Genomic DNA, 57,671 nt, shown 5'->3' on the forward strand with positions numbered 1-57,671 from the left:
TAATAAACCTATCATATGAAAATTATTAATAAAATAGGGGAGGGGAAATGTAATATTCTTATCATATACTTACCAAAACCAGGCACAAATGCTAATATTTCCGCCTTCTGTATGCCCAAAAACATTATAAAATATACTAAAATTCCATTCTTTTCATTTAATTATATGAAAATATTAGTAACAGAAGAAAGAATTGAATAATTTCACTATACAAAAAAAGCCTGCGAGTTTATCGCAGACTTTTAAAGAGAGTGGCTCGGGACGGAATCGAACCGCCGACACACGGATTTTCAGTCCGTTGCTCTACCGACTGAGCTACCGAGCCGTACTATAAAGTTTTCTTTTTGTCACTCCACATAAGTGGGTTTCGACGTTTCCACCAGCCGTCAAGCCAGAGTGTTACTTATACCTTCGCAATGGGACGGATTTCGTCAAGTCCATGAAGTAAAAAAGCATTTATTTGTCAAAAACTATTCACGTTTATTCGTTAAATTTCTAACTTTCAACGTGTTATAATAGCAATGGCGGTCCGGACGGGACTCGAACCCGCGACCTCCTGCGTGACAGGCAGGCATTCTAACCAACTGAACTACCGGACCATGATGGCTTTCTTACTGCGACGTTTAACATCATATCATATGCATATATCAGGCGCAATACTATTTTTTCTTACCAGACGTATTTTGCTTTTCATATCACCTATGGGAACACACATATAATTTTATAAAACTACTTTATAGGAAGGAGGGATCCCTTGAAGAAAATTATACGCTCTATTTCTTTTGTACTTATAATTTTAATAATTGGACTGCTCGGCTACTTAAAAATGAACCCGCCCCTGACGCAGGGTTCAATTGGAACGACTAGCGACAAGTTATCGGTTATTGTCGCCCTCGGAAACAAAAATTTATTAGGGAACATCCATATTACCGATGTTTCGATCAATGCAAATGAAGCTCCCACAAAAGTACGCATGCAGGTCAGTAACTCTACTAAAGGTTTTATTATTACAGATACTTATCAGCCTTATGAAGAAGAATACGGAATGAAAGACTATGAGACGATTACACTCGAACCCAAAAGTGCTCCGATACCATTCTCCAAGCAGGCAAAAGCGGGTTCTGAACACCCTGACAGAATCTATGGTTTAAGCATCACAGAAGATACCCCGATTGAACGTATTAATGTGACGTATCGCTACCTGGGAATTTCATTTGTAAAAACCATCAATGTGTAAAAAAAGACCAGCGCTGCCGCTGATCTTTTTTTATTTATCAGTAGAATGATAGGTGTTCAGCTTGTCTAAAAGTTCATAGGGGTCAGAGGAATCTACAACGATGCTCCGATTGCTTTCAGGAACAAACCCTGCCTCAATGGCATGCTCAATTAATCGTTTTACAGGGGTATAGTACTCTTCAATATTGAATAAAGCCACTGGCTTTTTGTGCAGTCCTATTTGAGCCCAGCTCACGGTCTCAAATAATTCCTCAAACGTTCCAAACCCGCCGGGGAGTGCGATATACCCGTCAGCAAGTTCACTCATCTTTGCTTTTCGTTCATGCATCGTGTTCACTTCAATAAAGTCGCTTAGTTCCGTATGGACGATTTCACGGTCAAATAACTCCGTAGGCATGACTCCCGTGACTTTTCCTCCCAGCTGAAGTATGCTGTCGGCAAGTACACCCATTAAACCACTTTTAGCTCCACCGTATACCAGCTCAATATTTTTTTCAGCAAATGCTTTTCCGAGTTTTTTGGCTTCTTCCGTATAGGCTGGGTTGTGTCCGGCACTTGAGCCCGCAAATACACAGATTTGTTTCACGTGAAACACTCTCCTTCTCCTCATATCATAAGCAAAACACGCCTGACTTAGACAAGCCAGGCGTTGAAACATCATTTATTCGCTGTAAACACTCCGTACAACATTGGTTTGGTTACGATCCGGTCCCACAGAAAATACTGAAAGAGGGATTCCCGTAAGCTGTGAAACTCGTTCAATGTAATTGCGTGCATTAACTGGAAGATCACTCAATGTTTTCGCACCGGTGATATCTTCTGTCCAGCCCGGCATTTCTTCATACACCGGTTCACATTCAGCGAGTACTTTCAAGCTGGCCGGGAATTCTTCCATAATTTCTCCTTTGTACTTATAAGCGGTACAAATTTTCAACGTCTCAATACCCGTTAATACGTCGACTGAGTTAAGGGAAAGGTCTGTAATACCACTCACACGGCGGGCATGGCGAACCACTACGCTGTCAAACCAGCCGACACGGCGTGGTCTGCCCGTCGTAGTGCCGTATTCTTTCCCGACTTCACGAATTTGATCACCCGTTTCATTATCCAGTTCAGTTGGAAAAGGACCGTCTCCTACACGCGTCGTATAGGCTTTAGACACCCCGACTACATGCTTGATTTTAGACGGGCCGACACCGGAACCAATCGTGACCCCGCCGGCAATTGGGTTGGAAGAGGTAACGAAAGGATAGGTTCCTTGATCGATATCAAGCATAACTCCCTGAGCCCCTTCAAATAGAATGCGGCGGCCTTCATCCAGGCTGTCATTCAACACAACGGAGGTATCGCACACATACTTTTCAATCTGCTGTCCATAATCGTAGTATTCCTCGAGGATTTCCTCGACCGTAAATGGTTTCGTTTCATAAACTTTTTCAAACAAACGGTTCTTTTCTTCCAGATTCTGCTCAAGCTTTTCTTTAAAGCTTTCTTTATCCATCAGATCAGCTATACGTATGCCCATACGTGCAGCTTTGTCCATATAGGCAGGCCCAATCCCTTTTTTCGTGGTGCCGATTTTATTCGCACCTTTTTGCTCTTCCTGCAGGGTATCGAGTTTCAAGTGGTAAGGAAGAATTACGTGCGCGCGATTGCTGATTCGAAGATTTTCTGTAGATACTCCTTTGTCGTGTAAGTATTTCAGTTCCTCTAGCAGCGCTTTAGGATCAATGACCATTCCATTGCCCAGCACACAAGTTTTATCATTAAAAAAGATTCCAGAAGGTATTAAATGCAATTTATAAGTAACGCCATCAAATTTGATCGTATGCCCGGCATTGTTTCCACCTTGATAACGTGCAACAACCTCGGCATTTTGTGATAGAAAATCGGTTATCTTGCCTTTTCCTTCGTCTCCCCATTGGGTTCCGACTACAACTACTGACGACATAAGGCACCTCCGCCAAAAATTTGTTTTATATTATTTCCACCGTCAGTTTACCAATGATATCCTTGCAAGTCAACGCAATTCCCGAACAATAAACCAAATAATCCATTTAATAGTTCGGTTATCACAAACCACATTTCATTATAAATGCTTACATTTACTTATAAAGATTGAAATATTACCATTCTTGACTTATGATGACTTATATAATGAAAGCAGGGAGGGAATCGATGTATCAGGAAGAACGATTGATGGAAATCGTGGATTACATAAACGAAAATCGGCGGATTTCCGTGGATCAAATTTGTGAGTTATTTGATGTATCCAGAGATACCGCCAGAAGAGACCTAGTTAAATTAGAAAATAAAAAAGCGATTGTCCGAACCAGAGGTGGAGCGATTTCACCTGGAACCAACCCTGAAATTAAAAACTATCAGCACCGTCTTCATAGCGTATCTAGTGAAAAAAGAGAAATTGGAAAACGTGCCGCTTCTCTCCTGGAACCAGGTAATACCGTCATTCTTGATACTTCCACCACTGTGCAGGCATGTGCAGGAGAACTGGAAGACATGGAAATGACCGTCATCACGAATTCTATTCACCAGGCTGAGATTCTATCAGGTAAAGATCATCTCAGGATTCATCTTCTTGGCGGGCAGCTTCATAAAGATCATGGTTTCCTGTATGGAACATCTACCATCGACAAACTGAATCAGTATCACGTTGATAAGGCATTTATAGGTGTAGTAGGTATATCAGAGCGCGGCTTGACCATTGGACATGAAGAGGATGGAATGGTAAAGCGCAAGATGATGGTACAAGCCAGGAAGGTAATTGTGCTAGCCGACCACACTAAGATCGGAGTCACGGAATTCTTTCAGTTCGCTACATTAGAAGATATTGACGTTATGATTACGGATCGCATACCTGAAGAGAATTTTCGCGAACTGCTGGAAATCAATCAAGTAGAATTGCTTGTAACCGAGGAGGAGAAAGACATATGGAGTTAATTGCTATTGATTTAGACGGCACCCTTTTAAACAGCCGCCACACGATTAGTGAAGAGAATATAAAAGCTATTAAACATGCGCAGCAGCAAGGAGTAGAAGTGGTGGTCGCTACTGGACGGGCTGAGTTTGATGTCCGGGAAGTGTTTGCTCATACAGGCCTCGCCACCTGGGTAATTGGGGCAAACGGAGCTACCATACACCGCCCGAACGGCACACTTTTCGATTCCGTACCAATTAAGGAAAAAGACGCGGACACCATATTAAACTGGCTGGAGCAAGAGCAATTTTATTATGAGGTATTCAGTGATTCTTCCATCTTAACCCCTCACAATGGACGCCGCCTCTTACAAATAGAAATGGATCGTATCAAGAGTGCTAATCCAGAGGCTGACTTAGAAGAGCTTGAAAAAGCTTTGGAAAAGCAATTCAGCCAAACCGGGTTTTATCATGTTGATTCATATAAGGATATTACAGAGTCGGGATCACCCGTTTACAATATCCTGGCCTTCTCATTTGAACAGGAAAAGCTGGACAAAGGCTGGCACACATTTGAATCGAACTCTGACCTTACCCTTGTCAGTTCAGCCAACCATAACTTTGAGTTTGAGCATAAAGATGCGTCCAAAGGACTCGCCCTGCAAAAGCTGGCTGACCATTTAAGTATTCCAATCAGCGAGACCGCTGCTATAGGAGACAGTCCCAACGACCTTTCCATGCTTCATACGGCCGGCCATAGTGCGGCCATGGAAAATGCGAAAGACGTAGTAAAAGAAGCTAGTGATTTTATAACCGCTCACAACGACACCCACGGCGTAGCCCAAGCCATCTATCATTGGCTAAAGTAATTCATTCCAATATATGGATGACCTGAGGTGGAAATATCACCCATACAAAAACCCCGCCAGAGCTGGTGATCAGCTTCTGGCGGGGTTTTTTATTATAACAATTAGGCCGGAGGAATGTCTGCTTCGCTGTAGCGGTGATCCAAATCTACGAACTTATTATACTCCTTCACAAAGGCAAGTTCGACGTTACCGACAGGGCCATTCCTTTGTTTGGATATAATAATCTCGATAATGTTCTGGTTCTCAGATTCCTGGTCGTAATAGTCATCACGATATAAGAAGCCAACGATATCGGCATCCTGCTCGATCGACCCTGATTCACGCAGGTCAGACATCATTGGACGCTTGTCCTGACGGGATTCCACACCACGTGACAGCTGTGATAAGGCAATGAGAGGAACGTTAAGCTCACGCGCGAGCCCCTTCAAGGAACGTGAAATCTCAGAAACCTCCTGCTGTCGGTTTTCCTTGGAATTAGCGCTTCCCTGAATTAATTGAAGATAATCGATAAGGATCATACCAAGACCGTGTTCTTGCTTTAACCGTCGGCATTTGGAGCGAATTTCACTAACACGGATACCAGGGGTATCATCAATATAAATTCCGGCATTCGATAAACTACCCATTGCCATGGTCAGCTTATTCCAGTCTTCTGCTTCCATGTGGCCTGTACGAAGCCGCTGAGCATCAATGTTCCCTTCCGCACACAGCATACGGGAAACAAGCTGATCCGCTCCCATCTCCAAACTGAAGATCGCCACATTCTCTTCTGTATGAACAGCCACATTCTGAGCAATGTTCAAAGCAAAGGCGGTCTTACCCATAGAAGGACGGGCTGCGATGATGATCAGGTCATTTCGCTGAAAACCGGAGGTAATATTGTCAAGATCACGATAACCTGTGGGAATTCCGGTTACGCCGCCTTCTTGATTGTGAAGCTGTTCGATATTATCGTAAACATCGATTAATACGTCTTTAATACTTTTAAAAGCACTGGAATTTTTTCGCTGGGAAACTTCCAGAATATCTTTTTCAGCCGAGTTCAGGACATCCTCTAAATCTTCTTCTTCTGAATACCCGGTGGTTACGATGTTCGTCGCTGTCCTGATCAAACTTCTTAACGTTGATTTCTCGCTGACAATCTTCGTATAGTACGTAATATTGGCTGCCGTGGGTACAGAGTTCGCCACGTCGGTGAGGTAGGAAACCCCTCCCACTTCTTCTAAAACTTTATTATTGGATAAAGCCGAAGTCACCGTTACCAGGTCAATTGGTTCCCCTTTATCAGCCAGCGTCATCATGACTTCAAAAATCCGCTGGTGACTGGCACGGTAGAAGTCTTCGGGCAGCAAATATTCTGAGGCAGTGGACATGGCTTCAGGTTCTAAAAAGACCGCACCCAGTACCGCCTGTTCAGCTTCAATATTATGGGGCGGCGTGCGATCATTCCATACTTCACTCACTAGCTGTTCCTCCTCTGGTTCAAAACAAAATATAAGCACCCGACCCTTTCACTGCTTCACACACATGTTCCAATCGTGCTGAGGGTTAAAAGGCCAGGCGCTCATAATAGATGCTTCATAAACGAAATTTCAGATCATAGTCAGGTCGTTTATTTTTCTTCGATGTGGACACGGATCGTACCCGTAACTTCTGGGTGAAGCTTCACCGGTACATTCGTGTAACCAAGATTACGGATCGGGTCATCCAGTTCAATTTTTCGTTTGTCGATTTTAATATTATGAGCTTTCTTCAATTCTTCAGCAATTTGCTTGCTTGTAATAGAGCCGAACAGACGACCATTATCGCCGGACTTAGCCGTTAGTTTGACTTCCATATCTTTCAAGGTTTCTTTCAGCTTTTCGGCTTCATCGATTTCCTCCTGGGCTTTCTGCTCCTGCTTGGCATCAATCGCTTTTTGAGCCTGGACGTTTCCTTTCGTCGCTTCAACCGCTAAGTTATTTTTAAGAAGATAGTTGCGGGCATAGCCATCAGATACGTCCTTGATTTCGCCTTTTTTCCCTTTACCTTTTACATCTTGATTAAAAATTACCTTCATTCTGTGTCTCCCCCTTCAAAATACTCGTCAATTATATCTTGCAACAATGCTTTCGCATCTTCAATCGTTGTGTCTTCAAGCTGAGTAGCGGCGTTCGTTAAGTGGCCGCCTCCGTTCATTCGTTCCATAATAACCTGAACGTTAATATCACCTAGAGAACGGGCACTGATTCCAATACGCCCGTCCTTACGCTCGGATATAACGAAGGATGAAACAACACCACTCATCGTAAGGAGTGTATCAGCAGCTTGCGCAATAATGACGGGGCCATAAGTTTCCCCTTTATTCCCGGTTGATATGGCTACTCCGTCCCGGTACACTTCCGCTCGCTCAATCAACTTACTTCTCCGGATATAAACATCCAGATCTTCTTTCATAAACTTCTGCACCTGGACCGTGTCAGCTCCTTTTGACCGCAAATAAGAAGCAGCATCAAATGTCCGTGATCCGGTCCGCAGCGTGAAACTCTTCGTGTCGACAATAATCCCGGCAAGCAGGGCAGTAGATTCAAGCATGGAAAGTTTCAGTTTCTTAGGCTGATATTCCAGCAATTCCGTCACTAATTCCGCTGTTGAGGAAGCATATGGCTCCATATAGACAAGTGTAGGATCAGAGATAAACTCTTCTGCCCGGCGGTGGTGGTCAATTACGACCACATGCTCGGTTTTCGAAAGTAATTTCTCTTCCATGACTAAGGAAGGCTTATGCGTATCTACCACGACCAGCAACGTGTTATTCGTCACCATTTCCATAGCATCTTCCGGCGGGATAAAGTACTGCCACAGCTCTTCATCCTGCTCAATTTCTTCGATCATACGCTGAACACCCGTATCAATATCGTTCGGATCAAGGACAATTGCTGCCTGTTTATCATTAGCCTGAGCAATTTTCAAAATCCCGATGGAAGCCCCGACCGAGTCCATATCAGGGGATTTATGCCCCATTATTAGAACTCTTTCACTTTCCTGCACCAATTCTTTCATGGCGTGGGAGATAACACGGGCACGAACGCGCGTCCTTTTTTCCATAGGATTCGTCTTACCGCCATAGAATCGTACTTTTCCTGTATCATCCTTGATCGCGACCTGGTCACCTCCGCGACCGAGAGCAAGATCAAGGCTGGACTGAGAAAGTTCTCCCAGTTCTGGGAGGCTGATTGGGCCAACACCGATACCGAAACTCAGCGTGAGAGGTACGTTCTGATCTGTAATCAGCTCACGGACATCATCAAGGATTTCAAATTTGGCTTTTTCTAATTTTTTCAGAATTTCCTGATTCATGACAGCCACAAAGCGTTCTTGAGAGGTACGCTTTAAGTAGATTCCATAATTCCCAGCCCATCTATTTAAAATAGAAGTGACCTGCGAGTTTATATGACTCTTGGCTGTATCATCCATTCCCTGCGTAATTTCTTCATAATTATCCAGGAATATAATCGCCAGAACGGTTTGTTCATTTTTATAAAGATTATGAATCTCTGTTTGTTTCGTACGATCAAATAGATAGAGCAACCGTTCATCTTTTTTAATAATCGTCTGAAGTTTGTAGTCACCTACCGTAATCCAGACTTCACTCTCATCTTCTTTAATAGGTGCAATTAACTGGTCAGATAATTGCTTGAGAGATTTACCTACGATGGTGTCATCCTTTGTAAACCTATTCATATAAGGGTTAGCCCATTCGATTTTATAGTTTTCACTAAATAAAATAATTCCAATAGGCATCTCAAGCAGCGCCTCTTCCCCTACTTTTTTCACCCGGTAGGAAAGAGTCGATATATATTCTTCCGTTTCGTTAATCATGTTCTGTTCAGTTCGGACACTGTAGAAGATAGAGGCTGCTAAAAACAGCGTCATCATCATCCCAAGCGTCCACTGATAATACCAAATAAAGGCAAGCAACACCAAGGAAATCACATAAATAATCCATAAGTGTCCGCTCATCGTTGGCTTTTTAAAAAAGTTAGGCATTCCATTCAGCTCCTACCATCTTATACGAGCTCATTTCTTTCCTTTTATCCGTTCCCTAAGAGAAAATCCTATATCAATTATACCTAAGATTCGCACAAGATACAGTAAGATTTGTGGAAGTAAAAGGCAAATCACGGCAATTACGGCTGGTATGGCCTTTGACCATTTCTTCACTTCTGCATAGTAAAAGATAAAAGAGAACCCTTGCAATACGAGCAGGCTGCCGGCCAACGTGAATACGTTGATCGATCCCAAGTAGAGCAATCCCTCTTCATCCGTTGGAAAATAAGTTAAAATCAATGCGAAGAAGTAATACCATAAAACTGCGGTCGGCAGCTTAAATTCTTTAAATGGAGGAAAACGTAATTTCTTCTGCTCCACTCGATTAATCACTTTAAAAGTCAGCCACTGGCTGATAAAAGCAAACGCAATCCCTATCATGACCAGAATACTTGGAATAATATCGGGCAAAAAGTCAATCATTTCACGTACCGGTTCTAATTGCTCCTCCGTATTTTCGCCTCCAAGTACCCTAAGAAGCATAGTATCTGTCCTGGTTAAAGCTTCGTTCATACTGCTGCGGATCTGCTCCCCCCAGCTAACCTCGAACAATAACTGAGAGATCATGTAAATGCTGGCTGCGCCGATACTGAAGCCGATTGATCCGAAAGCCCACGCCTCTAAGGAAGATTGTTTATTGTGAAGAGCTCCCCCCAGGAACACTCCACCCACTCCAGCTAATAAAGTAAACATCGAAAAAGCTGGTCCAAATAGCAGGGTGAACAGTAAGGCAGCTGTAAACATCAAAGCTCCTGCTTTCCAGTTATGCCGGTAGCTATAAAATATGAAAGGAACAGGAAGTGTAAACAGCAGGACAGGTGCGATTACCATTGGCATGAAAATAATTACCAATAACAATAGCAGATAAACGCCTGTCATTAAAGCCCCTTCCGTAATTCTTTTTGTGTCATTCATTTCCAGAAACACCTCTATTTCTATACTAGCTTATCTATTTTAACATACATCGTTTTTCCTATTCTTCTCATTCTTCTTATAGAAAGTGACGATTTTGGTAGAAATGTCTGTTGTCTGATATGATTAAATGTAATATTGCGAATTTTAGGAGGATGATCATGCGGACTGACTATCATGTACACATGGCCGAAACCGGAAACCTTGAGGTCGATTATTTAAAAACTTACATTGAAAAAGCGAAAGCAGAAGGAATACAAGAATTGGGCATTTCCGAACACGCTTACTTTTTTCAAGAGACGAGGCCGATCATCTCAAATCCATGGGTGGAAAACCGCCGAACGCTCGACTTCAGTACTTATCAGAATATGTTCGACCAGGCTGAAAAGGAAGGACTGACGATCAAAATGGGCATTGAAATGGATTATATGCCCGGCAAGGAAAAAGAGATGGAAGCTTTTATTTCTGAGCATCCTTTTGACTATGTCATCGGCTCCGTACACTGGATTGATGAGTGGGGGATTGACCTTGCTACTTTCCGTGACGAATACGAAAAACGAGATCTTTATGAAGTCTACCGCCAATACTTTGACCGCGTCGTTACGCTTGCAGAGTCCGGCTTATTTGATTTTGTCGGTCACATTGATGTCATTAAAGTGTTTGGATACCGTCCTGATGACCAAGAATTCCTGCGTGAACAATATAAACGAGCAGCTGAAGCACTGGCTTCTACAGGTACGTGTATTGAAATTAGTACAGCGGGGCTCAGAAAACCAGTTGGAGAAATGTACCCGGATCCTGAACTGCTGCAAATTTGTAAAGATGCCGGCGTTGGAATCGTTCTCTGTTCCGATGCTCATAAACCGGATCATGTAGGTCACCGGTATGAAGAGGCTGTGGAGCTGGCAAAATCGGCTGGATATGAAGAAGTTCACGTATTTACTAACCGTAAAGCCTCCGTCCATCCTCTCAAATAAATAGGAAATTCAAAAAGAGCCGGAGACACCGGCTCTTTTTTTATCAGGCTACTCGGCTCATTAATCGATGATAAATATTTATGTTCCTTCTTTCAGATAAGCTCCCGTTTGTGTAAGACTCAGTTTCGAGATAAATGGGTCCGTTACGTTTAAACGGAGGAGGGCTGGTTGGGAAATAAGTCGCTTTCCTGCGGGGGAACCGGCAAGCCTCCTCAGTCGTTCACTCCCTGTGGGGTCTTGCCTAGCTCCTTCTCCCGCGGGAGTCTCCTCATTGCCCAACCAGCCCTTGTGAACGGACCCTGCTATAGGAGAAAGGAGCCATGCTACATCTGCCTCGAGTGCTTATAGTACAGGTTTCCTACACTTAAACACACGTAAAAACCAGTGTGATTATAGGTGTTCCTCGTTCATTGGAAGGTGTTGATGCAGAAGATTTTAGAGCTCTCCATGATCGCAATGGGGCGAAAGGGAACGGCGAAGACTCCTGCGGGATGAACATGATCGGTGAGATCCCGCAGGGCTGCTAAGCCCGAGGAAGCTCAGCACATGCCCGCGGAAAGCGAGCCGTTCCCTGGAGCCCCTTTCTCTCCAAGATATCTCGAAACTGAGCCTTCAACTAACCGGCCTGTTAGTTTAATATGTTAATCATGGTAATTACCTATGATATTATAGCGCCTATAAGAAAGCAGACTTCCTCTCGAAGGAAGTCTGCTTTCTTCATGATAGTAACTCATCCTATTAATAACTGATAGGAGCTCCTGGTCCTACCGGAATACCTAGCAGTACCCAAACCAGCAGCAGAACTAGCCAAGCTAGTAGGAATGCGACTGAATAAGGAATCATCATGGAAATCAATGTCCCAATACCTAGTTTCTTATCATAACGCTGAGCAAAAGCAATAATTACCGGGAAATAAAGAAGCAGCGGCGTAATCATATTCGTCACTGAATCTGCAATCCGGTACAGCAGCGTTGTAAACTCAGGAGAATAGCCAAGGTTCATCATGATCGGAACAAACACTGGGGCTAAGATCGTCCATTTTGCTGAAGAACTTCCAATAAAGAAGTTCACAACCATAGTCAGCCCCAGGAACGTCAGGATAAGACCAATTCCATCGAATCCAGTGGAATTTAAGAAATCCGCTCCTTTAAAAGCGATCACCGTTCCGAGGTTCGTTTCACGGAAATAAGCAATAAATTGACCGGCCGTAAAAGCCAGGGCAATATATCCACTCATGCTGGCCATTGTTTTTCCTAACAGCTTCGTCAGATCTTTGTCATTTTGAATTTCTTTTACCACGATTCCATAAATCAGACCTGGAACAAGGAATAAAAGGAAAATAACAAAGACCAGGGCATTAAAGAATGGTGAATCAATGTATGCCCCATCACCGCGCAGCGGTCCAAACGATAGATAGGCCATTAAGAGAAACGTAAATAGGAATCCTATACCAGCCAGACGCATCCCTCTTTTTTCAAGAGAGGTAAGCTCATTGATCTCGTCGTTTTCTCCACCTTCATAACGACCTAATCGAGGTTCAACAATCTTATCTGTCACAAGCGTACCTACGATCGTCACCAGCAGAACAGAAACCGCCGCAAAGAAGTAGTTCATGGTTACGGTAATCGTTTCCGCATAGGCAGGGTCAAGCGTTCGTGTGGCTTCAACGGTTAATTCCTGAAGAACGGCATCGGTGGAAGTGAGGGCCAGATTGGCTCCAAATCCTCCTGATACACCAGCGAACGCTGCAGCCAGACCGGCTAGCGGATGACGGCCTAACCCTAGAAAAAGTACGGCGCCGAGAGGTGGAAGAACTACGTACCCGGCATTGACGGCCACACTGGACATGACACCGGCAAATACCAGTGCTGCCGTAAGTAATCGATTAGGGAAAGAAAATACAATTCCTTTTAAAGAAGAATTAATTAATCCAGTTTGTTCCGCTAAACCAATCCCGAGCATCGTTACGAGTACCGCTCCAAGCGGCGGGAATCCTATAAAGTTTTCAACGGCACTGTTAAAAATGTAATCCAGACCGCTTAGACTAAATAAGTTTTTAACTTGAATAACTTCCCCTGTGGTGGGGTTCGTCACGGAAACAGAAGAAAATATGCCCGATATAATAACAACAATGAGGGCCAAAATTGCAAATAACAAAAGTGGGGACGGAAGCTTATTTCCGAGCCACTCAATACCATCTAATATTCGAAACAACATCCTTCGAGATGACGAGGGGGTTTCTTTTTTCTCTGACATAAAATCAGGTCTCCTTCTAATGTTGATAATTTAGGTCGGAATTTAATTTAACAAGTTGCTTGTTGAAAGTCAAAGCATTGAATTTGAAATGAGAAAAAGTTAACAACAGGCATTCTCAAGCACATCATATAAAAATCCCTGGAAGAATTTTCTCCCAGGGCGCGTTTCTTATAGTTTATCAGCAAGCAGCCAGCCAGAGGTTCCGTTCAATCCACCTCCAGGCCAGGTTGCAGCTCCTACCATATATAAGCGATCAATCGGTGTGTTGTAACGAGAATATCCTGGAACCGGCCGGAATACGTAGTTTTGGAAGATGTGGTGACTTCCGCTTACACTATCTCCTCCGACAAGGTTTGGGTTATCCCCTTCAAGATCTGCAGGGGAAAGTACGGTCCTTTTTCGAATGGCGCGCTTACTGTTATGCGTGTAGGCAGACAGCTTCTCTATAACCCGGTCCGCATAAGCCTCTTTTATGTTGGACCAGTCATCTGCTTCAATTTCACCCAGCGCATCTTTTTTCACGTTAGAAGGTAAGGCCCTCACTTGGATCCAGAGCGTTGATTTCCCTTTCGGAGAGCGGGTGTCGTCCATAACATCCGGCTGTCCGACGATCAGCAGGGGACTGTCAGGAAGCTCTCCATTCATAGCCTGCGTGTAAGTTCTTGCTAAGTCTTCTACATAAGGACCAATGTGGACGTAAGCAAATTCTGAGTATTTCTCTCCCGCTTTCCATTGGAGAGGTTCGTCCAGGGAGAGATGGATTATCATCGTCGCTGGTCCATAGCGGTAACTCTCCGCTTCTTGAAGATAGTGATCTGGAACCTCGTTTACGTCTAGCAGACGGTTCACCATCTGGGTCGGTGTTACATTTCCTATGACAGCCTTATCGGCTATCATTTCCTCTCCATTTTCGAGGACCACTCCATATGCCTGACCGCCTTCGACGAGTACTCGTTCTACGGATGTTTCCGTCCTTATCTCACCCAGTCTGATTTCAAGCATTTTGACCATGCTATCAATCATTTTCTGAATGCCGCCTTTAGAAAAAGCCATGCCATTTCGCTGGTTTAAAATGGATTCCAGGAACGGAAAGACCGCTCCGTTAGATACATCAGGACCAAAATCCAAATGAAGTCCCCACGGGGCCACCATTGCTTTTACTTTATCGCTTTCAAACCAGTGATCCACAAATTCGCGTGGGGATTGCAGCAAGTGACTTCCCAGTTCCATCAATCCATTTAACTTAAGCTGTTTCATAGACTTCAACACATGCTTCCAGGCTTTATAAGAGGGAAGTTCCATCTGCATGAGCGGCATAAAGTGAGGAGTCGTTTGATCATAATAATGGCTCAGGTCCTTCCAGGCATACGTATCATCGGTCGAATGATAGGCCAGACTTTTGAACATTTCCTTACGATTCTGGTAGGCTCCTATCCCTGTGTCATCAGGAAAAACGCTGGCGTAAGGCTTATCATTTACTACTGGTTCAAAACCAAAGCGCTGCATTTCTTCTTCGTGTTCCTGATAAAATTGCGATCCTAAAAACAAACCAATATTCATCGCATATAAATCATGAACATAACCAGGCTCCGTCACTTCTCCGGACTTAGATGCACCCCCGGGTTTCGACGACTTTTCTAAGACCAGTACTTTCCACCCTTTTTCTGCCAGCTGGATGGCTGAGATTAGTCCATTATGTCCCGCCCCGATAACAATAGCATCATATTTCTTGGTCAATTCATCTCCTCCTCTTTCTCTTATGTAGAGAGTTCAGCTACTCTTCTGTTACCAAAAACAAGACGGACTAAACTTTTTTATGATTCTATAGGACTAGAGATCTGTACTAACAGAAAAGCTCCCATTACTTGAAGACTCAGTTTCGAGATAACTCGGGTCCGTTGCCAAAAAACGGTGAGGGCGGCTACGGAAACAACTCGCTTTCCTACGGGGAAGGCGATTATGGAAAGATTTTCGAGCTCTCCATAAACGCAAAGGGGCGGAAGGGAACGGGGAAGACTCCTGCGGGATGAACATGATCGGTGAGATCCCGCAGGGCTGTTAAGCCCGAGGAAGCTCAGCACATGCCCGCGGAAAGCGAGCCGTTCCCTGGAGCTCCTTTCTCCAGACAATATCTCGAAATCAAGTCTTCACACAATCCGGCCCGTTAGTTTAATAAGTTTCTTAATTAACGTTCAACATCTAAATAAAAAATCCCCGGAGACCAGGTCCCCGGGAACAGATTCTATTTTATAGAGTTAAACACTGAACTTTATTAATATCCGTAATTTCGCCCAGTCGATCCTGACACTCAGACTCCACTTCTTTGTCCACGGTCAGAACCATAACAGCGTCTCCGCCCTGGTTGGTTCTTCCTACCTGCATGGTAGCAATGTTCATATTGTGCTCGGATAAGAGACTTCCCACACGTCCGATAGCGCCCGGCTGGTCTCTGTGGTGGATAACAATCAGGTTCCCATCTGGAACTACGTCAATGGAGTATTGGTCCATTTGGACAATACGGGCTCCAAGACCATTTAACAAAGTACCTGCGATACTTCGTTTCTCCTGGTCCGTTTCAATCTCGACAGTAAGCAGGTTCGTAAACCCTTTGGTTGACGTCGACTTTTGCTCATTGATGACAATTCCCTTATCAGAAGCTGTTTTAAAGGCATTTACGTCGTTCACACGCTGTCCAATGTGTCTGCGCAGAATTCCTTTAACCGCGATTCTGGTAAGCGGGGTGGTATCAACGTCTGTCAGTTCCCCTGAATAATACACACTTACGCGCTCAAGCGTTCCTTCCACTACACGGGACAAGAAAGCACCAAGGCGTTCCGACAGTTTGAAATATGGAGAGAGCTGTTCCATCATTTCTGAAGAAACGGAAGGCATATTCACAGGGTTTCTTACGGTTCCGCCTCTTAAGTGCTCTAATACGTCGTAACTTACATCGGTCGCAACATTTTCCTGAGCCTCTATCGTGCTTGCTCCGAGATGCGGGGTAGCAATGACTTCTGTAAGAGAAAGAAGAGGGTGCTCGGTTGCCGGCTCTTCTTCAAACACGTCAAGCGCCGCACCGGCAATTTTCCCGCTTTGAAGAGCTTGATAAAGAGCATCTTCATCAACAATTCCGCCGCGGGCGCAGTTCAGAATCCTGGCACCAGGTTTCATCAGCTGAATGGCTTCACGATCAATTAAGTGCTTGGTTTCTTCCATTAAAGGCGTATGAACCGTTAAGAAATCTGCCTGCTGCAGCACTTCCTGAAGAGTTCCATGATCTACACCGGCTTTATCGGCTTTTTCCTGATTAAGAAATGGATCATAAGCGATGACTTTCATTCTTTGCCCTTTAGCGCGCTGAGCCACTTCTCTTCCGATTCTGCCGAAACCGACCACGCCGAGCGTTTTACCTTTAAGCTCGACTCCGACGAATTTCTTTCTTTCCCATCGTTTTTGCTGTAACTGGTGATAGGCTTGAGGAATATTACGCGCGAGAGACATCAGCATAGCCATCGTATGTTCTGCTGTAGAAATGGTATTTCCATCAGGAGCATTTACCACAACTACACCATGCTCTGTTGCCGCATCCAGATCAATATTGTCCACGCCAACGCCAGCACGTCCGATCACCTGGAGGTTTTCGGCATGTTCAATCACTTCTCTGGTTACTTGTGTCTGGCTTCTGACAATAATAGCCTGCACAGACTTTACAGCCTCAAGCAGCTCTTCATGGCTCAGAGAAGGATCTGCAATAGCTTCCACATCTTCCGCATCCAATAAAGGACGGATTCCTTCTTCACTTAAAGGGTCACAGATTAACACGCGATACATTATTTTCCCTCCCTGGTGTGATTGAGATAAACTTCCTGGGCAGCGACAACGCCAGCCCCAGGTTTGAAATCATGGTTCAATCGTTTCAATATAATTTCTAAAATGCTTACATACTGAAGAACGTTTGCCGGACGGCAATAGCCCATATGGCCAATTCGGAAAATTTCACCTTTCATATGGTTCTGACCGCCAGCCACCATAAGTCCGAATTCTTCATTCGCAAGCTTTCTGAATTGTTCTGCATTAAAGGTAGCAGGTTTAATAGAAGTAACGGTTGTAGAAGCACTCTCATCGTCCACCAGCAACGGAAGGTTAAGAGCTTTACAAGCTTCGCGCGTCATGTTTTTCATGAGCTGGTGACGTTCAAACACATCGTCCAGACCTTCTTCTTCTATTAAATTTAAGACTTCCTCTAAACCAAATAAAAGAGATAAAGCCGGGGTAAAAGGTGTCTGGCCGTCACCCAGTTTTTTCTTATAGGTTCTTAAATCTAAGTAAAAACGTGGTCGATCATTATCATCAATAACCTCCCAGGCACGATCACTGACCGCTGCAAAAGCAAGACCCGGAGGGAGCATCATAGCTTTTTGAGATCCTGTCACTAAGAGATCGATTCCAGACTGATCCATCTCAATACGAGCACCGCCAATAGATGACACACCATCTACAAGCACTAGAGCATCACTGATCTCATTGACGCTTTTGGCTACTTCTTCAACGGGATGCATGACCCCAGTAGACGTTTCACAATGAGTCAGAAAGACCGCCTTCGTCTCAGGATGAGCCTTTAGCGCTTCTTCCACCTGAGAAACTTGAACAGCATTTCCCCATTCCAATTCAATACGATGGACATTCAGCTCGTAGGACTCACAGATCTGCGCAAAGCGCGCACCGAAAGAACCGGCAACCACAGCGATGACTTCATCTCCCGGCTTTGTGGTATTCACTACTGCTGCTTCCAAGGCAGACGTGCCGCTTCCTGTAAGCAGAAGCACATCCTGGGAGGTACCAAAAATTGACTTCACGCGCGGAGTGATTCTGTTTATTAAGTCTTTACATTTCTGTCCTCTATGACCAATCATTGGCTGGATCATGGCCCGATCGACACTTGGCGGAATCGGCGTCGGACCCGGTGTATGCAATAAATCCCATTCCCGGTTCATTTCTAGAACCACCCTTCTCATCAGATTCTATTCTCTTTTCCTATTATTAGTCGTTTGCTTATTAGAAAAAGAAATGATATTCCTTTATCCTATCAAAAGAATTAGTGTTGTCAATCTAATTTGAATTTTCAGTAATGATGCTTTTTCCTCAGTTTTACAAAAAAATTACGTTGAAAAAATTCATAATTATCTGTATAATTCAAAAAGTACATATATTTGAAAAAATAGGGGGAGTTACACTTGAGAAAAAACCACAAAATCTGGTTGCTTTTCACACTTATGCTCATTTTCGTATTAGCAGCGTGCAGCGGTGGCGGCGATGAGAACTCATCAGAGTCTAGTGAAGGTGGAAATGACACAGAAGAAAGCTCAGAAGGGAACGCTTCGGGCGATCAAACCATTACCGTAACAGCAAAAAGTGAAATCCCAAGCATGGATCCTTCCTTAATTACCGATTCAGTTGGATTCCAATGGGCCGGCGAAACATTGGAAGGTCTTTACCGCTTAGATGAAAACAGTAACCTTACAGAAGGAATGGCTAAAGAAGGAACGGTTAGTGAGGATGGCCTTACATGGACCTTTAAACTGCGTGACGCTAAGTGGTCCAATGGGGATGAAGTAACAGCTAACGATTTCGTTTATTCATGGAGACGAGCTGTGGACCCGGATACAGGTTCTGAATATGGACCGTACTTCCTTGGAGGCATCATTAAAAATGCTACTGCCGTCAGCGATGGGGAAGTGGAACCGGAAGAATTAGGTGTCACTGCAGTAGATGATAAAACACTTGAAGTAGAGCTTGAAAAGCCTGTACCTTACTTCAAATCAATGACTGTATTTATTACATTTATGCCAATTAACCAAAGTTACGTAGAAGAAAAAGGCGAAGATTTCGCCACAGAAGCAGAACATACATTATCCAACGGTCCATTCAAGATGTCAGAATGGAATCATGGTGAAGGCTGGACAGTTGTGAAGAACGAAGATTATTGGGATGCTGAAACTGTTCAACTCGAAACCATTAACGCTAAAGTAATTAAAGAGATTTCTACAGGGGTCAACCTGTATGAGTCTGGAGAAATTGATCAGACAGAACTTAATGCTGAATTTGTTGATCAGTACCGTAGTAACGAAGCTTTTGAAGTTGTTGAAAAACCATACTTGTACTTCTTCAAATTTAACCAGGAAGCAAATGAGGCCTTGGCTAACGCCGATGCTCGTAAAGCGATTTCCTATGCGATTAACAGGGAAGATCTTGTCAGTGTCATATTAAATGATGGATCTGTACCTGCAGAAGGCTATGTACCTTCAAACTTTGTTTCTATGCCTGAGAGTGAAACAGATTTCCGCGAAGCTCAAGGTTCCCTTGTAGAATCGAGTGAAGAGAAAGCAAAAGAACACTGGAATAAAGCGCTTGAGGCTTTAGGAACAGATTCTGTAACGATCGAGCTTCTCGGGGACGATACCGGAACTTCGAAGAAAACTTTGGCCTACTATAAAGACCAATTGGAATCTAAGCTGGATGGCTTAACGATTGATGTTATGGAAGTACCATTTAAAGAACGTGTACGTCGTGATAGTGCTTCTGAATTTGAAATGGAAGCTGCTACCTGGGGGCCTGACTATGTAGACCCTAACACTTACTTGAACATGTATGTTACCGATGGACAGAACAATAATATGAACTATTCAAGTGAAGAATACGATTCTCTTATTGAAAAAGCCAACGGAGAATATGCACAGCAGCCGGAGAAACGTTTCGAAACGTTCATGGAAGCTGAGAAACTACTTCTAGAAGAAGATCAAGCTGTTGCTCCAATCTATCAAGATGCGAAAGCTCAATTATTCAGACCAAACATTAAAGGGGTATTCACCACCTCCACCGGTCCTGAATTTGAATTCAAATGGGCTCACGTAGAAAATTAATCAGAATAGTGAAAAGGCCAGGAGGCATGCCTCCTGGCCTTTTTTACGTGCAAATCTCTTGTAACATGAGCTTCTGAGCGTTATAGTGACTAGCATCAAAGCAACAAGTTGGATAATAAGAAGGGAGAGGGCTTATGTTACGAATTTGGCAAAGAGGTTTATATTATTCTTTAGGAATTATTCTCTTAACATTAGGCATTGCCCTGACCATTGAATCACATTTAGGCACCTCTCCATTTGACGCACTACTTGTTGGGTTATACCGGTCTTTTGGTTTAACCATCGGCAGCTGGGAAATCGTGGTCGGTCTCACGATTATTCTTTTCAATGCAGCGGCCCAGCGGAAACGTCCTGAACTATTGGCGCTCGCAACCTCACTTTTAACCGGTATCGGAATTGATATATGGCTATGGATCATACGGTCAAATGACCTGATATTATCACCAAACCTGATGGCTCAAATTCTTTGTTTACTAACCGGCATTTTATTTGCAAGCTCAGGTATTGCGATCAATCTTCAGGCCGATTTTGCGCCAAATCCTTTTGACCGAATGATGCTGGTTGTCCGTAAGCTGACAGGATGGACGATCACAACTTCCCGTGTACTCATCAGTGTACTTTTGGTCATAGCTGCAGCTCTTTTTGGCGGTGCCATTGGAGTGGGGACCATTCTCATCACTCTTCTGAGCGGGCCAGCTATCCACGGATTTATGAATCTCGTAAACCGGCTAGACCAACGACTCGCTCCAGCTGAAAGCTAATACCTGGTCAATAAAACTTACAGAACTCCCTGGGGACCGAAGAATTCATAATGAATGCTATCCTCGGTTACATCCCAATCCTTAAGGGCTCGATTGACAGCCCTCATAAAGCCTTCAGGACCACAGAAGTAAAACTCGCTGTCCTGAGGGACCGCTTCTTTTAACCATGGAAGATCCACGTATCCTTCTTTATCGAACGATTGGTGCAGACGGTCATCCTCTGTCGGTTGAGCATAAATAATTTTAGTTACCGTTTTATTCCCCATGGTCTGCATATCCTTCTTAAATGCATGAACCGATCCGTTCTGAGCGGCATGAATAAAATACACTTCCCGCTCAGGCTGCATATCCTGAACAGCTCTGCCCATACTCATAATGGGTGTGAGCCCCACGCCCCCGCTCAACAGGACGAGCGGCTTGTCGCTATCTGCATCTAAATAAAAATCCCCAGCTGGTGCACTGACTGGAATAATATCACCTTCGCTTACTTGTTTGTGCAGCCAGTTAGATACTATCCCGTCTGGCACCTCTTCACTTGCTTCTTCTCTTTTCACACTAATCCGGTAGTACGGGTGGCCTGGAGCCTCTGACAAACTATATTGACGTAAATGATCATAAGAGTCTCCGGGAATTTCAGCTTTAATTGTTAAGTATTGGCCAGGCTTATAATCAGCTAGCGGCTGGTCATCCACCGGCTGTAGATAAAAGGATGTAATCACATCACTTTCTTCTTTCTTTTTAATCACTTTAAAATCACGGAATCCTGTCCAGCCGCCTTCCTGACGACGTACATCCTTGTACATACCATCTTCTACTTTAATAAATACGTCAGCTATAACTCCGTAGGCTGCTCCCCATGCTTGTAAAATTTCATCAGTCGCCGCATCTCCAAGAACATCTTTAATAGCTTTCAGCAAATATTCGCCTACAATTGGATAGTGTTCAGGCAGGACGTTCAAACTCCGGTGTTTTTCAGCAATCTGTTTAACCCTTGGCAGAATGGCTTCGAGGTGTTCTATGTTCTTAGCTGCCGCATAAACGGTGTTAGCCAGCGCACGGGGCTGGTCTCCTTTTCTTTGATGGGTCTGGTTAAAAATATTTTTCAATTCAGGATGATTTAAGAACAGCTGCTTATAAAAATGTGTCGTAATAGCCTCTCCATGTTCCTCTAACACAGGTACAGTTGATTTAATCACTTTAATCGTATGGTCATTTAATAATTGATTGGTTTGAGTAGACATATAAAACCCTCCGTAAAAGATGTATTTATAATATATCTTTATTATACATAAAAAAGGTGTATTATAAATACATCAATTATGACAATTTCGTTAATGGGCTATAAAAATCTGAAAATAAGACATCGGATTAGCTGCTATGGTAAGATTAAAAAAACGCTCTGTTAAACGATAATGTTGAATTTTCATAAAAAGCCTTATTAAGATATCGGGCCGTTTTCTGTAAAACGCAGTTTCGAGAGATCTTGGATTCGTAACCATAATAGAAGTAGAGCTGGCTACGTCACAACTCTGACGCGCCGGGCCGGAAAGTGAATCACCCGGAAACTTAACTGTAAATCAACACGGAAATATCTAGAACAAAAAAGAAGAGTGAGGGTTGACCTATGCGTTTAAAAAAATATACGGATTATGCTCTGAGAGTATTAATTTTCACAGCTGCTAAGAAAGAAGGTCAGCTTGCTAATAAAAAAGAGATTTCCGAGGTATTTAACATCTCAGAAAATCACTTAGGGAAGATTATCCATGAATTAAATAAATTAGAGCTTATTCATACGGTGCGGGGACGTTCTGGAGGAATTAAGCTTGCCCATAAGCCTGAAGACATTAACATTGGAAAAGTTGTCCGCTCCATGGAGGACGATTTTTATTTACTGGAGTGCTTTGACTGCCAGACGAACGAATGTGTAATTACACCTGCCTGTAAGCTAAGACATGTCCTGAAAGATGCGCTGCAAGCTTTCTTTCAAGTTCTGGACGGTTATACGTTAGCAGATCTTGTCTCCAATCGCGATGAACTGCGTGCGCTTATGCAGCTTTCCTGAATACAAAAAAACCGTGAAGTCTAAAATAGACTTCACGGTTTTTATTAACGCTACTATTCAGTAGAGTAAGGCAATAGAGCCATAATACGAGCGCGTTTGATTGCTTTAGTCAATTTACGCTGATATTTAGCAGAAGTTCCTGTTACTCGGCGAGGAAGAATCTTTCCTCGGTCAGAAACGAAACGTCTTAGTAGATCAACATCTTTGAAATCGATGTGTGTAATTCCATTAGCTGTGAAGAAACACACCTTTTTACGTTTTCCGCGTCCACGACGTGCCATGTCGCATTCACCTCTTTCTTAATTAGAATGGTAAATCATCATCTGATATATCGATGGGCTCTCCATTATCTGCGAATGGATCCTCATCTCGTTGATTGTTGTTATTGTTGTTGTTGTTCGATCCGAAATTATTTCCAGATGGTTGTTGATTCTGATTTGCCTGGTATCCTGAGCCTCCACGATTACTTCCACCCTGGGAAGAATTACCTTTGGATTCTAAGAATTGTACGCTATCTGCAACTACTTCCGTTACAAATACACGCTTGCCTTCCTGGTTATCAAAGCTTCTGGACTGTAAACGTCCGTCCACTCCTACAAGACTGCCTTTATTCATAAAGTTGGCTAGGTTTTCTGCAGCACGTCTCCAAACCACGCAGTTAAGAAAATCTGCGTCCTGACCACCTTGATTATTAGAAAATGGTCGGTTCACTGCAATGGTGAAGTTGGCGACGGCCACTCCGTTTGGCGTATAGCGTAAATCAGGATCCTTCGTCAATCTGCCGACTAATACGACACGATTTAACATCAGAACCACTCCTTATTTGTCATCTTCGCGCACTGCGATGTGGCGGATAATATCATCCGTGAACTTCGCTTGACGGTCGAATTCATTAATCGCTTCACGTGTACCGTTGAAGTCGACTGTTACATAGATACCATCACGGTAGTCGTTAATTTCATAAGCAAGACGACGCTTGCCGATTTCTTTAACTTCTTCTACCTCCGCGCCATTATCTTGAAGGATATTGCTGAAACGATCAATGATTCCTGTTTTAGCTTCCTCCTCGATATCTGGGCGGATGATATACATGATTTCGTATTTTCTACTCATCCGTTTTCACCTCCTTATGGACTTAACGGCTCCTATTCTTGACAGGAGCAAGGAGTAATCTATTCTTAATTACTCACAATGTAGTATTATAACAAAGTTGTCCAAGAAATACAATACTCAAACGGAAGGATCCTCGCTTATACGTTAAAACGGAAGTGAATAACGTCACCATCTCTCACTAAATACTCTTTGCCTTCTAAACGAACACGGCCGCGGTCGCGGGCGACACCCATGGTGCCTGCATCAACGAGATCTTCATACGAAACCGTCTCGGCACGGATGAAACCACGCTGGAAGTCCGTGTGAATGACTCCGGCAGCCTGTGGAGCTGTCATTCCTTCTTTAAAGGTCCAGGCTCTTACTTCCTGCTCACCAGCCGTAAAGTAAGTCGCCAGCCCAAGAAGGTTATACGTCGCTTTAATTAACTGATCAAGGCCAGATTCTTCAATACCAAGATCCTCAAGGAACTCTTCTTTTTCTTCTCCATCAAGCTCAGCAATCTCGGATTCAATTTTTGCACAGACGACAATAACTTCTGCATTCTCTTTTGCTGCAAATTCACGGATTTGCTTAACCTTTTCATTATCGCCTTCACCAATTTCATCCTCACTGACATTCGCCACATAGAGGATGGGCTTAGAAGTGAGCAAATGAAGGCCTTTCACGATTTTTTCCTGATCATCACTGAATTCAACAGCGCGAGCGGGGATTTCTTCCTCTAATGATTCCTTCAGTTTCTCAAGGACCGTGTACTCCGCTACAGCATCCTTATCTTTTTGACGAGCCATCTTAGCTACTCTGTCCATTCGTTTGGAAACTGTTTCGAGGTCGGCAAGAATTAACTCCAGGTTAATCGTTTCAATGTCAGTGATGGGGTCAACTTCACCTGACACGTGCGTCACGTTCTCATCTTCGAACGCACGGACTACGTGGCAGATTGCGTCAACCTGGCGGATATGGGATAAGAACTGGTTACCAAGTCCTTCACCTTTACTTGCCCCTTTAACAATGCCGGCAATATCGGTAAATTCAAATGCGGTAGGAACGGTTTTCTTCGGTTTCACAAGCTCGGTCAGCTTCTCCAGCCGACTGTCCGGTACTTCCACGATCCCTACGTTCGGATCTATTGTGGCAAACGGATAGTTGGCCGACAGAGCTCCTGCTTGTGTAATTGCGTTAAATAGCGTAGATTTTCCTACGTTCGGTAAACCTACGATTCCTGCTGTTAGTGCCATATAAGACTTTCACTCCTTAAGGATTTACATACATGCATGCTAGTCATATCAATTATAGATACTGTGTCTGAAAATAACAACCTGTGGAAAAGCAAAAGCCCAGGCTTGCTCCTTCTTAATTGTTAAATTCATTCTAGCCATTTTTCAGGTTTGATTAAACTTATCCGTACAAAATTAAAAAGCCCACCTATTTCAGGGAGCTTTTCAAGGCTTAAACAAATTTTACTGTTCGGAAGGTTCCAGCTTTTTCTTCATTTTAGATTCAAACTTTTTCCTCGGGATGAGGACACTGTGGCCGCAGCCTTCACACTTGATGCGGATGTCTGCTCCCATACGGATGATTTTCCAGCGGTTTTCTCCGCACGGATGAGGTTTCTTCATTTGAACGACATCATTCAACTCGTAATTTTTGTCTGCCATGGAGCTCCCTCCTTATTTTACTCATTAACTTCTTGTAAAGTTTTGTCATCTTCTCGAGAATACATAACCATGCGTGGAAAAGGAATTTCAATTCCTTTTTCGTCGAGACGGGTTTTCACTTCTTTCCTGATTGCACGAGCCATCGCCCAATGCTCCATCGGCTGGGTATCAGCGATTATTCTCATAACGACATCGGAAGCACCTAAGGTCTGTACCCCTAGAAGTTCTGGCACATCAAGCATTGCTTCATAACGAGCAGGCAGCTCTTTCATGAGCTCCAAAATCACTTGCTCGGCCTGGGCGATGTCTTCTTCGTACGCAATACTTACGTCCACCACGGCGACACTATTATGGATGGAAAAGTTCGTAACCTGCGTGACATTCCCATTAGGCAGGATATGAACCTCACCTGTCCAGGATTTGACTTTACACGTACGGATTCCCACCTCTTCAACAAAACCTTCGACCCCGGATGTCCGAATATAATCACCTACGGAAAACTGGTCTTCGAAAATGATGAAAAATCCGGAAATGATATCACGAACCAGGTTCTGGGCTCCAAAGCCGATCGCTAGTCCGGCAATACCTGCACCTGCGAGTAAAGCCCCTACATCCAAGGTAAAAGCTTCCAGTATCATAATAAACGAGACAAAATACACCACATACGTCAAAGCGTTGATCACCAATTTTTTTAATGTAGCTTCCCGGCGCTGGGTAATTTTAAAAGGTCCCCGCCGCCGATTTTCAAAAAACTGAGAAATCACTCGCTTTCCTATGCGGATCACTAAAAACGAGATCACCAGTATAAAGATGATTTTCAGGGCTCCCAAACCTAGAGAAGTCCATAATTGAGGTCCCGTCACATAATTTACTGCTTCCTCCCATTTGGTTAAAGCTTCCTGCACAGCTTCGTCCGCTTTCAATGCTTCCCCTCCTGTACGACTATGAATATGAAATTCATTTTAACAGGTTTTCAGCGAATTTTGAATCGCGAACGTAACGGATAAATAAGAAGAGAGAAAAGGACGTATAAATTTAGAATTCCATACAGCGGATATAAGTACTCCACCAGCGTAGAAAATCCGAACGATGTAAAGGGAAGCATCACAGCAACAGTCGCCATCGCCACAATCCAAAGAGGCTGCTTTAAATAATTTCGGAAGCGGGTGGCAAGTCCGAGAGTACCAGATACAGCCGTTGTAAAAATGGCAATCCAGAGCATCACAGACATAAACAGCATCATCTCATACGGATAGTGTTTTAATATGGCGAACAAAGGAATCTCGTAGAGCATAATCTCATCTGAAATCTCTATTAAACTTTGATTATAAAGGTAAGAGATGACCCCAAGAATAACCCCGCTCCCTGCACTGGCAATCCAAATCTCGCCCTTATGCTTCACCTGATTCCCTATAGCCCCGAGCACAGCAATCAACGGAAGGATATTAAGAGCAGTAAATGGAAAAGCGGACATCCAATTGGTTATCTCATGAAGATGACCAAACAGTTCAAGCTGCTGATCATTAATGAAAATAATTAAAACGACTACAAGACCGGTAATTAATAAGGGAAGCACGACACTGTTTACCGTAACGATCCCTTTTACGTCCCATACAAACAAAAGAATCATAGGTACGACAAGTGCCATGACGCCGAAGCGATAGGAGAAATGAAAGGCCTGCCAGGTAGCTCCGCTTCCCGCCAGCATAATAACGGTCATCGTAAATAGGTAAATGATAATCATCCAATCATAAATTCCTGTTAAATGTTTCCCTACAATAGCCCGCAGAACAGGTAAATAATCGCCGCTCTGCTTCTTAAAGCTGATCTTCATAATGACGGCACAGCATAGAATGAACATGATGGAAAACAAAAAGATAGCCAAGCTGCTGTCCTGTCCAAAAAATTGCCATAGCTCTCTTCCTGAAGCATACCCCGCCCCAATCATTGTTCCTACAATCAAAAACATCCACTTAACTCCAGCTTTTATCATGGACGATCCTCCACCTCTATGTATTTGCCACGTATAGAACGACGGACAACCTTATATACTGTTACTACTATGTGTGTGGAGGAGAAGCTATGAATTTTAAAGACAAGTTCTCAAAGGAAGAAAGACGTCTCAAGACAGAGGATCCTGGAATGAGTGAGACCCTTAGTCTGCATTTGAAAGAATGGCTGCCTCCTTCCAAGAAGATCGTCATTGCCTGTATCGGAACGGACCGCTCCACAGGAGACGCATTTGGACCACTTGTCGGTTCGATGCTGAAGCAGCAAACATTGGAAACTTTTCATCTCTATGGAACGCTGGAAGAACCTTTGCATGCCCTTAATTTAATTGAACAAATGAACCGGATTAAACGAATCCACAACCATCCCTATATCCTGGCGGTAGATGCGTGTTTAGGTAAGTCTGCGTCGGTAGGTTCTGTAGTGCTTGGGAAAGGATCCATTTCCCCGGGATCCGCTTTAAAAAAGGATCTGCCCCCTATAGGAGACCTGCATATTAGCGGAATGGTCAATGTCAGCGGATTCATGGAACATGTCGTGTTACAAAATACTCGTCTTCATACGGTCATGCAGATGGCCGCTAAAGTAGCAGCAGCTATTCAGCTGTCAGATGCTAAACGTGTGAAACATACAGTGGAATCCGCACCCGTAACTACATTCAAGGGCACCATCAACCGTCTGCCTAAAACCATGAAGTAAAGGGTTCTTCATCCATAAAAAAAGCTACTCACAAGCCTTATAAAGACTTATCAGCAGCTTTTAGAACCATTGATAAATATAGAAGATCACCCCGACCATCAGAAGGGAGGGTAACAGATTAGCTACACGAATCTTCGTTAATTTTAATAAGTTAAGACCGATAGCCACGATCAGCAGCCCCCCGGTAGCTGTCATTTCCATGATGAACAAATCCAGCATATCCTGGGGAATCCACCGGTTAATCTGAGTAGCTAATAACGCAATAGACCCTTCATATAACACAACCGGAACGACAGAAAAAATAACACCAATTCCAAGTGTTGACGTTAAAACGAGCGATACAAACCCATCAATAATGGCTTTAGTTATTAAAACTTCATGGTCATTACGAAGACCGCTGTCCAGGGCTCCTATGACGGATAAAGCCCCTATAACAAAAATAAGGGAAGCCGTAATAAACCCTTGCGCCATACTGGATTCCTGGTCGGGTTTGGTAAACTTTCGTTCAATGAATCTTCCTATGTACTCAAGCTTATCTTCTAAATGTACCGCTTCCCCAATAATCGCTCCCGTTAATAAACTCAACAGCACAATCACGATGTTTTCCGTTTCAAAGGCCATTTGAAGGCCGATCAATATAACAGCCAGACCTACACCGCTCATGACAGTTTCCTTAAAGCGCTCGGGAATCTTAGTGAAAAACAGCCCTAGAAGGGTACCAATAATAATACATAAACCATTCACAAATGTACCTAATAATACCATAAGATTCTCTCCTATAATTATTTGTTTCACGTGAAACACAATTGTTTATAAGCAACAAAAAAACCCGGTCTCCTTCACCAGGTCTGCTTTATGAGTCTTTATCAAACCACTGTAAGATACGTTCCAGGTCATCTTCATCCATAAACTCTATTTCAATTCTTCCTTTTTGTTTTCCTTTATGAATGGTAACTTCCGTGCCTAGACGCTCTCTGAGACTCTCTTCCCGATCTCTTATAAAAATATCTTTAGCAGACTTTTTCTTTCTCTCAGTCCGATCTTTATTGTTGTTTTCAAAAATCAGCCGCTCCGCCTGACGAACATTGAGAGCTTCTTTTTCAATCCGTGCGGCAAGAGCTATCACTTGCTCACGATTTTTCAATCCAAGCAGTGCCCGACCATGGCCCATAGATAATGTGCCATCATTTATTTTCCTCGTTACTTCTACCGGGAGCGATAACAGCCGGACGAGATTAGCAATATGAGAACGGCTTTTTCCTAACCTTTTGGAAAGGGATTCCTGAGTTAAAGAAAGCTCATTCATTAAATTCTGGTAGGCTTTCGCCTCTTCAATCGGGGTTAAATCCTCCCGTTGTAAATTCTCCAGAAGGGCAAGTTCCATCATCTGTTCATCTGTCAAAACACGTACCAGGGCCGGGACCGTATCCAGATTCGCACGCTTCGCCGCGCGGAACCTTCGTTCACCGACCACAATTTCAAAACCTTTAATGCTTTTTCTTACGATCAGGGGTTGAAGAATGCCATGCTCCTCGATCGATTCCTTCAATTCCTGGATGGCTTCATCGGTAAAATGCTTTCTGGGTTGATACGGATTAGGGCGGCATTCATGGACCGGAATTTCCTGAATCTGCTCTTCTTCTTTACGCTCCATTTCCTGAGACACTGCTTGATTCTCTTTACCTGACCCTTTCGCCATTCACGATCACTTCCTTTGCTAATTCTAAATAGATTTCCACTCCTTGAGACTGCAGTTTATGCAAAATCGCGGACTTGCCATAAGTTGAAACTCCACTCAGCCGGCTTTAACGGTGAATGATAGATGGATAACCTTTATCTGATTCTACTTTTCTTTCATTTTACCATTATATTGAAAAAACGGGGTGCAGAGTTAAAAAAAGCCCCATCTCTGCGAAAGGCAAGATGGGTAGAACCGTCCATTATTTTTTCTTAGGAATCTTTATCGTAATCTGATAATAATCATCGTGATCTTCTTCATCGGTTTCCAAGTCGATCCCTGTATCCGAAACCATCGTGAGCGACTGCCGAATCGTATTCATGGCAATCCTCATATCTTTATTGACACCTTTAAGAGTCGGCTTTTTCTTTTTCGGTTTAGTTTCGCTCAGCTTAGCGATTCGCTCTTCCGTCTGCTTTACGTTCAGGTGCTTTTCAATGATTTCAGTCAATATCTTTTCCTGCATTTCAGGATCTTTAACTCCAATAAGGGCTCTTGCATGGCGCTCTGTAATTTTTTTATCCATAATCGCCTGTTGAACGGATTCAGGCAATTTTAACAAACGCATCTTGTTGGCAATCGTTGACTGGCTTTTTCCTAACCGCTGGGCCAGGGCTTCCTGCGTCAGTTCATGAAGTTCAATCAGTCTGGCATAAGCCATAGCTTCTTCAATTACCGTTAATTCTTCCCTTTGCAGATTCTCAATAAGAGCGACAGACGCCGCCTGGGAATCATTCATATCACGGATGATCGCAGGAATCGTTTCCCACTCAAGCGTTTGGACGGCACGCCATCTGCGCTCTCCTGCAATCAGTTCATAATCTTCCTCATCTATCCGACGGAGAACAATCGGCTGAATCATCCCATGCGTATGTATCGTCTGGGCAAGTTCGCTGATCTTCTCATCGTTAAAAATCGCTCGGGGCTGATAACGGTTCGGCTGAATATGAGCTACGGGTACCTGCATAACTTCATCAGGACTGTAGCCTTCTTCACTGTTGTTATCTTCAGATTCCTGTTCCGGTTTGTCCCCTAATCCGAACAAACGACCAAAAGGATGTAACACGATCAGACACCACCTTTATACGATCGAGCTTATGCTCATTATTATTTTCCTTAAAAATTGAAATAGAAAAAGCGCCGCAGGCTTTTCGGCTGCTGCGCACATATATGCCGTTTTAACTCTCTATCTATTTTATCATATTTATTCTAGTAAAAGTATCGTAAGGAAAGAAGAATTATTCATTCCCGTTGTCGAAAAAGCACAGATTGCCAGATGATCAAGGCATTCAATAAGGATTATTTCTCTTAAAAACCCAGTTGTTATTAGCAGAATTCGTCGATATATTTTCCTAAAAAACAATTCTGTTTATAGCTTACCTGTTCCTGGGTTCCCCTTCAAACGATAGCTGTAAAATTAACGTGCAGGAGTTGCCCAGCTGATTTTAAAGTCAGGCAGGAATAAACGTATTCCTGCTGAATATGTATCTTTGAAGGTTCTGCTTAAAAGGAGAAGTTTTTTCCAGAAGGGGAACTGAATTTTATTAAAACGAACCAGGGAGGAACCAATCATGCAAAAAACTTTCATCATATTTTCTCATTCAGAGACAGGGGTGAAAGCAAGCTAATCATTGATCTAATCGCTGCAAGCTTTTTACTCCTGCACCTATATCAGACGAATTACTGTATAGCAGGAGGATTATATTTTGCAAAAGAATACTTTAGCCGCTCACAACATTCGTTTTTTATTTTGGGCCGAGTTATTTGGAAGCGTGCGCTTCATCCAACCGGTACTTACACTTTTTTACTTTGAAAGAGGCCTCGATGAGTCCTTAATTCTGCTTGTCTTAACCTTTTTCAGCATCGGAGTCCTTGCCGGGGAAATTCCGACCGGGGTACTGGCTGACCGCTACGGACCAAAAACCGCTTTTTTAATAGGATCGGTACTTGCTATAGTCAGTCATAGTCTATTACTCGTCGCCTTTGAACCCTGGGTGTTCTTCCTAAGCAGTTTTTTAACTGGGTTTGCCGCTACTTTTTTTAGTGGAGCAGATGAAGCCCTTATTTACGAATCTCTGAAACTTTCGAACGAAGAAAAATTTATGGATAAAGCGATCGGGCAAATTGGTTCAGCTACGTTTATCGTCTCAATCATCGCTGTCATTATCGGGGCTTTTATCGCTAAAGATTTAACGGAACAGCAATTTCAGCTGCTGATTGGATTAAGTCTGGCCTTTATGACGGTGCAGTTCTTTTTACTGCTATCGATCAAAAACCCGCCCCAGCAAGAAGGGGATCAACAGCCGCCGCTCCGACAAATATGGGCAGGGGTAAAAGCCATCCGGAAAACCCCTCAAGTATTATGGATGTTTATGAACATATCGCTCGTATTTATACCCGCTACAGCGATATTTGAGAAATTCGATCAAAAGCTGCTCGTCGATGCCGGCCTGCCGGTGTACTGGATTGGAATCGTCTATGCCATCGCAGGTTTCATAGGTTTTATGGCTTCGCGATCCATTGGATGGATGACCAGTAAAATGAACCGTGTTCATTTACTGTTGATCACAGGAATCCTTGCCGTAGCAGGGCTCACCCTTGCTGCTTTATTTAACACGTACCTCTGGGTGATTCTTGGAGTGATCTTCGTCTTAAAACTAGTGAGCGCCATTCGATATCCGATTTATTCGCAACTATCGAATGACCTAATTCCATCTAACGTGCGGGCAACAACCATTTCATTGCTATCGCTCCTTGATTCAGGTTTTGACTTGCTTATTTTCACGACAGTAAGTGGAATCGCACTTGCTGGATTCACACCTATGTTCCTAGCCTGTGCTGTTATCGCTTTACTCGGTGTAGCCATACCAATACGGCCAAAACGAGCAAGCGTTAATAGATGAAATTTATTCATTTTTAATAGAAGACAGTCACTTCTTGAGGGAAGGGCTGTTTTTTTATGTAATTATTGTAGGACTTAAGTATACATTATAAAAGTCACAATCACTCGTTTGAGATTAACATATAAACTTCACCCACCGATTTATTACTTTAAAATAGCATCACATGATTACGAATCTGCAATTTTACCTTTTCTTAAGCTATTTTCACAGTCTTTTTTCTGTTACACTTTAACGCTTTAAATTCGCCTCTGGGCACTATTCATTATTTTTAGAAAATTAAAAATAATATATTGATTAATTTTGTAACTTTGGTAGATTTGTAAATGTAGCTTATTTTTACAAAATGTGGAGGGAGACATTAATTTGAAGAACATGGGGAGAATTATCACATCTGCTCTAGCTCTTACATTAGCCTTCGGGCCCGTGAGCGCGAGTGCAAGTACAGTAAATCAAGATGCAGGCGAAGATTTACATAAATCACATTCGCACGAGGGATCACCTTTTGATCTCGCAATTGCGAATGATGAAAAGCTAATTGAGATGTTGAAAGAGGACGGGAAAATTGCACCAGATGCAAGTCCTTCAGAAGCTCAAAAAGGGTTAAACAAATTCTTAAAAGCAAAATCTGAAGCGGCTAAGAAAGATAAAGGTGAATTAAGCGACGAAGCAAAAGAAGCGAAAGAAAAGCTTCAGGGCGAAATGAAAAACAACAGCTTAACCAATGGAGAAGGAAATAAACTGGGTCAAGCGAAGAAAAATGCACCAGCTTCGGTAAAGGAAGAAGCTTATGACGGAGAGATGCGTACGGACAAAGTGCTGGTCTTGCTTGTCGATTATCCGGACAAGCCTCATAACTCGATGACAGCTGATGAAACGGATATGTACTATGAAGGCGAAGATGCTTATTCAACAGACCATTATCAGGACATGCTGTTCGGTACAGGTGGCTGGGCAGGTCCAGACGGTGAAATCTACGATTCTATGAAACAATATTATGAGCAGCAATCCGGCGGCAGTTACTCTGTTGAAGGGGAAGTAGCAGGCTGGTATACAGCAAGCAAACCAGCTGCAGCCTATGGCGGCAACTACCCAACAGAAGATGGTAGTGACGTTAATGCTCGCGGACTTGTGAAAGAAGCACTTGCTGCAGCAGCAGCCGATCCAACTGTTAATATTTCCGATTACGACCAGTGGGATCGTTATGATTTAGATGGTGATGGAAACTACCTGGAAGCGGATGGCCTCGTTGATCACCTAATGGTTATTCACTCCGGAGTGGGTGAAGAAGCAGGTGGAGGATCGCTAGGTTCTGACGCAATCTGGTCTCACCGCTGGAATCTTGGCGGAGTGACTCCGATTAGCGGTACCGAAGCTACGGTCGATTATTGGGGCGGTTCTATGGCAGCTTACGATTACACAATTGAACCAGAAGACGGAGCCGTAGGGGTTATGGCTCACGAGTTTGGCCACGATTTAGGTCTGCCTGATGAATACGATACTCAGTATTCCGGTGCTGGCGAACCTGTCAGTTACTGGTCGATTATGTCGAGCGGAAGCTGGGCAGGAGATATCCCAGGTACGATGCCGACTGGATTCAGCCCGTACATGAAAGAAATGCTTCAAACTTCTGCTGTAGTAGATAATGAGGGTACAGAAGGAAACTGGTTATCTGGAACAGAATTTAATGTAGAAGACATCAATCAACAAGGTAAAGAAGTGCTTCTTGATGAAGCTGTTACCAAAGGAACAAATAACGACACCGTGAAAGTTAATTTGCCGCAAAAAGAAACGATCATTAACGAGCCGGCAAGCGGGGAGTTTGAATATTTCTCCGGAAGCGCGGACGATCTTGATAATTCTATGTCTACCACTGTCGATTTAACAAACGCCACCTCTGCAGAATTTAATTTTAAAACGTGGTATGACATTGAGAAAGACTGGGATTACGCGTATGTAACGGTTGACGGAGAGCCAATTGCTAGTGATATTACGACAAATGAAAACCCGAACGATTCCAATAACGGTAATGGAATTACTGGCTCATCCGATGGCTGGATTGATGCTTCGTTCGATCTGTCTGCCTATGCAGGAGAAGAAGTCGAAGTAGCGATTGAGTACGTTACAGATGGTGCGGTATCAAATCCTGGCTTGTACGCTGATGATCTATCCGTTGTTGTTGATGGAGAAGAAGTCGTGTTCGACGATGCTGAAGGTGAAGCTCAGTTTAATCTGGATGGGTTCACAAAAAATAATGGGATTAAACGTTCCGAGCATTACTACCTGCTGGAATGGCGCAGCCACAATGGTGTTGATGAGGGTCTTGCAAACATCCGCCGTGGTGACAGCTTAATGACGTTCGACGATGGGCTAGTGGTTTGGTATATCGATAAGCAATACAGTGAAAACTGGACAGGTATTCACCCGGGCAATGGCTTTGTAGGCGTGGTCGATGCAGATCAGCACACCCTTAATTGGAGTGATGGAACAGTAGCGAGTACACGCTATCAGGTTCACGATGCAGCCTTCAGTTTAGATAAAACAGACAAAATGTATATTGACTATAATGATCTCTTAGGTACGACCATCAAAGATAACTTCACTAAACGCACACCATTGTTTGATGACAGCGAAAACTACTTGAACGAAGGATTAGTAGATGCAGGACGCGACGTTCCTGAGTACGGTCTGAAGTTCCGTGTAACCGGTCAAAGTAAAGACGGTACTGTAGGAAAAGTGTTAATGTACAAATAATCAATTTTAAAAGAACTCCTCTAATACGAGGGGTTCTTTTTTTAGGAATGGCTCTCCCTAAATTTATAAACCTAAGCAGTCCGTAGTGCAGGCTAACATTAAAGTCCCAGTAAAAAAAAGGGAGGATCTGAGTAAGTTCCTCCTTGTTTTTTATATGGTTCTAGCAGCCCAGCTTAATAATCATTTAAAAGCTTAAGCGTTATTCCCTCCCCTATTTATATATTAGATGTATGAAACCTTTCATATATCATGAATAGTCTTTCTATATGCATTTCCTCCTCCTCGAGAGGGTTCATATTAGCTTTTTGGCGTTACAGCGTAAAAATAGTTCTCTATTACATGAAGACATAAAATAACAACTTACGAGTAGTATTTACGTTTAAGAGTGAGAATGATGGTTCTACATTTCCTGGGAAATAATCAAAAATCGTTTATTCCCGTTTTGCGTTCTTTCTGACTTTCGAATTTCGTTAAGTATATAGTCAGTAAAGAGTGTTCTTTGTTTTTATACTACTTAAGGTAATCTGGAGCAGTCATGCCATAAACATCAATATCCTTGTATTCACCCCAGTGGTAGATATCGCCTTTCAACTTTCCTTCATAACTTAGTCCAACTTTTTGCATCACCCTGGTAGAAGCCGGGTTTTCACTCATCGCTGCAGACCATATCCTGTGCAGATTCAAGGTCTCAAATCCATACTGAACCATGCGAGCAGCCGCTTCTGAGGCATACCCCTTTCCCCAGTAAGTTCGTCCAACCCAATAAGCAAGCTCACCCTTTTTATGTTTATGATCCACTCGCAGCGTCATCGTTCCCACCAGTTCATTTGTCGATTTCAATACCATAGCCATAGGATATGCTTTTCCCTCTTTGATCCATTCTTTATGGGTTCGTATCCAGTTTTGGGCATCCTCAAGGGTGTATGGATGAGGAACGAAGGTAGTAGCTGCAACCGCTTTGTCACCTGCAAGCTCCGATACGCGTTCTGCTTGAGTGATTTCATACGGTTGTAAATTCAAACGCTCGGTCGTTAACGGCCAATTCATAACAAAAAAACTCCTTTTTAATTCAAGTTGAAGTATTGATTATTTAAGTGTACAACCCCTGATATATAAGGGGTTAAAACTGATCCAGAACGATTCTTATAGAAGGGTCCGTTCACTCCCTCGATCATAGGATGGCGGAGGAAACGACGAGACTCCCGCGGGAGAAGGAGCTAGGCGAGACCCCACAGGGAGTGTTAACGACTGAGGAGGCTTGCCAGTCCCCCCGCAGGAAAGCGAGTTGTTTCCGTAGCCAGCCCCTCTGCTATATTAGCAACGGAACAAAATTATCTCAAAGCTGAGTACAGTATCCGACCCTATTGCGTCATAACTCTGTTCGAAAATTAATTAAGATAGAAACACCATTATATTTAGATAACTTGAGAAAATAAATCCAACTTGTCTAATAAATTTCAGGTTTTGTGGAAAAATGAACACAAACTATGGAAAGCAGGTGTGGTTATGGAATTTCAACAACCCAACTATCGTGCGGGAGATATCGTATACGTCATCTATCGCAACCCGCATACGTATGATGTGGCCAATGTACAGGAAGCAGCCGTAGTAAAAGATCCAGAAAACCCAGGTGATTTAGCTCTTTTTCTATATGAAACGTATTTCCCATTGGATTCTGAGATAGCTGTCTATGCCTCTCAAGGTGAAGCTGAACGCGCCTATCATGATACATTTGGCGGCGGGATTGAACCGGAGGGACTGCAGTGGTAAAGCCATTTGTACCCGAACTCGTTTACATCGAACCCGGAGCCCTGAAATATCCGTTAGGTAAAGAACTGAAAGAAAAATTTGAAGATATGGGTATTGAAATTCGCGAGACCACCTCCCATAACCAAGTCCGCAATTTACCAGGAGAAAACGATTTTCAGAAATACCGAATGGCAAAATCCACGCTGGTGGTCGGTGTCAGAAAAACATTAAAATTTGATACCTCCAAACCCTCCGCAGAATACGCCATTCCATTTGCGACAGGATGTATGGGCCATTGCCATTACTGTTACTTACAGACCACGATGGGCAGTAAACCTTATATCCGTACGTATGTAAATGTCGAAGAAGTATTTGAAGCGGCAGAAAGCTATATGAAAGAACGGGCGCCGGAAGAAACGAGATTTGAAGCTTCCTGTACCTCTGATATCGTTGGCATCGACCACCTCACACACACCTTAAAGCGGGCGATTGAATACTTCGGTCAGTCTGAGCATGGGCGCTTACGTTTTGTAACCAAATTTGCACACGTCGATCACTTGCTTGATGCAAAACACAATGGCCGTACACGTTTCCGGTTCAGCATGAATGCGGATTATGTAATCAAATACTTGGAGCCGGGTACATCCCGTCTGGATGATCGAATTGAAGCAGCCGCAAAAGTAGCGGAAGCTGGCTATCCCTTAGGATTTATCATTGCCCCTATTTATCTGTACGAGGATTGGAAAGAAGGCTATCGGATACTATTTGAGAAGCTGTATGATAAGCTTCCGGAAAAAGCAACAAAAGATCTTACCTTCGAACTGATTCAACACCGTTTTACCAAGCCTGCCAAGCGTGTTATTCAAAAAAATTATCCGATGACCAAGCTTGAAATGGACGAAGAAAAGCGAAAATACAAATGGGGCCGTTATGGAATCGGAAAATATGTTTACCAGAAAGATGAACAGAAAGAAATGCAGGAAGTACTGGGCGGATATATTGAGCAGTATTTTCCTGAAGCCAGATTAGAATACTTCACCTGATTCTTGACCTTGATCACTCCACAACTTTCCGTCAAATCGACAGAATACGATAAAAGAGCTGCTTGTGAATCCATATAAGCAATCTTCTAGAGAAGGTAGAAGAACTCCTTTCATTTGTTTATCTTTTTCCTAATTGTGGAATGAGATAATTACGATATTATAGTGATAAAACAAAAGGAGGATTTCAATATGGATCGTTCACAAAAGCAAACGCAAGGTCAGCCTAAACAAGAGCAGGAAAAACAGCCAGGAGTAGAAGGCCAGCTGGATCCTCAGCCGCTTCAAGCTGATGAAGATTATCAAAGTGGAAACAAATTAGTCGGCAAGGTGGCTCTTATTACTGGAGGAGACAGCGGAATCGGCCGGTCTGTAGCCATCGGCTATGCCAAAGAAGGTGCAGACGTGGCGATTTCGTATCTTGAGGAACATGAAGATGCGGAATACACGAAAAAGCAAGTAGAAGAGCAAGGCCGCCGCGCGATTCTTATTCCTGGAGATGTCGGGGAAGAATCTGTTTGTAAAGATGCGATTGAACGAACAGTCAATGAACTGGGTCAGCTCGACATTCTAGTAAATAATGCAGCAGAGCAGCACCCTACCGATGATTTAATGGATATTACAGCAGAACAGTGGGAAAGCACATTCAAAACGAATATCCATTCCATTTTCTATATGACAAAAGCAGCAATTCCTCACTTGAAAAAAGGAAGCTCTATTATCAATACCGCTTCCATTAACCCTTATACAGGGAATCCGCACCTCGTTGATTATACGGCAACCAAAGGGGCAGTCGTGGCATTCACTCGTTCCATGGCTAAACAGCTCGTGGATAAAGGAATCCGCGTGAATGGAGTGGCTCCTGGTCCAATCTGGACGCCATTAATCCCTTCCACCTTTGGAGAAGATAAGGTCGAACAGTTTGGTACCAACACACCAATGGGACGTCCAGGACAGCCGGTTGAACACGTAGGAAGCTATGTATTGCTTGCTTCCGATGACTCCACGTACATGACCGGTCAGTTTATTCACATTAACGGCGGACTGTACACCTCCAGCTAAAGCGTTATTTCTTGCCAAAAGCTCTCTTCTTTTACACAATAAACAAAAGAAGAGAGGAGAACTGTATATGCCAGAAGGTCCAGAAATCAGAAGGGCGGCTGATCACGTGGAAAAAGCGTTGACCGGCCGCCCTGTGCTTGATATATCTTTTGCTTTTGAGCAGCTTCAGGATTATGAAGACATGTTTCAGGGAGCTATGGTCAAACGTGTGGAAACGCGCGGAAAAGCCATGCTGATTCGATTTGATCAGGGCTACACCATCTATTCTCACAACCAGCTTTACGGAAAATGGTACGTCCGGAATGCTTATAATTATCCGAAGACCAACCGGCAGCTAAGGCTTGCCATCCATAATGAGAAGAAGTCTGCCCTGTTATACAGTGCTTCTGACATTGAAGTCTTAAGAGATGAGGAAGTAGAAGACCATCCATTTATAGCCAAAGTCGGTCCAGATCTTCTCAATGACTCCATTCCTCGTGAGGAACTGATCGACCGCTTCAAGGAGAAGAGATTCCATAGAAGGAAATGGAGTTCTTTACTACTGGATCAAAGCTTTATTGCAGGTGTAGGAAATTATCTGCGGAGTGAAATTTTATTTTCCGCCGCCATTCATCCTGACCTCAGGCCGATGGATTGTACAGAAGAGCAGCTTAATAAGGCAGCAGACACTTGTATAGAACTCATATGGCGTTCTTATCAGAATAAAGGAATTACCAATGATCTCGAGCTTGCCCATCGTTTAAAAGCGGAGGGAGCCAAGCGATATGAATATCGACATTGGGTATTCAACCGTGAAGGTCAGCCGTGCCGCATAGATGGCACCGAAATCGTTAAATATAAGGCAGCTTCCAGGCGGTGTTATTACTGTCCTACCTGCCAGCCTAAGACCCCCAGCTCATAGAATTAATGAGAGGGGGTCTTTACTATTTCTATGAGAAGAAGATATGCTCGGCGTGGACTTCTTCTTCAAGGGTCAGTATTCCAAAAGAGTAATAAGGCAGCTTCCGTTTATCGGTTACCGAACCTGGATTAAACAACATTACTTTGTTCATATACCGGGTCAGAGGCAGATGAGAATGACCAAAAATAATGAGATCCACTTCTTCATCTTTAAACTCTTCTAACGCCCTTTTTTCTGTCGTTTTCTTCTCTCCATGTCCATGAATCAGACCGATTCGATAACCATTCAGATTAATCGTCTGCTTATAAGGAAAAACGGAGTGAATGTCTTCCCCATCTACGTTTCCATAAACGCCGTACACGGGCAGTCCATATCCTTTTAGTTCTTCCACCACTTCCTTCGTCTGCCAGTCTCCGGCATGGATAATCGCGTCAGCTGAAGGCAGTTCCTTAACAAATCTCTCCGGTAGAGACTTCCCCTTTTTAGGCATATGAGTGTCCGATAATACAACAATTTTCATCATGGCGTCCCCCTTCTTCTTTCCTTCTACCCGCTTATTAAAATCATGAGACAAAAAAATCCCCCTTGCTCCGTTAGAGTGCAAGAGGGATTTCATTACTGAATCGGTGCTTTATTTGGCGTACCGGCTTTACGCGGATATTTCTTAGGTGTTTTCCGGCGCTTTTCAATAATCGCAATATTTCTTTCGCTATCCTCTTCCGGAAGGGTGAACGTATGCACGTTTTCCACCTCTCCTCCGACCATTTGGATAGCAACGGCTGCCTCTTCCATTTCATCGGCCAGGTTAGGTCCTTTCATCGCCATGAAATGACCCCCTTTAGCGGTTAATGGCAGACATAATTCACTCAGTACGGACATTCGAGCTACGGCTCGAGCCATGACAAGATCGTACCCTTCGCGGAATTTTGCGTTTTTCCCAAAGTTTTCGGCACGATCATGGTAAAAGGCCACGTCATCGAATCCTAATTCGTGGGCTAAGTGATTCAAAAAGGTGATCCGCTTCTTTAACGAATCGACAATCGTCACTTTCAAGTGCGGGAACACAATTTTAAGCGGCAGGCTCGGAAACCCTGCCCCGGCCCCGACATCGCAAATCTTTAAGGGCTTGGTAAAATCATAATAAAACGAAGCGGTCAACGAGTCATAGAAGTGTTTAAGATAGACACCTTCCTTGTCCGTAATCGCTGTGAGATTCATTTTTTCATTCCATTCCACAAGGATTTCGAAATACTTGTGGAACTGTTGCTGCTGATGCTCGCTTAATTCAATACCCTGGTTCTTAAGCGATTCGAGAAAGGTGTTGATATCCATGCTTCCATCCTTTCGTTTTATTCACCCGATACGCGAGCGATTTTTCCTTGTTCGATATAGACAAGTAATATAGACACGTCAGCCGGGTTAACTCCGGAGACACGTGAAGCCTGCCCCACAGATAACGGTCTTACTTCTTTGAGACGGTCGCGGGCTTCTGTTGCAAGTCCGTGGATGTCATCGTAATCGATATTTTCAGGGATCTTCTTCGATTCCATCTTCTTCATACGTTCAATCTGTTCAAGCGCTTTTTTAATATAACCACTGTATTTTACCTGAATTTCTACCTGTTCCTTCACATCTTCTGGTAGAGAAACCTCACTAGGGGTTAGACGTTCCAGATGACTGTATTTCATTTCAGGACGCTTCAGTAAATCAATGGCGCGTACCGCATCTTTCAAACGGGTGCCTCCCGCTTCTTCAATGACAGCCTGAACTTCTTCTGTTTCCTTCAGAATGACTTTATCTAAGCGAGCTTTCTCTTCTTCGATTCGCTGCTTTTTCTCAAGGAAGCACTGATAGCGTTCTTCAGGAATTAATCCTAGTTCGTATCCTTTTTCAAGCAGACGTATATCTGCGTTGTCATGGCGAAGCATCAGGCGGAATTCTGCACGAGACGTGAGTAGACGATATGGTTCATCGGTACCTTTGGTCACGAGATCATCAATCATAACGCCGATATAGCCTTCTGAGCGGTCGAGAATTAACGTTTCGAGATCCAGTGCTTTCGCAGCTGCGTTAATCCCTGCCATCAGCCCTTGACCGGCCGCTTCTTCATAGCCGGAAGTTCCGTTTAATTGTCCGGCGGTAAACAGTCCGGAAATTTGTTTCGTCTCCATGGTTGGCCATAGTTGAGTCGGGACAATTGAATCGTACTCAATGGCATAGCCTGCCCTCATGATTTCTGCATTCTCAAGGCCAGGTACCGTTCTCATCATTTCGTTCTGTATATACTCAGGCAGAGAAGTGGAAAGACCCTGTACATACACTTCTTCTGTATCGCGACCTTCCGGCTCAAGGAAGATCTGGTGCCTTGGTTTATCATTAAAACGTACAATCTTGTCTTCAATGGACGGGCAGTAACGAGGTCCAGTACCACGAACCGCTCCCGAGTACATTGCAGACAGGGTTAAATTATCATCAATAATTTTGTGAGTTGCTTCGTTCGTATAAGTCAGCCAGCAAGGAATTTGATCCGTAATGAACTCAGTTGTTTCATAAGAGAAGGACCTTGGTTCCTCTTCGCCCGGCTGAATTTCCGTTTTGGAATAATCAACCGTGTGGCTGTTTACCCGCATCGGTGTACCCGTTTTAAAACGGACCATGTTAATGCCGAGTTCTTCCAGCTGCTCGGAAAGAGAAACCGTAGAACGCTGGTTATTCGGGCCACTCTCGTAGGAAAGGTCTCCAATCAGGACACGTCCACGCATGAACGTTCCCGTCGTTACGATCACGGTTGGAGCATAATAAGCCGCTTTTGTTTCTGTAACGACTCCTTTAATTTCATTATCCTCAACAAGAAGCTTCTCCACCATTCCCTGGCGAAGAGTTAAGTTTTCCTGGTTTTCTAGAATTCGTTTCATTTCTTTAATATATAGTGGTTTGTCCGCCTGAGCTCTCAGTGCTCGTACGGCAGGACCTTTTCTTGTATTCAGCAGACGCATTTGAATGTGCGTCTTATCAATTACTTTACCCATAGCGCCGCCAAGTGCATCCACTTCACGGACTACGATTCCTTTTGCCGGCCCGCCAATCGAAGGGTTACACGGCATGAAAGCGACCAGATCAAGGTTGAGAGTAAGCATTAACGTTTTGGCGCCTCTGCGGGCTGCAGCAAGACCAGCTTCTACCCCTGCGTGACCGGCACCGATTACTATTACGTCATAATGCCCAGCATCATAAGTCATTTATTGTCTCTCCTTTGTTGTTGTTTATTTCCCTAAGCAAAACTGTGAAAACAACTGATCGATCAAGCTTTCGTGTACGGTATCTCCGATAATTTCACCAAGAATTTCCCACGTCCTTGTGACGTCAATCTGCACCATATCAAGCGGTACTCCCATTTCCATACCGTTCTGGGCATCTTCAAGGGCTTGCTTGGCCTGCTTGAGCAACTGCACGTGGCGTACGTTGGATACGTAAGTCATGTCTCCCGCATCCAGCTCCCCTTCAAAGAAGGTATCTGCAATCGCATTTTCAAGCTGATCTACACCTTTTTCATGAATTAATGAGGTAGAGATCACGGGGTTATCTCCAGCAAATTCTTTCACCTGATCGATATCTAATTTTGGTTCCAAATCCATTTTATTAACAATAACAATAATATTCATGTCACGAAGGGCTTCAAATAACTGCTTATCGTCGTCATTCAGCTCATCTCCATAGTTTAACACAAGAAGGATGAGATCGGCTTCTTCTAATACTTGTCTGGACCGTTCAACACCTATTCTTTCGACAATATCTTCGGTTTCCCGAATACCAGCCGTGTCGATCAGACGAAGCGGAACTCCGCGAACATTGACATATTCTTCAATCACATCACGAGTCGTTCCTGGAACTTCCGTCACAATCGCTTTATTTTCGTGCACCAGTGTATTCATTAAGGACGATTTTCCGACGTTAGGCCGGCCGATAATAGCCGTTCCCAAACCTTCTCGTAAAATTTTCCCCTGACGGGCGGTCTGCAGAAGGTTCGAAACTTCCTCGTGGACTTCTTTCGTCTTTTGCTCCATCATTTCATGAGACATTTCTTCAACGTCATCATACTCAGGGTAATCAATATTTACTTCGACGTGGGCTAAGGTTTCAAGCAGTTTTTGTCTTAGCTGCTGAATAAGGTTCGATAGTCGTCCATCCATCTGCTTTAAAGCAACGTTCATAGCCCTGTCCGTTTTCGCACGGATCAAATCCATTACGGCTTCTGCCTGAGACAAATCTATTCGGCCATTTAAAAATGCGCGCTTCGTAAATTCACCAGGTTCAGCCAGACGTCCTCCACTCGCTAAGACGATTTCAAGGACACGGTTCACTGAAACAAGTCCACCGTGGCAGTTAATTTCAACGATATCTTCCCTCGTAAAAGTCTTAGGCGCACGCATAACGGAAACCATTACTTCTTCTGCTGTCTCTCCCGTATCAGGATCTATTATTTTACCGTAGTGCATCGTGTGGGAGTCGACTTCGTTTAAATCCTTTCCACGAAACAAATCTCCAGCTATAGAGACAGCTTGAGGACCACTTAGTCGAACGATTGCTATGGCACCTTCTCCCATAGGGGTAGATATGGCAGTTATCGTATCTGTTTCCACACGCGCTCACCTCCTAATGTTGCTATTTTATATTTATCCACAAAGTAGAATTTATTGTAGTCACTAACTTAATAGAATATCATATCTGTCCGGTAATTGAAAAGATATCAACAACCTGTCAAAGCCATTTTTTCTTTAATTACATTATCCACATGTGTATAACTCATTATTCAACTGGCTAATTTAATTCTCCATTAGATTATTAAAGAAAAGCTCCCGTTACTTGGAGACTCAGTTTCAAGATATTTTTGGTTCGTTACTTCATATAGAGAAGGGATGGCTGCAGAAACAACTCGCTTTCCTGCGGGGAACTGGCAAGCCTCCTCAGTCGTTACCACTCCCTGTGGGGTCTCGCCTAGCTCCTTCTCCCGCGGGAGTCTCGTCGTTTCCTCCTCCACCTCAACGATATCTAATGAACGGACCCTGTTATGGGAGAGAGGGGATATACTTCATCTGCCTCAAATACGGTTTCTTCGCGTAAGACAACCATTAAAACTCAGAATGGATGAAAGATGATCCTTGTTCATTAGAAGGAGATTATGCAGAGATTTTCGAGCTCTCCTTTCTACACCCAATATCTCGAGTCTTACAGTAACCGGCATTTTAGTTTAAAAAGTCTCTTAGCAAAAAATCAACACTAACATCCCAAAGAACCATTCTATAATACTGGATTTTCGCAAAAAATCCCATAAAAAAACTTCTGCCAACGATGATTGGCAGAAGTTTTCAATGTAAATGTAACTTCTTCAGGAAGGGCGGATGACCACATGTCTACGTGGATCATTTCCATCAGAATCAGTTACGACTTTTTTATGGTTTTGAAGAGCCGAATGAATAATCTTCCGTTCATAGGAAGGCATAGGCTCGAGCTTGACCTCTTTACCGGAAGAAATCGCTTTTTCCGCTAATCGCTTAGCTAGATTTTCAAGCGTTTCCTTTCGTCTTGCCCGATATCCTTCCGCATCCAGCATAACGTTATAAAACTGGTCGGATTCCCGATTAACGGCGAGTTGAGTTAAATATTGCAGTGAATTTAAGGTTTGTCCGCGTTTTCCAATGAGCATGGCGATTTTCTCACCTTCGAGTTCCATGGCAATATCACGGTCTTTCACTTCTGTTTTTACTTGTACAGGAGCACCCATTTGCTTTGCTACTTCTGTGATGAATAATTCGGCATCCTGCACTGGATTCTTTTGAATAGATACTTTTACGATTGCCGGTTTTGAACCAAAACCAAGAAATCCTTTTTTACCTTCATCAATGACATCTACTTGAACCTGGTCCTTCGATGTTTGTAATTGTTCTAGTGCTGATTGGACCGCTTCATCAACTGTGGTGCCAGTAGCAGTTATTTGCTTCACTCACCTGCTCCTCCCGTCGCATCTTTCATCATTGGCTTACGAATAAAAATGGTCTGAAGAATCATAACGATGTTACCTACAATCCAATAGATGGCCAGGGCTGATGGGAAGAAGAATGCAAATGTACCGATCATTAGCGGCATGATGTAAATCATCATCTGCATTTGCGGGTTTTGAGCTGCTGCTCCTCCCGCCATCATCAGCTTCTGCTGCAGGAATGTGGTAGCTGCTGTAAGAATCGCAAGGAATGGATCAGATTGACCTAATTCCATCCAAAGAAAACTGTGAGTTTGAATCTCAGATGTTCTCATAATAGCATGATAGAAACCAATCAATATCGGCATTTGCACAATAATAGGCAGACATCCTGCCAATGGATTAACTCCATTTTTTTGGAAAAGCTGCATCGTTTCCTGCTGAAGCTTTTGCTGGGTCTGCGCATCCTTAGAAGAATATTTTTCTCTTAATTCTTTAAGTTCAGGCTGAATTTCCTGCATAGCTTTTGAACTTTTCAGTTGTTTAACGTTTAAAGGTAGTAACAATACACGGATAATAATGGTTACGATTACAATCGCCAGTCCAAAACTTCCATTTGTCAGATCTGCGAAATACAAGAGCGTCTTAGATAATGGAAAAACAATATATTCATTCCAGAATCCTGTACTATCCTTGGTGATATCCTGATTGACCTGGGTACACCCGGATAAGAACGTAAGCACACCTGCCATAGCAAGCAATGCTATTATTTTGTTACGCAACGTTCCTTCCTCCTTACTGAATCCCTCTGGCTATTCATTTTAAAATTAATTTTCTGTCCATACATCAGTGTAGCATTATTTCATAGAATAATTCTATAAGATGATGGCTTATTTTTTCTTATTCAATAGCTTTGACCTTGATAGAACATGGATCAAGCTTTTTTTCATTTCATGAAAGTTCATAGAATTAGTCGGTTTTCTAGCAATAATCACAAAGTCATAATGAGGAGGAATTTGATCTTCCAGTTCGTGAAAGGCTTGTCTTAAATAACGTTTCACCTGGTTTCGGACCACTGCAGGTCCAATCCTCTTACTGACAGAGAGACCGATTCGAAAATGAGCCTGGTCTTTTTTCTTCCAATAGTAAAGGACGAGTTGCCGATTCGCGAACGACTGACCATGCTGAAATACTTTTTGGAATTCTTCATTCTTTTTAATTCGATATTCTTTCTTCATAGAACTCCCTCCAAAAATATAAAGCGCTAAATGCCAGTCAGACCTTCACGCCCTGAACATTAGAAAAGCGCAGTGGATCTCATAGTAGAGACCCGACTCCGCAAGATAATCTTAACTAGAAAAAAAGACCACTGAGGTTTTCAGTGGCCTATGCTGATAAAACTTTTCTTCCTTTACGACGACGACGAGCAATTACTTTACGGCCGTTTGGGCTGCTCATGCGCGTACGGAAGCCGTGTACTTTTTTGCGCTTACGATTATTTGGTTGAAATGTGCGTTTCATTATATATACACCTCCTGAGGAATAATTCCATAACTTACTTCTAAAAGGCAGTCCTAATAATTATAAGCAACGAAGCTTCATTCTGTCAATGTCCTTTTTATTTCCCCCTCCAGATCCACTTGAATCTACTCCGTTATATAACAGTTTGTGTACTATAACACCTCGTTGATTTTTTTAGTGAAATAAGCGAAAATAAAATACATTCAGCGAACATCCACAGGCAGTGTGTATATTTTTTTCGACTCCAGCTGACTATCCACACCAAATATCGACAAGCTATTCACAAAATATAGTGTTGTGGATAGCGACTGTCTACAAGGTGTGGTAATTGTGGATAAGTTCCTCTAAATCATTGCAACTCCAGTTTTTATTTGGTATTATATTTGTGTTTAAGCGTGAATGACTTCTGAGTGCTTAAAATCTTATACACAGATTGTGGATAACGTGTGGACATTTATTAACACGCCTGTATATGCTTTTATGCACAGGGATGTGGATAGTGAAAATAACTTTCTATAAGTCTTGTATGTCGCGAATCTCACATCCACATTGAAATTAGAAGTTTTCTAACGATAAAGAGTATACAAAACTTATACAACAACCTTTCGATCCTTTTGCTACGTTCGAAAAAGAGAACGAAAGGTTTTTTTGTTTTCCATTTATAGAGAAAGGGGTGAAACAATTTGGAGAACATACACGAACTTTGGAACAACACCTTGGAGCATATTAAAGAAAAAATTAGTAAGCCAAGCTTTGAAACATGGCTGAAGGCTACCAAAGCTGATTCTCTTAGCGAAAATACCCTGACCATTGTAGCTCCGAATGAATTTGCCAGAGACTGGCTTGAGAATCAATATGAGGGATTGATTACGGAAACGCTCTATGAAGTGACAGGAGCGGAATTAGACACGAAGTTCATTATTCCGGAGACAAAAGAGGAAGCGATGGATGATGTGAAGCTTTCATCGAAGAAGATTCCTGATGTGAAAAACAACGGGAATGAAGAGACACCGCAGAGCATGCTGAACTCTAAATATACGTTTGATACGTTTGTAATCGGTTCAGGAAACCGCTTCGCCCACGCAGCATCTCTGGCTGTGGCAGAAGCACCGGCAAAAGCTTACAATCCGCTGTTTATCTATGGTGGGGTCGGACTGGGAAAAACACACCTAATGCACGCGATTGGCCATTATGTCCTGGATCATAATCCAAATGCGAAAGTCGTTTATTTATCATCTGAAAAGTTTACCAATGAATTTATTAATTCTATCCGTGACAATAAAGCCGTCAACTTCCGCAATAAATACCGCAGTGTAGATGTGCTTTTAATCGATGACATTCAATTTCTTGCAGGTAAGGAACAGACTCAGGAAGAGTTCTTCCATACGTTTAATACACTTCATGAAGAAAGCAAACAGATCGTGATCTCCAGTGATCGACCTCCTAAAGAAATACCGACCCTTGAGGATCGGCTGCGCTCCCGCTTTGAGTGGGGGTTAATTACGGATATTACGCCGCCGGATTTAGAGACGCGGATTGCCATTCTACGTAAGAAAGCTAAGGCTGAAGGGCTGGATATTCCAAACGAAGTGATGCTTTATATCGCGAATCAAATCGATACAAACATTCGGGAGCTGGAGGGAGCTCTTATTCGAGTGGTAGCTTATTCGTCTTTGATCAATCGTGATATTAATGCTTCTCTGGCAGCTGAAGCGTTAAAAGATATCATTCCAAGCTCTAAACCTAAAGTGATTACGATTGAAGCCATTCAGGAGATGGTTGGAGAGAAATATAATGTTAGATTAGAAGATTTTCCAGCGAAGAAGCGAACTAAAACTATTGCTTTTCCGCGTCAAATCGCTATGTATCTATCAAGAGAGTTAACCGATTTTTCTTTACCGAAGATTGGTGAAGAATTTGGAGGCCGTGATCATACGACAGTCATCCATGCTCATGAGAAGATTTCTAAAATGGTCGCAGCCGATCAGCAGCTTCAAAAAGAACTGGATGAAATTAAAGAGCAGCTGAAAACCTAAGTGGATAACGTGAATAACTGTACCACATCCATCAACAACTTATACACATGTGGATAACCTTATTTCATTTGGTCTGAATCCTGTTATCCACAAATCCACAGCGCATACTATTACTATTACGGTTTATTAATAAAAAATAAATATATAATATAGGTTCACTAGGAGGAAAGTATTCATGAAATTTATAATTCAGCGGGAGCAGTTGATGCAAAGTGTTCAGGATGTCATGAAAGCTATTTCATCAAGAACGACCATCCCTATTTTGACTGGAATGAAATTAGAAGTTAGTGAAGAAGGTGTAAAACTGACCGGAAGTGATTCAGATATCTCGATTGAATCTTTTATTCCCCAAGAAGAAGATGGAATTGTTTATGTGGAGAACATTGATCCGGGAAGTATCGTACTGCAAGCTAAATATTTTCCTGATATCGTTCGTAAACTTCCCCAAAACACAGTAGAAATAGAAAGTGATAATCACAGAAATGTTACCATTCGCTCAGGTAATGCTGAATTTCATTTGAATGGACAGGACCCTGAAGAATATCCACAGCTTCCTCAGTTACATACCGAGGATAGCTTTGAGCTGCCTATTGATCTATTAAAGAATTTAATTCGTCAAACGGTATTTGCGGTTTCTACTTCCGAAACAAGACCTATTTTGACAGGTGTTCATGTTCGCATGGAAAATGGAGAACTCGAGTTTATCGCAACGGACAGCCACCGTCTGGCATCCAGGAAGATTCCATTGGACCAGCCAGAAGGCAAAAATCTGCCTCCTGTTGTCATCCCGGGTAAAAGTTTGACTGAACTGAATAAAATTCTTGATGATTCAGAAGATACGATCGAAGTAAGTGTCACGGAGAACCAGGTATTGTTCCGTACCAAACACCTTTACTTCTTATCCAGACTTTTGGAAGGGAATTATCCAGAGACCTCGCGTTTAATTCCTGAACAAAGTAAAACCATCGTTAAAATCGACACGAAAGAATTGCTGCAATCTGTCGACAGGGCGTCTCTATTAGCAAAAGAAAATCGTAATAACGTCGTTCGCTTAGTTACAAAAGAAAATAACCACCTTGAAATCACGGGTAACTCCCCTGAAGTAGGAAATGTGGTTGAAGAAGTAACGGCCGATGATGTGAACGGAGAAGACCTAAAGATTTCTTTTAGTGCTAAATATATGATGGATGCTTTAAAAGCTGTGGATTATGATCAAGTAAAAGTAGAATTCACTGGAGCGATGCGTCCTTTCTTGATCCGTCCTGTAGATGATGAACAAATTCTTCAGCTGATCTTACCTGTCCGAACCTACTGATTGATAAAAACGTGTTAGTATAAAAGGTATGTCAGTCATTCGAATATAGTACTAGTTTAAAAGAGGCGCTGTTATGAAAATCATAGCGGTGCCTTTTCTTATGGTGAGCCGCTGAAACAGAATCAATCTCTTGGACTTTTCTTACACCTTCATCTTTAGTAAAATAAAAAGAAGGTGAATTCATGGAATAGGGTGAATGAAAATGAGCGAACGTATTGAAATATCAACGGAATATATCCCGCTTGGTCAGTTTCTAAAATTATCCAACGTTGTGGAATCTGGTGGAATGGTTAAATTATTCCTTAGTGAATTTGAAGTTTTTGTAAATGGAGAGTTAGAAAACCGTCGTGGGCGTAAGCTTTACCTGGGAGATACAGTCGAAATAGAAGAGTTTGGCAGCTTCACGGTTGTACGTGAAGAATAAGGTGAAATGAACCTGACTTATGTATATTCATGAGCTGTCGCTTCGGTCGTTTCGAAATTATGATCAATTGTCCCTGACATTCGATCATAAGATAAATGTCATTATTGGTGAAAACGCCCAGGGAAAGACCAATTTGATGGAAGCGATCTATGCTTTAGCCTTTACCAAATCACACAGGACCCCGAGGGATAAAGAATTAATACAATGGGACGCCGAGTATGGTAAAATAAAAGGGAGTATATTTAAACGGAATCGCCGTTTTCCTCTCGAGATTGTCATTTCGACCAAAGGGAAAAAAGCGAAGTTAAATCATATTGAACAAAAGCGCCTTAGTGATTACATAGGTGCTTTGAATGTCGTTATGTTTGCACCTGAGGATCTTAACCTGGTCAAGGGAAGCCCTCAGGTGCGTCGTCGGTTTATCGACATGGAAATCGGACAGATTCAACCGACGTATATCTATCATTTAGGACAATATCAAAAGATCCTCCGTCAGCGTAATCACCTGCTGAAAGATTTGCAGCGAAAGCCTCACGCTGACCGGACGATGCTTGGAGTTTTGACGGATCAGTTGATGGAGCATGCAGCGACGATTGTAGATCGAAGGTTCAAGTTTATGCAGCTGCTCCGTTCATGGGCGACTCCCATCCATGAAGGAATCAGCCGGAAACTAGAAAAACTCGATATTTCTTATAATGCAAGTGTCAAAGTATCAGAGGATATGAATTTGGACACAATAAAGAAAATATACATGGAAAAATTTTCAGAAATTGAAACAAAGGAAATTGAAAGAGGGACTACGCTTGCAGGACCCCACCGGGATGATCTTATATTTTATGTGAATGGAAAAGATGTTCAGACCTATGGTTCCCAGGGACAGCAGAGAACAACCGCCCTGTCTTTGAAGCTTGCGGAAATTGAACTTATTCATAGTGAAGTCGGCGAGTACCCCATTCTTCTTCTGGATGATGTGCTCAGCGAACTGGACGATTACCGGCAATCCCATCTGCTTCATACCATCCAGGGGAAAGTTCAAACCTTTGTTTCAACGACTAGTATAGATGGAATTGAACATGAAGCTTTGAAGCATGCAGAGATCTTTCATGTTAAAGAAGGAACGATCGAAGTAGAGAAATGAGGTGGCAAATTGTTCATTCATATCGGTGACGATCATGTCATCCAATCAAAAGATGTGGTAGCGATTATCGATCACAGTTTGATGACATCGTCCTCTATTATCGAGGAAATGATTTTTAATCAGCGAAAAAACAGACGCGTGGTGGAAACAGAAGAAGACCATGTGAAAGCCATCGTGATTACAAATGATTATATATATTTCAGCCCGCTTTCTGTATTCACGTTGAAGAAGAGGGCGAATATGAAGACCACGTTAAATAAACTGGAAGACTTCTCTGAAGAGTCAGGTGGGTAAGAGGAGATCGTCAGTGAGAGAGTTCATAAGTAAAACCACTTGAGAAATGTAGGTGAGTACCATGAAGGAAGACATAATCGAAAAAGAATCTTATGATGAGAGCCAGATACAGGTATTGGAAGGCTTAGAAGCTGTTCGTAAACGTCCTGGAATGTATATTGGTTCGACGAACGAAAAAGGACTGCATCACCTTGTATGGGAAATTGTCGATAACAGTATTGACGAAGCGATGGCGGGTCACTGTGACCAGATTCAAGTGATCATCGAGAAAGATAACAGCATCACAGTAACAGATAACGGCCGCGGAATTCCTGTAGGCATTCAGGAAAAGACAGGACGTCCTGCTGTAGAGGTCATTATGACGGTTCTTCACGCCGGAGGGAAATTTGGAGGCGGAGGATACAAAGTCTCTGGAGGACTCCACGGTGTAGGGGCATCCGTTGTGAATGCTTTATCATCAAAACTTGAAGTATTCGTCCACCGTGATGGCAAGATTCACTACCAGGCTTTCCATCGGGGAGTGCCGGAAGAAGATTTGAAAGTGATCGGTGATACGGAAATCACGGGAACACGTATTCAGTTTAAACCGGATGAAGAAATTTTCTCAGAAACCACGGAATATAATTTTGAAACACTGGCTACTCGTACACGAGAGCTTGCTTTTCTGAATAAAGGCTTAACAATTTCGATTGAAGACAAGCGAACTGATGAAGAGCCGGTCAGTTATTATTATGAGGGCGGTATCCGCTCTTATGTCGAGCATTTGAACCGTACGAGAGAAGTGCTCCATGAACCATTCGCTATCGAAAGTGAACAGGATGACATTTCTATTGAAATCGCTCTTCAGTACAATGATGGCTTTGCCAGCAACCTTTATTCGTATGCGAATAATATTCATACGTACGAGGGCGGAACCCACGAATCCGGCTTTAAAACCGGACTCACTCGTGTAATTAACGATTATGCGCGTAAAAATAATATGTTCAAAGAAACCGACCCGAACTTAACAGGGGATGATGTCCGCGAAGGTTTGACCGCGATCATCTCTATCAAACATCCAGATCCCCAGTTTGAAGGGCAGACCAAGACGAAGCTCGGAAACAGTGAGGCTCGTACAGTTACTGATGCGTTATTCTCAGAAGGCTTCTCTAAATTCCTGTTTGAAAATCCAAACATGGCAAGAATTGTAGTGGAAAAAGGTCTAATGGCTTCGAGGGCTCGTATGGCTGCGAAGAAAGCACGTGAGCTTACTCGCCGTAAAAATGCGCTTGAAGTTTCCAACCTTCCTGGTAAATTAGCGGACTGTTCATCTAAAGATCCCAGTATTTCAGAGATCTACGTGGTTGAGGGTGACTCAGCCGGAGGTTCTGCGAAACAGGGACGGGACCGGCATTTTCAGGCGATCCTTCCTCTGCGTGGTAAAATTATTAACGTAGAGAAAGCACGCTTAGATAAAATCCTTTCGAATAATGAAGTCCGTGCAATCATCACAGCGCTCGGTACAGGAATTGGAGAGGATTTTGATATTTCTAAGGCCCGCTACCATAAAATCGTCATTATGACGGATGCTGATGTGGATGGAGCACACATTCGAACGCTTCTTCTAACCTTCTTTTACCGTTATATGCGTCCTTTGATTGAGCATGGCTATATTTACATTGCCCAGCCGCCTCTTTATAAAATTCAGCAGGGAAAAGCCGTTTATTATACGTATAGTGATAAGCAGCTTGATACTATGCTTGCGGAGCTGCCAAACTCTCCAAAACCAGGCGTTCAGCGTTACAAAGGTTTAGGAGAGATGAACCCGGAACAACTTTGGGAGACAACCATGGATCCCGAGACAAGGACGCTGCTTCAAGTAAGTCTGGAAGACGCGATTGGAGCAGATGAAACCTTTGATATTCTAATGGGGGACAAGGTAGAACCACGCCGTAACTTCATTGAGGAAAATGCTCAATATGTCCAGAACCTGGATATATAAGAAATAAACGAATGGTAGTCACGATAAAAATAGAAACATTGTAAATGGATGGGGAAAGGCTCTTAGAGCTTTTCTCCCCTTATAGGTTATTAGGAGGTAAATAGAATGGTGGATCAACCCGAACGCCCACGCGTGCAGGAAATTAATATAAGCCAGGAAATGCGTACATCCTTCCTGGATTATGCCATGAGTGTTATTGTGGCGCGTGCTTTGCCTGACGTCCGTGATGGTTTGAAACCTGTACACCGCCGGATTTTGTATGCGATGCATGATTTAGGCATGCATTCAGATAAAGCTCACAAAAAATCTGCCCGTATTGTAGGGGAAGTGATCGGTAAATATCACCCGCACGGTGATTCGGCCGTATACGATACGATGGTGCGTATGGCTCAGGACTTCAACTACCGTTATATGCTCGTGGATGGCCACGGAAACTTCGGTTCTGTAGACGGCGACGCCGCTGCCGCTATGCGTTATACGGAAGCAAGAATGTCCAAAATTTCTATGGAGATTTTGCGTGACATCAATAAAGATACGATTGATTATGATGACAACTATGACGGCACGGAGAAGGAGCCTCTTGTCTTACCTGCTAAATTCCCGAACTTACTCGTTAACGGTGGTTCCGGTATCGCGGTAGGGATGGCTACGAATATTCCTCCCCATCAGCTGGGTGAAGTAATTGATGCTGTACTTGCTGTCAGTAAAGATCCGGATATTACCATTCAAGAATTGATGGAAAACCACATCTACGGACCGGATTTCCCAACATCCGGAAAAATCCTCGGATTTAGCGGGATCCGCAAAGCTTATGAAACCGGAAAAGGATCGATTACAGTAAGGGCAAATGTTGAAATCGAAGAACAGGCGAATGGGAAAGCACGCTTAATTGTTACGGAGCTTCCGTATCAGGTGAACAAAGCTCGTCTGGTCGAGAAAATAGCAGATCTTGCCCGCGACAAGAAAATTGACGGCATTACGGACCTCCGGGACGAGTCTGACCGTACTGGACTGCGCGTCGTAATCGAATTACGTCGGGATGCTAATCCAAATGTGCTGTTGAACAACCTCTACAAGATGACGGCTCTTCAATCCACATTTGGTATTAATATGCTGGCTCTGGTTAACGGTCATCCAAGAGTATTGAACCTGAAACAGTGCCTGGAATACTATTTGGAGCACCAGAAAGAAGTCATCAAGCGTAGAACTGCTTATGAACTTCGTAAAGCGGAAGCAAGAGCTCATATCCTGGAAGGTCTTCGTGTAGCTCTGGATCATTTAGACAAAGTGATTACGCTCATTCGTGAGTCACAAACGACTGAAATTGCTAAAAGTGGTTTAATGGAGCGTTATGAGCTGTCCGATCGCCAGGCTCAAGCTATTCTGGATATGCGTCTTCAACGTCTGACTGGTTTAGAACGTGAGAAGATTGAAAGTGAATACCAGGATCTCATGAAGCTGATTGCTGAATTGAAAGCAATCCTTGCTGATGAAGAGAAAGTTCTGGAAATTATTCGGGAAGAACTCGAAGATGTAAAAGAACGCTTTAACGATGAACGTCGTACAGAAATTGTACTTGGCGGCAGTGACTTTATTGAAGACGAAGATTTAATACCGGAGGAAACGGTTATTGTAACCTTGACGCATCAAGGTTATGTCAAACGTCTCCCGGCTAACACGTATCGTTCTCAACGCAGAGGCGGCCGTGGTGTACAAGGGATGGGCACCCACGAAGAAGATTTTGTGGAACACTTGCTCTCCACCTCAACGCACAATACGCTGCTGTTCTTCTCCAATAAAGGAAAAGTGTATAAGGCAAAAGGCTATGAAGTTCCTGAATTCAGCCGCACGGCTAAAGGGATTCCAATTATCAATATGCTGAACATTGAGCGGGATGAGTGGATTAACGCCGTCATTACCGTAGAAGACTTCGTCGATGATTGGTATCTTCTGTTTACAACAAGGAACGGTATCACCAAACGGACGACACTTTCCCAATTTGCGAACATCCGCCGCGGCGGTCTGATTGCACTTGGACTTCGGGAAGACGACGAATTGATCTCCGTGAAACTGACAGATGGCCAAAAGGATATTATGATTGGTACCAGAAATGGCTATCTCATCCGGTTTAACGAAGATCAAATCCGTGCTATGGGCCGTACAGCTGCAGGTGTTAAAGGCATCTCGCTTAGAGATGACGACCGCGTTGTATCCATGGAAATCCTGGAGGACGACCTGCAGGTTCTTACCGTCACAAGTAAAGGATATGGGAAGCGGACACCGGCAACGGATTACCGCATTACCAACCGGGGCGGTAAAGGAATTATTACGTGTAACCTTACCGAGAA

General features: G+C 43.2%; 51 protein-coding genes and 2 tRNA genes (1 of these 53 cut by a window edge). 21 read left to right on the forward strand and 32 right to left on the reverse strand.

Going from position 1 to position 57,671, the window contains the following annotated elements:
* Positions 1–252 precede the first annotated feature (252 nt).
* Positions 253–325, reverse strand: a tRNA-Phe gene (locus BMZ06_RS04160).
* A gap of 197 nt (positions 326–522) precedes the next feature.
* Positions 523–599, reverse strand: a tRNA-Asp gene (locus tag BMZ06_RS04165).
* Positions 600–754: 155 nt separating this feature from the next.
* On the opposite strand from BMZ06_RS04165, the gene BMZ06_RS04170 reads away from it, so the two are divergent.
* On the forward strand, positions 755–1,237 hold the full coding sequence (locus BMZ06_RS04170) for a hypothetical protein (protein ID WP_089750430.1): 483 nt from the start codon (positions 755–757) through the stop codon (positions 1,235–1,237).
* 30 nt (positions 1,238–1,267) lie between these two features.
* Here BMZ06_RS04170 and BMZ06_RS04175 read toward each other — a convergent pair whose 3' ends face one another.
* Positions 1,268–1,822: an LOG family protein gene (locus tag BMZ06_RS04175; protein WP_089750538.1), complete on the reverse strand. Its 555-nt coding sequence runs from the start codon at positions 1,820–1,822 to the stop codon at positions 1,268–1,270.
* A 75-nt stretch (positions 1,823–1,897) separates the two neighbouring features.
* Complete coding sequence (locus tag BMZ06_RS04180; RefSeq protein WP_089750432.1) at positions 1,898–3,187, reverse strand: adenylosuccinate synthase; 1,290 nt, start codon at positions 3,185–3,187, stop codon at positions 1,898–1,900.
* Between the two features lie 227 nt (positions 3,188–3,414).
* Between BMZ06_RS04180 and BMZ06_RS04185 the strand changes: the two genes are divergently transcribed.
* Together BMZ06_RS04185 and BMZ06_RS04190 are read left to right on the forward strand one after the other, a co-directional pair.
* Positions 3,415–4,194, forward strand: a complete 780-nt coding sequence (locus BMZ06_RS04185; RefSeq protein WP_089750434.1) for a DeoR/GlpR family DNA-binding transcription regulator — start codon at positions 3,415–3,417, stop codon at positions 4,192–4,194.
* On the forward strand, positions 4,185–5,039 hold the full coding sequence (locus BMZ06_RS04190) for a Cof-type HAD-IIB family hydrolase (protein WP_089750436.1): 855 nt from the start codon (positions 4,185–4,187) through the stop codon (positions 5,037–5,039). The genes BMZ06_RS04185 and BMZ06_RS04190 overlap by 10 nt, the downstream gene beginning before the upstream one ends.
* A 101-nt stretch (positions 5,040–5,140) precedes the next feature.
* Here BMZ06_RS04190 and dnaB read toward each other — a convergent pair whose 3' ends face one another.
* From dnaB to BMZ06_RS04210, 4 genes are all read right to left on the reverse strand, one after another.
* Positions 5,141–6,502, reverse strand: coding sequence for a replicative DNA helicase (dnaB, locus tag BMZ06_RS04195; RefSeq protein WP_014645346.1), 1,362 nt, complete (start codon positions 6,500–6,502; stop codon positions 5,141–5,143).
* A gap of 149 nt (positions 6,503–6,651) precedes the next feature.
* Complete coding sequence (rplI, locus tag BMZ06_RS04200) at positions 6,652–7,098, reverse strand: 50S ribosomal protein L9 (RefSeq protein WP_089750437.1); 447 nt, start codon at positions 7,096–7,098, stop codon at positions 6,652–6,654.
* A complete protein-coding gene (locus tag BMZ06_RS04205; protein WP_089750440.1) occupies positions 7,095–9,068 on the reverse strand; it encodes a DHH family phosphoesterase in 1,974 nt (657 codons plus the stop codon). Before BMZ06_RS04205 ends, rplI begins: the two co-directional genes overlap by 4 nt.
* A gap of 30 nt (positions 9,069–9,098) precedes the next feature.
* Positions 9,099–10,043, reverse strand: a complete 945-nt coding sequence (locus BMZ06_RS04210; protein ID WP_089750442.1) for a YybS family protein — start codon at positions 10,041–10,043, stop codon at positions 9,099–9,101.
* Between the two features lie 158 nt (positions 10,044–10,201).
* On the opposite strand from BMZ06_RS04210, the gene BMZ06_RS04215 reads away from it, so the two are divergent.
* On the forward strand, positions 10,202–11,017 hold the full coding sequence (locus BMZ06_RS04215) for a histidinol-phosphatase HisJ family protein (protein WP_089750444.1): 816 nt from the start codon (positions 10,202–10,204) through the stop codon (positions 11,015–11,017).
* Between the two features lie 738 nt (positions 11,018–11,755).
* Here the strand turns inward: BMZ06_RS04215 and BMZ06_RS04220 are convergent.
* The 4 genes from BMZ06_RS04220 to BMZ06_RS04235 form a co-directional block, all read right to left on the reverse strand.
* A complete protein-coding gene (locus BMZ06_RS04220; protein ID WP_089750446.1) occupies positions 11,756–13,273 on the reverse strand; it encodes an AbgT family transporter in 1,518 nt (505 codons plus the stop codon).
* Positions 13,274–13,441: 168 nt separating this feature from the next.
* Positions 13,442–15,010, reverse strand: a complete 1,569-nt coding sequence (locus BMZ06_RS04225) for a phytoene desaturase family protein (protein ID WP_089750448.1) — start codon at positions 15,008–15,010, stop codon at positions 13,442–13,444.
* Positions 15,011–15,520: 510 nt separating this feature from the next.
* A complete protein-coding gene (gene serA, locus BMZ06_RS04230) occupies positions 15,521–17,104 on the reverse strand; it encodes a phosphoglycerate dehydrogenase (protein WP_175477797.1) in 1,584 nt (527 codons plus the stop codon).
* A complete protein-coding gene (locus tag BMZ06_RS04235) occupies positions 17,104–18,267 on the reverse strand; it encodes a pyridoxal-phosphate-dependent aminotransferase family protein (RefSeq protein WP_089750453.1) in 1,164 nt (387 codons plus the stop codon). The genes serA and BMZ06_RS04235 overlap by 1 nt, the downstream gene beginning before the upstream one ends.
* A 240-nt stretch (positions 18,268–18,507) precedes the next feature.
* Between BMZ06_RS04235 and BMZ06_RS04240 the strand changes: the two genes are divergently transcribed.
* Entirely contained in the window at positions 18,508–20,193 is a 1,686-nt protein-coding gene (locus BMZ06_RS04240) for a peptide ABC transporter substrate-binding protein (protein WP_089750455.1), read from the forward strand.
* Between the two features lie 134 nt (positions 20,194–20,327).
* Positions 20,328–20,954 carry a YczE/YyaS/YitT family protein gene (locus BMZ06_RS04245; RefSeq protein WP_089750457.1) on the forward strand — a complete coding sequence of 209 codons (627 nt, stop codon included), beginning with the start codon at positions 20,328–20,330 and terminating at the stop codon, positions 20,952–20,954.
* Positions 20,955–20,971: 17 nt separating this feature from the next.
* Here BMZ06_RS04245 and hmpA read toward each other — a convergent pair whose 3' ends face one another.
* Entirely contained in the window at positions 20,972–22,195 is a 1,224-nt protein-coding gene (gene hmpA, locus BMZ06_RS04250; protein WP_089750459.1) for an NO-inducible flavohemoprotein, read from the reverse strand.
* A 383-nt stretch (positions 22,196–22,578) separates the two neighbouring features.
* Here hmpA and BMZ06_RS04255 point away from each other — a divergent pair, with 383 nt between their 5' ends.
* Positions 22,579–23,016, forward strand: coding sequence for an Rrf2 family transcriptional regulator (locus BMZ06_RS04255; protein ID WP_089750460.1), 438 nt, complete (start codon positions 22,579–22,581; stop codon positions 23,014–23,016).
* A gap of 53 nt (positions 23,017–23,069) precedes the next feature.
* Here BMZ06_RS04255 and rpsR read toward each other — a convergent pair whose 3' ends face one another.
* The 7 genes from rpsR to BMZ06_RS04290 form a co-directional block, all read right to left on the reverse strand.
* A complete protein-coding gene (gene rpsR, locus BMZ06_RS04260) occupies positions 23,070–23,297 on the reverse strand; it encodes a 30S ribosomal protein S18 (protein WP_089750462.1) in 228 nt (75 codons plus the stop codon).
* 22 nt (positions 23,298–23,319) lie between these two features.
* Positions 23,320–23,823 carry a single-stranded DNA-binding protein gene (gene ssb, locus BMZ06_RS04265; protein WP_089750464.1) on the reverse strand — a complete coding sequence of 168 codons (504 nt, stop codon included), beginning with the start codon at positions 23,821–23,823 and terminating at the stop codon, positions 23,320–23,322.
* A gap of 12 nt (positions 23,824–23,835) precedes the next feature.
* Positions 23,836–24,129, reverse strand: a complete 294-nt coding sequence (gene rpsF, locus BMZ06_RS04270; RefSeq protein ID WP_014645361.1) for a 30S ribosomal protein S6 — start codon at positions 24,127–24,129, stop codon at positions 23,836–23,838.
* Between the two features lie 137 nt (positions 24,130–24,266).
* Positions 24,267–25,364, reverse strand: a complete 1,098-nt coding sequence (gene ychF, locus BMZ06_RS04275; RefSeq protein ID WP_089750466.1) for a redox-regulated ATPase YchF — start codon at positions 25,362–25,364, stop codon at positions 24,267–24,269.
* Between the two features lie 222 nt (positions 25,365–25,586).
* Positions 25,587–25,784: a DUF951 domain-containing protein gene (locus tag BMZ06_RS04280; RefSeq protein ID WP_089750468.1), complete on the reverse strand. Its 198-nt coding sequence runs from the start codon at positions 25,782–25,784 to the stop codon at positions 25,587–25,589.
* A 17-nt stretch (positions 25,785–25,801) separates the two neighbouring features.
* Positions 25,802–26,707: a mechanosensitive ion channel family protein gene (locus BMZ06_RS04285; RefSeq protein ID WP_245755952.1), complete on the reverse strand. Its 906-nt coding sequence runs from the start codon at positions 26,705–26,707 to the stop codon at positions 25,802–25,804.
* 50 nt (positions 26,708–26,757) lie between these two features.
* On the reverse strand, positions 26,758–27,777 hold the full coding sequence (locus BMZ06_RS04290) for a YkvI family membrane protein (protein WP_089750470.1): 1,020 nt from the start codon (positions 27,775–27,777) through the stop codon (positions 26,758–26,760).
* Positions 27,778–27,866: 89 nt separating this feature from the next.
* Between BMZ06_RS04290 and yyaC the strand changes: the two genes are divergently transcribed.
* A complete protein-coding gene (gene yyaC, locus BMZ06_RS04295; protein ID WP_089750472.1) occupies positions 27,867–28,493 on the forward strand; it encodes a spore protease YyaC in 627 nt (208 codons plus the stop codon).
* A gap of 60 nt (positions 28,494–28,553) precedes the next feature.
* Here yyaC and BMZ06_RS04300 read toward each other — a convergent pair whose 3' ends face one another.
* The 3 genes from BMZ06_RS04300 to noc all read right to left on the reverse strand — a co-directional run bounded on the left by BMZ06_RS04300 (position 28,554) and on the right by noc (position 31,297).
* Positions 28,554–29,258 carry a DUF554 domain-containing protein gene (locus BMZ06_RS04300; RefSeq protein WP_089750474.1) on the reverse strand — a complete coding sequence of 235 codons (705 nt, stop codon included), beginning with the start codon at positions 29,256–29,258 and terminating at the stop codon, positions 28,554–28,556.
* 88 nt (positions 29,259–29,346) lie between these two features.
* Complete coding sequence (locus BMZ06_RS04305; RefSeq protein ID WP_089750476.1) at positions 29,347–30,192, reverse strand: ParB/RepB/Spo0J family partition protein; 846 nt, start codon at positions 30,190–30,192, stop codon at positions 29,347–29,349.
* A 241-nt stretch (positions 30,193–30,433) separates the two neighbouring features.
* Complete coding sequence (noc, locus tag BMZ06_RS04310) at positions 30,434–31,297, reverse strand: nucleoid occlusion protein (RefSeq protein ID WP_089750478.1); 864 nt, start codon at positions 31,295–31,297, stop codon at positions 30,434–30,436.
* Between the two features lie 640 nt (positions 31,298–31,937).
* Here noc and BMZ06_RS04315 point away from each other — a divergent pair.
* Both BMZ06_RS04315 and BMZ06_RS04320 read left to right on the forward strand, forming a co-directional pair.
* Positions 31,938–33,134: an MFS transporter gene (locus BMZ06_RS04315; protein ID WP_089750480.1), complete on the forward strand. Its 1,197-nt coding sequence runs from the start codon at positions 31,938–31,940 to the stop codon at positions 33,132–33,134.
* A 372-nt stretch (positions 33,135–33,506) separates the two neighbouring features.
* The gene (locus BMZ06_RS04320; protein ID WP_175477799.1) at positions 33,507–35,885 is read left to right on the forward strand and encodes an immune inhibitor A domain-containing protein; all 2,379 of its coding nucleotides are present in this window, start codon (positions 33,507–33,509) and stop codon (positions 35,883–35,885) included.
* 510 nt (positions 35,886–36,395) lie between these two features.
* Here the strand turns inward: BMZ06_RS04320 and BMZ06_RS04325 are convergent.
* Complete coding sequence (locus BMZ06_RS04325; protein WP_089750485.1) at positions 36,396–36,932, reverse strand: GNAT family N-acetyltransferase; 537 nt, start codon at positions 36,930–36,932, stop codon at positions 36,396–36,398.
* Positions 36,933–37,391: 459 nt separating this feature from the next.
* On the opposite strand from BMZ06_RS04325, the gene BMZ06_RS04330 reads away from it, so the two are divergent.
* The 4 genes from BMZ06_RS04330 to nei all read left to right on the forward strand — a co-directional run bounded on the left by BMZ06_RS04330 (position 37,392) and on the right by nei (position 40,637).
* On the forward strand, positions 37,392–37,655 hold the full coding sequence (locus BMZ06_RS04330) for a transcriptional regulator SplA domain-containing protein (RefSeq protein WP_014645378.1): 264 nt from the start codon (positions 37,392–37,394) through the stop codon (positions 37,653–37,655).
* Positions 37,649–38,677, forward strand: a complete 1,029-nt coding sequence (splB, locus tag BMZ06_RS04335) for a spore photoproduct lyase (RefSeq protein WP_089750487.1) — start codon at positions 37,649–37,651, stop codon at positions 38,675–38,677. The genes BMZ06_RS04330 and splB overlap by 7 nt, the downstream gene beginning before the upstream one ends.
* A gap of 189 nt (positions 38,678–38,866) precedes the next feature.
* A complete protein-coding gene (locus tag BMZ06_RS04340) occupies positions 38,867–39,736 on the forward strand; it encodes an SDR family oxidoreductase (protein WP_089750489.1) in 870 nt (289 codons plus the stop codon).
* 67 nt (positions 39,737–39,803) lie between these two features.
* Entirely contained in the window at positions 39,804–40,637 is an 834-nt protein-coding gene (nei, locus tag BMZ06_RS04345; RefSeq protein WP_089750491.1) for an endonuclease VIII, read from the forward strand.
* A 28-nt stretch (positions 40,638–40,665) separates the two neighbouring features.
* Here the strand turns inward: nei and BMZ06_RS04350 are convergent, their stop codons facing one another.
* The 8 genes from BMZ06_RS04350 to rpmH form a co-directional block, all read right to left on the reverse strand.
* The gene (locus BMZ06_RS04350) at positions 40,666–41,157 is read right to left on the reverse strand and encodes a metallophosphoesterase family protein (protein ID WP_175477800.1); all 492 of its coding nucleotides are present in this window, start codon (positions 41,155–41,157) and stop codon (positions 40,666–40,668) included.
* A 95-nt stretch (positions 41,158–41,252) separates the two neighbouring features.
* Positions 41,253–41,969 (reverse strand): 16S rRNA (guanine(527)-N(7))-methyltransferase RsmG, encoded by a 717-nt coding sequence (rsmG, locus tag BMZ06_RS04355; protein ID WP_089750493.1) that lies wholly within the window; start codon positions 41,967–41,969, stop codon positions 41,253–41,255.
* A 17-nt stretch (positions 41,970–41,986) separates the two neighbouring features.
* Complete coding sequence (gene mnmG / locus BMZ06_RS04360; RefSeq protein ID WP_089750495.1) at positions 41,987–43,876, reverse strand: tRNA uridine-5-carboxymethylaminomethyl(34) synthesis enzyme MnmG; 1,890 nt, start codon at positions 43,874–43,876, stop codon at positions 41,987–41,989.
* A 24-nt stretch (positions 43,877–43,900) separates the two neighbouring features.
* Positions 43,901–45,277, reverse strand: coding sequence for a tRNA uridine-5-carboxymethylaminomethyl(34) synthesis GTPase MnmE (gene mnmE / locus BMZ06_RS04365; RefSeq protein ID WP_089750497.1), 1,377 nt, complete (start codon positions 45,275–45,277; stop codon positions 43,901–43,903).
* A gap of 746 nt (positions 45,278–46,023) precedes the next feature.
* On the reverse strand, positions 46,024–46,638 hold the full coding sequence (gene jag / locus BMZ06_RS04370; protein WP_089750500.1) for an RNA-binding cell elongation regulator Jag/EloR: 615 nt from the start codon (positions 46,636–46,638) through the stop codon (positions 46,024–46,026).
* Entirely contained in the window at positions 46,635–47,396 is a 762-nt protein-coding gene (spoIIIJ, locus tag BMZ06_RS04375) for a YidC family membrane integrase SpoIIIJ (RefSeq protein WP_089750502.1), read from the reverse strand. The genes jag and spoIIIJ overlap by 4 nt, the downstream gene beginning before the upstream one ends.
* A gap of 108 nt (positions 47,397–47,504) precedes the next feature.
* The gene (gene rnpA / locus BMZ06_RS04380) at positions 47,505–47,852 is read right to left on the reverse strand and encodes a ribonuclease P protein component (protein ID WP_089750504.1); all 348 of its coding nucleotides are present in this window, start codon (positions 47,850–47,852) and stop codon (positions 47,505–47,507) included.
* A 148-nt stretch (positions 47,853–48,000) separates the two neighbouring features.
* Positions 48,001–48,135 carry a 50S ribosomal protein L34 gene (gene rpmH, locus BMZ06_RS04385; RefSeq protein WP_014645390.1) on the reverse strand — a complete coding sequence of 45 codons (135 nt, stop codon included), beginning with the start codon at positions 48,133–48,135 and terminating at the stop codon, positions 48,001–48,003.
* A 683-nt stretch (positions 48,136–48,818) separates the two neighbouring features.
* Between rpmH and dnaA the strand changes: the two genes are divergently transcribed.
* The 7 genes from dnaA to gyrA form a co-directional block, all read left to right on the forward strand.
* Positions 48,819–50,171: a chromosomal replication initiator protein DnaA gene (dnaA, locus tag BMZ06_RS04390; RefSeq protein WP_089750506.1), complete on the forward strand. Its 1,353-nt coding sequence runs from the start codon at positions 48,819–48,821 to the stop codon at positions 50,169–50,171.
* 175 nt (positions 50,172–50,346) lie between these two features.
* Positions 50,347–51,486: a DNA polymerase III subunit beta gene (gene dnaN / locus BMZ06_RS04395; protein WP_089750508.1), complete on the forward strand. Its 1,140-nt coding sequence runs from the start codon at positions 50,347–50,349 to the stop codon at positions 51,484–51,486.
* A gap of 202 nt (positions 51,487–51,688) precedes the next feature.
* Positions 51,689–51,910: a S4 domain-containing protein YaaA gene (gene yaaA / locus BMZ06_RS04400; protein ID WP_014641301.1), complete on the forward strand. Its 222-nt coding sequence runs from the start codon at positions 51,689–51,691 to the stop codon at positions 51,908–51,910.
* Between the two features lie 19 nt (positions 51,911–51,929).
* Entirely contained in the window at positions 51,930–53,048 is a 1,119-nt protein-coding gene (gene recF / locus BMZ06_RS04405) for a DNA replication/repair protein RecF (RefSeq protein WP_089750509.1), read from the forward strand.
* A gap of 9 nt (positions 53,049–53,057) precedes the next feature.
* Positions 53,058–53,342, forward strand: a complete 285-nt coding sequence (gene remB, locus BMZ06_RS04410) for an extracellular matrix regulator RemB (protein WP_014641303.1) — start codon at positions 53,058–53,060, stop codon at positions 53,340–53,342.
* A gap of 61 nt (positions 53,343–53,403) precedes the next feature.
* Positions 53,404–55,323 carry a DNA topoisomerase (ATP-hydrolyzing) subunit B gene (gene gyrB / locus BMZ06_RS04415; RefSeq protein ID WP_089750512.1) on the forward strand — a complete coding sequence of 640 codons (1,920 nt, stop codon included), beginning with the start codon at positions 53,404–53,406 and terminating at the stop codon, positions 55,321–55,323.
* Positions 55,324–55,428: 105 nt separating this feature from the next.
* Positions 55,429–57,671 carry the 5' portion of a DNA gyrase subunit A gene (gyrA, locus tag BMZ06_RS04420; protein ID WP_089750514.1) on the forward strand. 292 nt of this gene lie beyond the right edge of the window, so only the first 2,243 of its 2,535 coding nucleotides appear in the window; the start codon lies at positions 55,429–55,431; the stop codon falls past the right edge of the window.

This window comes from Halobacillus alkaliphilus, assembly GCF_900113125.1.
In the GTDB taxonomy this organism is placed as follows: domain Bacteria; phylum Bacillota; class Bacilli; order Bacillales; family Halobacillaceae; genus Halobacillus; species Halobacillus alkaliphilus.

What these genes read in the sequence shown, in the direction of transcription:
- BMZ06_RS04180 (WP_089750432.1), bottom strand. Translation starts at nt 3,187, where the DNA reads ATGTCGTCAGTAGTTGTAGTCGGAACCCAATGGGGAGACGAAGGAAAA.
- BMZ06_RS04185 (WP_089750434.1), top strand. Translation starts at nt 3,415, where the DNA reads ATGTATCAGGAAGAACGATTGATGGAAATCGTGGATTACATAAACGAA.
- BMZ06_RS04190 (WP_089750436.1), top strand. Translation starts at nt 4,185, where the DNA reads ATGGAGTTAATTGCTATTGATTTAGACGGCACCCTTTTAAACAGCCGC.
- rplI (WP_089750437.1), bottom strand. Translation starts at nt 7,098, where the DNA reads ATGAAGGTAATTTTTAATCAAGATGTAAAAGGTAAAGGGAAAAAAGGC.
- BMZ06_RS04205 (WP_089750440.1), bottom strand. Translation starts at nt 9,068, where the DNA reads ATGCCTAACTTTTTTAAAAAGCCAACGATGAGCGGACACTTATGGATT.
- BMZ06_RS04210 (WP_089750442.1), bottom strand. Translation starts at nt 10,043, where the DNA reads ATGAATGACACAAAAAGAATTACGGAAGGGGCTTTAATGACAGGCGTT.
- BMZ06_RS04215 (WP_089750444.1), top strand. Translation starts at nt 10,202, where the DNA reads ATGCGGACTGACTATCATGTACACATGGCCGAAACCGGAAACCTTGAG.
- BMZ06_RS04220 (WP_089750446.1), bottom strand. Translation starts at nt 13,273, where the DNA reads ATGTCAGAGAAAAAAGAAACCCCCTCGTCATCTCGAAGGATGTTGTTT.
- serA (WP_175477797.1), bottom strand. Translation starts at nt 17,104, where the DNA reads ATGTATCGCGTGTTAATCTGTGACCCTTTAAGTGAAGAAGGAATCCGT.
- BMZ06_RS04235 (WP_089750453.1), bottom strand. Translation starts at nt 18,267, where the DNA reads ATGAACCGGGAATGGGATTTATTGCATACACCGGGTCCGACGCCGATT.
- BMZ06_RS04245 (WP_089750457.1), top strand. Translation starts at nt 20,328, where the DNA reads ATGTTACGAATTTGGCAAAGAGGTTTATATTATTCTTTAGGAATTATT.
- hmpA (WP_089750459.1), bottom strand. Translation starts at nt 22,195, where the DNA reads ATGTCTACTCAAACCAATCAATTATTAAATGACCATACGATTAAAGTG.
- BMZ06_RS04255 (WP_089750460.1), top strand. Translation starts at nt 22,579, where the DNA reads ATGCGTTTAAAAAAATATACGGATTATGCTCTGAGAGTATTAATTTTC.
- rpsR (WP_089750462.1), bottom strand. Translation starts at nt 23,297, where the DNA reads ATGGCACGTCGTGGACGCGGAAAACGTAAAAAGGTGTGTTTCTTCACA.
- ssb (WP_089750464.1), bottom strand. Translation starts at nt 23,823, where the DNA reads ATGTTAAATCGTGTCGTATTAGTCGGCAGATTGACGAAGGATCCTGAT.
- rpsF (WP_014645361.1), bottom strand. Translation starts at nt 24,129, where the DNA reads ATGAGTAGAAAATACGAAATCATGTATATCATCCGCCCAGATATCGAG.
- ychF (WP_089750466.1), bottom strand. Translation starts at nt 25,364, where the DNA reads ATGGCACTAACAGCAGGAATCGTAGGTTTACCGAACGTAGGAAAATCT.
- BMZ06_RS04280 (WP_089750468.1), bottom strand. Translation starts at nt 25,784, where the DNA reads ATGGCAGACAAAAATTACGAGTTGAATGATGTCGTTCAAATGAAGAAA.
- BMZ06_RS04290 (WP_089750470.1), bottom strand. Translation starts at nt 27,777, where the DNA reads ATGATAAAAGCTGGAGTTAAGTGGATGTTTTTGATTGTAGGAACAATG.
- yyaC (WP_089750472.1), top strand. Translation starts at nt 27,867, where the DNA reads ATGAATTTTAAAGACAAGTTCTCAAAGGAAGAAAGACGTCTCAAGACA.
- BMZ06_RS04300 (WP_089750474.1), bottom strand. Translation starts at nt 29,258, where the DNA reads ATGGTATTATTAGGTACATTTGTGAATGGTTTATGTATTATTATTGGT.
- BMZ06_RS04305 (WP_089750476.1), bottom strand. Translation starts at nt 30,192, where the DNA reads ATGGCGAAAGGGTCAGGTAAAGAGAATCAAGCAGTGTCTCAGGAAATG.
- BMZ06_RS04320 (WP_175477799.1), top strand. Translation starts at nt 33,507, where the DNA reads ATGGGGAGAATTATCACATCTGCTCTAGCTCTTACATTAGCCTTCGGG.
- BMZ06_RS04325 (WP_089750485.1), bottom strand. Translation starts at nt 36,932, where the DNA reads ATGAATTGGCCGTTAACGACCGAGCGTTTGAATTTACAACCGTATGAA.
- BMZ06_RS04330 (WP_014645378.1), top strand. Translation starts at nt 37,392, where the DNA reads ATGGAATTTCAACAACCCAACTATCGTGCGGGAGATATCGTATACGTC.
- BMZ06_RS04340 (WP_089750489.1), top strand. Translation starts at nt 38,867, where the DNA reads ATGGATCGTTCACAAAAGCAAACGCAAGGTCAGCCTAAACAAGAGCAG.
- nei (WP_089750491.1), top strand. Translation starts at nt 39,804, where the DNA reads ATGCCAGAAGGTCCAGAAATCAGAAGGGCGGCTGATCACGTGGAAAAA.
- BMZ06_RS04350 (WP_175477800.1), bottom strand. Translation starts at nt 41,157, where the DNA reads ATGAAAATTGTTGTATTATCGGACACTCATATGCCTAAAAAGGGGAAG.
- rsmG (WP_089750493.1), bottom strand. Translation starts at nt 41,969, where the DNA reads ATGGATATCAACACCTTTCTCGAATCGCTTAAGAACCAGGGTATTGAA.
- mnmG (WP_089750495.1), bottom strand. Translation starts at nt 43,876, where the DNA reads ATGACTTATGATGCTGGGCATTATGACGTAATAGTAATCGGTGCCGGT.
- rnpA (WP_089750504.1), bottom strand. Translation starts at nt 47,852, where the DNA reads ATGAAGAAAGAATATCGAATTAAAAAGAATGAAGAATTCCAAAAAGTA.
- rpmH (WP_014645390.1), bottom strand. Translation starts at nt 48,135, where the DNA reads ATGAAACGCACATTTCAACCAAATAATCGTAAGCGCAAAAAAGTACAC.
- dnaN (WP_089750508.1), top strand. Translation starts at nt 50,347, where the DNA reads ATGAAATTTATAATTCAGCGGGAGCAGTTGATGCAAAGTGTTCAGGAT.
- yaaA (WP_014641301.1), top strand. Translation starts at nt 51,689, where the DNA reads ATGAGCGAACGTATTGAAATATCAACGGAATATATCCCGCTTGGTCAG.
- recF (WP_089750509.1), top strand. Translation starts at nt 51,930, where the DNA reads ATGTATATTCATGAGCTGTCGCTTCGGTCGTTTCGAAATTATGATCAA.
- gyrB (WP_089750512.1), top strand. Translation starts at nt 53,404, where the DNA reads ATGAAGGAAGACATAATCGAAAAAGAATCTTATGATGAGAGCCAGATA.